The organism is Sphingobium sp. TomTYG74, assembly GCF_055393875.1.
In genome coordinates, this window is the sequence record NZ_AP027343.1 from 1 (window position 1) to 55750 (window position 55750).

58 protein-coding genes and 2 pseudogenes (1 of these 60 cut by a window edge) are annotated in these 55750 nt (G+C 60.4%); 29 read left to right on the forward strand and 31 right to left on the reverse strand.

The window, feature by feature from the left end:
• Both ACZ5TB_RS17560 and ACZ5TB_RS17565 read left to right on the forward strand, forming a co-directional pair.
• Entirely contained in the window at positions 1-2049 is a 2049-nt protein-coding gene (locus ACZ5TB_RS17560; protein ID WP_464793314.1) for a type IV secretory system conjugative DNA transfer family protein, read from the forward strand.
• The gene (locus tag ACZ5TB_RS17565) at positions 2049-2438 is read left to right on the forward strand and encodes a hypothetical protein (RefSeq protein ID WP_464793315.1); all 390 of its coding nucleotides are present in this window, start codon (positions 2049-2051) and stop codon (positions 2436-2438) included. Before ACZ5TB_RS17560 ends, ACZ5TB_RS17565 begins: the two co-directional genes overlap by 1 nt.
• 65 nt (positions 2439-2503) lie before the next feature.
• Here the strand turns inward: ACZ5TB_RS17565 and ACZ5TB_RS17570 are convergent.
• Positions 2504-2832 (reverse strand): annotated as a pseudogene (locus ACZ5TB_RS17570) (hypothetical protein); the annotation flags it as partial.
• Positions 2833-2924: 92 nt separating this feature from the next.
• Between ACZ5TB_RS17570 and ACZ5TB_RS17575 the strand changes: the two are divergent.
• Genes ACZ5TB_RS17575 through ACZ5TB_RS17615 form a run of 9 tightly spaced genes read left to right on the forward strand, consistent with a single transcriptional unit; the run spans position 2925 to position 13774 of the window.
• Positions 2925-3257, forward strand: coding sequence for a hypothetical protein (locus ACZ5TB_RS17575; RefSeq protein ID WP_096061574.1), 333 nt, complete (start codon positions 2925-2927; stop codon positions 3255-3257).
• Positions 3258-3314: 57 nt separating this feature from the next.
• On the forward strand, positions 3315-4604 hold the full coding sequence (locus ACZ5TB_RS17580; protein WP_096061575.1) for a TolC family protein: 1290 nt from the start codon (positions 3315-3317) through the stop codon (positions 4602-4604).
• Positions 4601-5779 (forward strand): efflux RND transporter periplasmic adaptor subunit, encoded by a 1179-nt coding sequence (locus ACZ5TB_RS17585; protein WP_096061576.1) that lies wholly within the window; start codon positions 4601-4603, stop codon positions 5777-5779. The genes ACZ5TB_RS17580 and ACZ5TB_RS17585 overlap by 4 nt, the downstream gene beginning before the upstream one ends.
• Positions 5780-5783: 4 nt before the next feature.
• Positions 5784-9002 carry an efflux RND transporter permease subunit gene (locus ACZ5TB_RS17590; protein ID WP_096061577.1) on the forward strand — a complete coding sequence of 1073 codons (3219 nt, stop codon included), beginning with the start codon at positions 5784-5786 and terminating at the stop codon, positions 9000-9002.
• A gap of 58 nt (positions 9003-9060) precedes the next feature.
• Complete coding sequence (locus ACZ5TB_RS17595) at positions 9061-9558, forward strand: SRPBCC family protein (protein WP_176482693.1); 498 nt, start codon at positions 9061-9063, stop codon at positions 9556-9558.
• The gene (locus tag ACZ5TB_RS17600; RefSeq protein WP_096061579.1) at positions 9555-9932 is read left to right on the forward strand and encodes a hypothetical protein; all 378 of its coding nucleotides are present in this window, start codon (positions 9555-9557) and stop codon (positions 9930-9932) included. Before ACZ5TB_RS17595 ends, ACZ5TB_RS17600 begins: the two co-directional genes overlap by 4 nt.
• 31 nt (positions 9933-9963) lie before the next feature.
• On the forward strand, positions 9964-10647 hold the full coding sequence (locus ACZ5TB_RS17605) for a ZIP family metal transporter (RefSeq protein WP_234152292.1): 684 nt from the start codon (positions 9964-9966) through the stop codon (positions 10645-10647).
• Positions 10644-11249: a cation diffusion facilitator family transporter gene (locus tag ACZ5TB_RS17610; protein ID WP_096061581.1), complete on the forward strand. Its 606-nt coding sequence runs from the start codon at positions 10644-10646 to the stop codon at positions 11247-11249. The genes ACZ5TB_RS17605 and ACZ5TB_RS17610 overlap by 4 nt, the downstream gene beginning before the upstream one ends.
• On the forward strand, positions 11246-13774 hold the full coding sequence (locus tag ACZ5TB_RS17615; protein WP_464793316.1) for a heavy metal translocating P-type ATPase: 2529 nt from the start codon (positions 11246-11248) through the stop codon (positions 13772-13774). Before ACZ5TB_RS17610 ends, ACZ5TB_RS17615 begins: the two co-directional genes overlap by 4 nt.
• A gap of 103 nt (positions 13775-13877) precedes the next feature.
• On the opposite strand, the gene ACZ5TB_RS17620 is transcribed toward ACZ5TB_RS17615, so the two are convergent.
• The 3 genes and pseudogenes from ACZ5TB_RS17620 to ACZ5TB_RS17630 form a co-directional block, all read right to left on the reverse strand.
• A complete protein-coding gene (locus tag ACZ5TB_RS17620; RefSeq protein WP_464793317.1) occupies positions 13878-14390 on the reverse strand; it encodes a hypothetical protein in 513 nt (170 codons plus the stop codon).
• Between the two features lie 839 nt (positions 14391-15229).
• Positions 15230-15736: pseudogene (locus tag ACZ5TB_RS17625) on the reverse strand (relaxase/mobilization nuclease domain-containing protein); the annotation flags it as partial.
• A 122-nt stretch (positions 15737-15858) separates the two neighbouring features.
• Positions 15859-16446 carry a ribbon-helix-helix protein, CopG family gene (locus ACZ5TB_RS17630; protein ID WP_464793318.1) on the reverse strand — a complete coding sequence of 196 codons (588 nt, stop codon included), beginning with the start codon at positions 16444-16446 and terminating at the stop codon, positions 15859-15861.
• A 617-nt stretch (positions 16447-17063) separates the two neighbouring features.
• Here ACZ5TB_RS17630 and ACZ5TB_RS17635 point away from each other — a divergent pair.
• A complete protein-coding gene (locus ACZ5TB_RS17635; RefSeq protein WP_464793319.1) occupies positions 17064-17321 on the forward strand; it encodes a hypothetical protein in 258 nt (85 codons plus the stop codon).
• Here the strand turns inward: ACZ5TB_RS17635 and ACZ5TB_RS17640 are convergent.
• The 5 genes from ACZ5TB_RS17640 to ACZ5TB_RS17660 form a co-directional block, all read right to left on the reverse strand.
• Positions 17318-17653 carry a hypothetical protein gene (locus tag ACZ5TB_RS17640; protein ID WP_464793320.1) on the reverse strand — a complete coding sequence of 112 codons (336 nt, stop codon included), beginning with the start codon at positions 17651-17653 and terminating at the stop codon, positions 17318-17320. The two genes, ACZ5TB_RS17635 and ACZ5TB_RS17640, sit on opposite strands and share 4 nt — an antisense overlap.
• 197 nt (positions 17654-17850) lie before the next feature.
• Positions 17851-18207, reverse strand: a complete 357-nt coding sequence (locus ACZ5TB_RS17645) for a hypothetical protein (RefSeq protein WP_464793321.1) — start codon at positions 18205-18207, stop codon at positions 17851-17853.
• Positions 18208-18336: 129 nt separating this feature from the next.
• Positions 18337-18684: a hypothetical protein gene (locus ACZ5TB_RS17650; RefSeq protein WP_464793322.1), complete on the reverse strand. Its 348-nt coding sequence runs from the start codon at positions 18682-18684 to the stop codon at positions 18337-18339.
• Positions 18681-19355: a nucleotide-binding protein gene (locus ACZ5TB_RS17655; RefSeq protein ID WP_464793323.1), complete on the reverse strand. Its 675-nt coding sequence runs from the start codon at positions 19353-19355 to the stop codon at positions 18681-18683. Before ACZ5TB_RS17655 ends, ACZ5TB_RS17650 begins: the two co-directional genes overlap by 4 nt.
• Before the next feature lie 452 nt (positions 19356-19807).
• Positions 19808-20149, reverse strand: coding sequence for a single-stranded DNA-binding protein (locus ACZ5TB_RS17660; RefSeq protein WP_464793324.1), 342 nt, complete (start codon positions 20147-20149; stop codon positions 19808-19810).
• A 396-nt stretch (positions 20150-20545) separates the two neighbouring features.
• Between ACZ5TB_RS17660 and ACZ5TB_RS17665 the strand changes: the two genes are divergently transcribed.
• Entirely contained in the window at positions 20546-20851 is a 306-nt protein-coding gene (locus ACZ5TB_RS17665; RefSeq protein ID WP_464793325.1) for a hypothetical protein, read from the forward strand.
• Positions 20852-20987: 136 nt separating this feature from the next.
• Here the strand turns inward: ACZ5TB_RS17665 and ACZ5TB_RS17670 are convergent, their stop codons facing one another.
• The 12 genes from ACZ5TB_RS17670 to ACZ5TB_RS17725 all read right to left on the reverse strand — a co-directional run bounded on the left by ACZ5TB_RS17670 (position 20988) and on the right by ACZ5TB_RS17725 (position 34307).
• Positions 20988-21884, reverse strand: a complete 897-nt coding sequence (locus ACZ5TB_RS17670; protein ID WP_464793326.1) for an NYN domain-containing protein — start codon at positions 21882-21884, stop codon at positions 20988-20990.
• Between the two features lie 415 nt (positions 21885-22299).
• Positions 22300-22950: a recombinase family protein gene (locus tag ACZ5TB_RS17675; protein ID WP_464793327.1), complete on the reverse strand. Its 651-nt coding sequence runs from the start codon at positions 22948-22950 to the stop codon at positions 22300-22302.
• A gap of 197 nt (positions 22951-23147) precedes the next feature.
• Positions 23148-24452, reverse strand: coding sequence for a 5-methylcytosine restriction system specificity protein McrC (locus ACZ5TB_RS17680; RefSeq protein ID WP_464793328.1), 1305 nt, complete (start codon positions 24450-24452; stop codon positions 23148-23150).
• 4 nt (positions 24453-24456) lie between these two features.
• Complete coding sequence (locus ACZ5TB_RS17685; protein WP_464793329.1) at positions 24457-25599, reverse strand: AAA family ATPase; 1143 nt, start codon at positions 25597-25599, stop codon at positions 24457-24459.
• A complete protein-coding gene (locus ACZ5TB_RS17690) occupies positions 25589-26152 on the reverse strand; it encodes a hypothetical protein (protein WP_464793330.1) in 564 nt (187 codons plus the stop codon). Before ACZ5TB_RS17690 ends, ACZ5TB_RS17685 begins: the two co-directional genes overlap by 11 nt.
• Positions 26153-26177: 25 nt before the next feature.
• On the reverse strand, positions 26178-28418 hold the full coding sequence (locus ACZ5TB_RS17695; RefSeq protein WP_464793331.1) for an Eco57I restriction-modification methylase domain-containing protein: 2241 nt from the start codon (positions 28416-28418) through the stop codon (positions 26178-26180).
• Complete coding sequence (locus ACZ5TB_RS17700; RefSeq protein WP_464793332.1) at positions 28415-29497, reverse strand: DNA adenine methylase; 1083 nt, start codon at positions 29495-29497, stop codon at positions 28415-28417. The genes ACZ5TB_RS17695 and ACZ5TB_RS17700 overlap by 4 nt, the downstream gene beginning before the upstream one ends.
• Entirely contained in the window at positions 29494-29727 is a 234-nt protein-coding gene (locus tag ACZ5TB_RS17705) for a hypothetical protein (protein ID WP_464793333.1), read from the reverse strand. Before ACZ5TB_RS17705 ends, ACZ5TB_RS17700 begins: the two co-directional genes overlap by 4 nt.
• A gap of 247 nt (positions 29728-29974) precedes the next feature.
• A complete protein-coding gene (locus ACZ5TB_RS17710) occupies positions 29975-30874 on the reverse strand; it encodes a zeta toxin family protein (RefSeq protein ID WP_464793334.1) in 900 nt (299 codons plus the stop codon).
• Positions 30875-30882: 8 nt separating this feature from the next.
• The gene (locus ACZ5TB_RS17715; RefSeq protein ID WP_246415033.1) at positions 30883-31179 is read right to left on the reverse strand and encodes a hypothetical protein; all 297 of its coding nucleotides are present in this window, start codon (positions 31177-31179) and stop codon (positions 30883-30885) included.
• A 274-nt stretch (positions 31180-31453) separates the two neighbouring features.
• Entirely contained in the window at positions 31454-32080 is a 627-nt protein-coding gene (locus tag ACZ5TB_RS17720) for a DUF6884 domain-containing protein (RefSeq protein WP_464793283.1), read from the reverse strand.
• 58 nt (positions 32081-32138) lie between these two features.
• The gene (locus ACZ5TB_RS17725; RefSeq protein ID WP_464793284.1) at positions 32139-34307 is read right to left on the reverse strand and encodes a ParB/RepB/Spo0J family partition protein; all 2169 of its coding nucleotides are present in this window, start codon (positions 34305-34307) and stop codon (positions 32139-32141) included.
• A gap of 395 nt (positions 34308-34702) precedes the next feature.
• Here ACZ5TB_RS17725 and ACZ5TB_RS17730 point away from each other — a divergent pair, with 395 nt between their 5' ends.
• The 3 genes from ACZ5TB_RS17730 (at position 34703) to ACZ5TB_RS17740 (ending at position 36755) form a co-directional block, all read left to right on the forward strand.
• A complete protein-coding gene (locus tag ACZ5TB_RS17730; protein ID WP_464793285.1) occupies positions 34703-35332 on the forward strand; it encodes a hypothetical protein in 630 nt (209 codons plus the stop codon).
• Positions 35333-35376: 44 nt separating this feature from the next.
• Positions 35377-35925: a hypothetical protein gene (locus tag ACZ5TB_RS17735; protein WP_464793286.1), complete on the forward strand. Its 549-nt coding sequence runs from the start codon at positions 35377-35379 to the stop codon at positions 35923-35925.
• A gap of 302 nt (positions 35926-36227) precedes the next feature.
• Positions 36228-36755 carry a GIY-YIG nuclease family protein gene (locus ACZ5TB_RS17740; RefSeq protein ID WP_010409042.1) on the forward strand — a complete coding sequence of 176 codons (528 nt, stop codon included), beginning with the start codon at positions 36228-36230 and terminating at the stop codon, positions 36753-36755.
• A gap of 27 nt (positions 36756-36782) precedes the next feature.
• On the opposite strand, the gene ACZ5TB_RS17745 is transcribed toward ACZ5TB_RS17740, so the two are convergent.
• From ACZ5TB_RS17745 to ACZ5TB_RS17785, 9 genes are all read right to left on the reverse strand, one after another.
• Entirely contained in the window at positions 36783-38045 is a 1263-nt protein-coding gene (locus ACZ5TB_RS17745) for a Y-family DNA polymerase (RefSeq protein WP_464793287.1), read from the reverse strand.
• A 9-nt stretch (positions 38046-38054) separates the two neighbouring features.
• Positions 38055-38489, reverse strand: a complete 435-nt coding sequence (locus tag ACZ5TB_RS17750) for a LexA family protein (RefSeq protein WP_464793288.1) — start codon at positions 38487-38489, stop codon at positions 38055-38057.
• A gap of 562 nt (positions 38490-39051) precedes the next feature.
• A complete protein-coding gene (locus ACZ5TB_RS17755; protein WP_464793289.1) occupies positions 39052-39246 on the reverse strand; it encodes a hypothetical protein in 195 nt (64 codons plus the stop codon).
• Positions 39247-39353: 107 nt separating this feature from the next.
• Entirely contained in the window at positions 39354-39590 is a 237-nt protein-coding gene (locus tag ACZ5TB_RS17760; RefSeq protein WP_464793290.1) for a hypothetical protein, read from the reverse strand.
• Positions 39587-39883: a hypothetical protein gene (locus ACZ5TB_RS17765; protein WP_464793291.1), complete on the reverse strand. Its 297-nt coding sequence runs from the start codon at positions 39881-39883 to the stop codon at positions 39587-39589. The genes ACZ5TB_RS17760 and ACZ5TB_RS17765 overlap by 4 nt, the downstream gene beginning before the upstream one ends.
• 57 nt (positions 39884-39940) lie before the next feature.
• Complete coding sequence (locus ACZ5TB_RS17770) at positions 39941-40885, reverse strand: ArdC family protein (protein WP_464793292.1); 945 nt, start codon at positions 40883-40885, stop codon at positions 39941-39943.
• A 486-nt stretch (positions 40886-41371) separates the two neighbouring features.
• Positions 41372-41692: a single-stranded DNA-binding protein gene (locus ACZ5TB_RS17775; RefSeq protein WP_464793293.1), complete on the reverse strand. Its 321-nt coding sequence runs from the start codon at positions 41690-41692 to the stop codon at positions 41372-41374.
• Between the two features lie 5 nt (positions 41693-41697).
• The gene (locus ACZ5TB_RS17780; protein ID WP_464793294.1) at positions 41698-42486 is read right to left on the reverse strand and encodes a hypothetical protein; all 789 of its coding nucleotides are present in this window, start codon (positions 42484-42486) and stop codon (positions 41698-41700) included.
• Positions 42483-43190 (reverse strand): DUF7146 domain-containing protein, encoded by a 708-nt coding sequence (locus ACZ5TB_RS17785; RefSeq protein ID WP_464793295.1) that lies wholly within the window; start codon positions 43188-43190, stop codon positions 42483-42485. Before ACZ5TB_RS17785 ends, ACZ5TB_RS17780 begins: the two co-directional genes overlap by 4 nt.
• Before the next feature lie 939 nt (positions 43191-44129).
• Here ACZ5TB_RS17785 and ACZ5TB_RS17790 point away from each other — a divergent pair.
• From ACZ5TB_RS17790 to ACZ5TB_RS17805, 4 genes are all read left to right on the forward strand, one after another.
• On the forward strand, positions 44130-45209 hold the full coding sequence (locus ACZ5TB_RS17790; RefSeq protein WP_464793296.1) for a replication initiator protein A: 1080 nt from the start codon (positions 44130-44132) through the stop codon (positions 45207-45209).
• 16 nt (positions 45210-45225) lie between these two features.
• On the forward strand, positions 45226-48024 hold the full coding sequence (locus tag ACZ5TB_RS17795; protein ID WP_464793335.1) for a TrlF family AAA-like ATPase: 2799 nt from the start codon (positions 45226-45228) through the stop codon (positions 48022-48024).
• Positions 48025-48233: 209 nt separating this feature from the next.
• Positions 48234-48476 (forward strand): helix-turn-helix domain-containing protein, encoded by a 243-nt coding sequence (locus ACZ5TB_RS17800; protein WP_464793297.1) that lies wholly within the window; start codon positions 48234-48236, stop codon positions 48474-48476.
• Between the two features lie 93 nt (positions 48477-48569).
• Positions 48570-48812 (forward strand): XRE family transcriptional regulator, encoded by a 243-nt coding sequence (locus ACZ5TB_RS17805; RefSeq protein WP_464793298.1) that lies wholly within the window; start codon positions 48570-48572, stop codon positions 48810-48812.
• Here the strand turns inward: ACZ5TB_RS17805 and ACZ5TB_RS17810 are convergent.
• Positions 48807-49364, reverse strand: a complete 558-nt coding sequence (locus tag ACZ5TB_RS17810; RefSeq protein ID WP_464793299.1) for a helix-turn-helix domain-containing protein — start codon at positions 49362-49364, stop codon at positions 48807-48809. The two genes, ACZ5TB_RS17805 and ACZ5TB_RS17810, sit on opposite strands and share 6 nt — an antisense overlap.
• A 226-nt stretch (positions 49365-49590) precedes the next feature.
• Between ACZ5TB_RS17810 and ACZ5TB_RS17815 the strand changes: the two genes are divergently transcribed.
• The 9 genes in view from ACZ5TB_RS17815 to ACZ5TB_RS17855 are tightly spaced (at most 52 nt apart) and all read left to right on the forward strand, a layout consistent with a single transcriptional unit that may run on beyond the window.
• A complete protein-coding gene (locus ACZ5TB_RS17815) occupies positions 49591-50610 on the forward strand; it encodes a transglycosylase SLT domain-containing protein (RefSeq protein ID WP_464793300.1) in 1020 nt (339 codons plus the stop codon).
• A complete protein-coding gene (locus ACZ5TB_RS17820; protein ID WP_464793301.1) occupies positions 50610-50861 on the forward strand; it encodes a TrbC/VirB2 family protein in 252 nt (83 codons plus the stop codon). The genes ACZ5TB_RS17815 and ACZ5TB_RS17820 overlap by 1 nt, the downstream gene beginning before the upstream one ends.
• Complete coding sequence (locus ACZ5TB_RS17825) at positions 50861-51172, forward strand: TrbC/VirB2 family type IV secretion system protein (RefSeq protein WP_464793302.1); 312 nt, start codon at positions 50861-50863, stop codon at positions 51170-51172. Before ACZ5TB_RS17820 ends, ACZ5TB_RS17825 begins: the two co-directional genes overlap by 1 nt.
• Positions 51173-51439 carry a hypothetical protein gene (locus ACZ5TB_RS17830; RefSeq protein ID WP_464793303.1) on the forward strand — a complete coding sequence of 89 codons (267 nt, stop codon included), beginning with the start codon at positions 51173-51175 and terminating at the stop codon, positions 51437-51439.
• Positions 51440-51470: 31 nt separating this feature from the next.
• On the forward strand, positions 51471-51809 hold the full coding sequence (locus tag ACZ5TB_RS17835) for a VirB3 family type IV secretion system protein (RefSeq protein WP_464793304.1): 339 nt from the start codon (positions 51471-51473) through the stop codon (positions 51807-51809).
• Positions 51802-54186, forward strand: coding sequence for a VirB4 family type IV secretion/conjugal transfer ATPase (locus ACZ5TB_RS17840; RefSeq protein ID WP_464793305.1), 2385 nt, complete (start codon positions 51802-51804; stop codon positions 54184-54186). Before ACZ5TB_RS17835 ends, ACZ5TB_RS17840 begins: the two co-directional genes overlap by 8 nt.
• A 52-nt stretch (positions 54187-54238) precedes the next feature.
• Entirely contained in the window at positions 54239-54901 is a 663-nt protein-coding gene (locus ACZ5TB_RS17845; RefSeq protein ID WP_464793306.1) for a type IV secretion system protein, read from the forward strand.
• A 12-nt stretch (positions 54902-54913) separates the two neighbouring features.
• Positions 54914-55186, forward strand: a complete 273-nt coding sequence (locus ACZ5TB_RS17850; protein ID WP_464793307.1) for an EexN family lipoprotein — start codon at positions 54914-54916, stop codon at positions 55184-55186.
• A 7-nt stretch (positions 55187-55193) separates the two neighbouring features.
• Positions 55194-55750 carry the 5' portion of a type IV secretion system protein gene (locus tag ACZ5TB_RS17855; protein WP_464793308.1) on the forward strand. Its footprint extends 487 nt past the window's final position, so only the first 557 of its 1044 coding nucleotides appear in the window; it begins with the start codon at positions 55194-55196; its stop codon lies beyond the right edge, outside the window.

The following is a 55750-nucleotide window of genomic DNA, read 5'->3' on the forward strand; positions in this document are numbered from 1 at the left end:
ATGAACCGGCGTAATATAGCTGTCTACGGTGTGTTTGCGCTCATCGTGATCTTCGTCCTCGGCGGCCTGGTGGCAATCATCGGCATGGGGCAATTCCGGACTGACCTGAATATAGCCAGGATGCCGGAATATTTCTGGTTCTATCGCGACAATCCATTTGTGATGGGCTGGCTCTTGAAGGGCGTCGGCGGTGTCGCGGCGATCGGCGCGCTCGGCGGCGCCTTCATCTACATCAACAAGCGTCAGACGCTCCATGGAGCGGCGCGCTGGGCCAATCGAATCGAGGCTAAAAGTGCGGGCCTGCTCGACGGGGAAGGCCTGCTGCTTGGAACGCGCAGGAAGGGCCTGTTCGGTACAGAGTTTGTCCAGTTCAGCGGCACTGAGCATGTCTTGCTGGAAGCGCCGACACGCGCCGGTAAGGGCGTCGGCGTCGTCATTCCAAATCTGCTGGCGTGGTCGGATTCAGTCGTCGTCCTCGACGTGAAGCAAGAGAATTGGGAGAAATCGGCAGGTTGGCGCAAGAGCCTCGGTCATCAAGTGCTGATGTTCGATCCGCTCGATCCCCAAGGCCGCACGGCCCGTTATAATCCGTTCGCCCATATCAGGCGTACCGATCCGGTGGAGGTCATTGACGAGCTGCAGAAGATTGCGGCGATGCTTTGGCCGCCGCCAGCGAACGGCGAGAGCTTCTGGATGGACAGCGCACGCACCGCATTCATCGGCGTCGCGGCCTATATCGCGGCAACTCCCGCCCTCCCCTTCACCATGGGCGAGGTCTACCGCAACTTCAGCGCCGGCGATGCGAAAGAGCGTTTCCCGAAGATCATCAAGGACAGGCAGGCGGCGGGCGATCCCTTGTCGGAGGCCTGCATATCGGCGCTGAATGACTGGATCTCCAGCTCGGCCAATACGTTCACCGGCATTCGCCAGTCCGTGTCGGCCAAAATCAATCTTTGGATCAATCCCTATGTCGACGCGGCCACGTCGGAATCTGATTTCGACCTGCGCGAGTTCCGTTCGCGCCCGATCTCGCTCTACCTCGGCGTCTCCCCCGACAACATCGAGCGCGTTTCGGACATTTACAATCTGCTGTTCCAACAGCTCATCGACCTGAATGTGCGCGAGCTGCCGGACGAAAAAACCGGGAGGCATCCGCTCAAGCTGCTCCTGCTGCTCGATGAGTTCGCGCGCCTCGGCCGCGCCAGCGTGATCGCCTCAGGCTTCAGTTACGTCGCCGGCTACGGCATTCGTCTGCTGCCAGTCATTCAGGCCCGCGCGCAATTGCGCGATGTGTACGGCCCTGACGTGACTAGCGAGATTGTCCAGAACTGCGGCGTTGAGTTGGTCTTTACGCCCAAGCACGTCGACGTTGCGAAAGAGCTATCCGAACGCCTCGGCAACTACACGTATGAGGCGAAATCGCGCTCCAAGCGCGTGTGGGATGCCTTTGAGGGATCTGTATCAACCTCCGATCAGCGCCGTCCCCTCATGCTGCCGCAAGAGCTGCTGTTGCTCTCGCAAGACGACGTGATCGTTCTGCGCGCCGGCATCCCCCCGCTGAAAGGCGGGAAAATTCGCTATTACAAGGATAAGTGGATGACGAAGGCGTCGAGCGTCGCCCCTCCGCCGATCATACCGCGGCCGCTAGATCCTTCGATTGCAAGGCGCTCGCTGGCATTCATCGAAAGCATCGAGTCTCCCGAAATGACCGATGCTGAGGCGGAAAGCGGCGTCGATTTCGCGCGCTTGGTGGGCTTTCCATTCGATGAGCTGCCCGCCGACGGAGATCCGCACAAGGCGGCGGCATTCTTTGCCGCCCTGGGCTTGTCGCACGACTTCACCGGCATGGACTTTGACGAATTGGCGGCTCGGGACGGGTCGCCTTCTGAGACGGCCGGGAATGTCGCTGCAAGCGCGCACAGCGCGAATGTGAACGTAGACGGGGCGGAAGCCGCTGCAAGCCCGGAAAGCGCATCTACCGCCCACGAGGGCGACAACAGCGGACACGACAGCGAGGCTTTGGCCTTTTTGAAAGGAGCTAAGGGATAATGGCTGACGACAAAACGGAGCAGGCTGCGGGCAGCAAGCCTAGCGAACGATCGAACGGTACGCGCGATCTGGCCCGCCAGGATCGTGACCGCCAAGTGGCGGCCGATTTCAGGCAGATGACGCAGGCGGAGCGCCTTCAGGACAAGAGCACAAACCCCGGCGCCAAGCAGGTCGCCGCGATGGAAGCGGCAATCGACAAGAAATATGGGCACGCGACACCAGAAGCGGCGCGCATGAAAGTCGCGGCTCGAGAAGCGGTTGCACAGACCCTAGAGCGCGGTGGCGAAGTGCGAGCCCCGCGCGTGCGCGAGGTCGAGCAGCGCCGGGATGAGACGCGCGATCAGAATCGCGCGGCGGCGGAGAAAACGGCGCGAGAGCTAGACCGGTAACACCGCCGCCACGCTCTTGTCGCCGACGCACTGACGAAGGGCGGATTGTGAGACAAAACCGCCGTTCACCAGTACAACCGTGAACGACAGGTTTGGGGTGTATCGGCCATTCGCAAGGTGACGGTGCTTTCATCCTCGAAGGCTTTCGCTTCGTCAGGTCGGCCCCACGGATCCAATTGCGGCCGCGGCATTGTCGTCGCCGCTCGCCCCCTCCCATCAAGCTCCTTGCGCTCGGAATAACGGTCGACAAGCCGGGCGGCGTGAGGCCGCATCAGCACGGTCGCATCCGTTCGTTGTCGTCGAACTCCTTGTAGGCCATGGCGACCGAAGACTGGTTCGGGATAGTAACCCTGCGCATCCAGCGATCCAGCAAACGCCGAGTGTTGACGCGGTTGCTGAGGCAATCTCGGCATGGCGCGACGCGCGCCCAGCGCCTCCCCAAGTTACGCGATGACACTGGCCGGGATATCGTTTAGGTCACGACACATGCTGCGCAGGCTCTGCTCCCTCTTGCTGGTCATGATCGCGTCGTCGCTTGTGCTGACGGCGACGATCCATGCACGCGAGGTTTCAGGACAGATCCTGATGGATTGCGCCGGAGTCGTGCATGAAGATGGCGATGCCGACCAGTCCCAGGGCGACGCCGACAAGGCGATGCCCCATCACCACAGCACCTGCCATGGTCCAACATTGGACATACCCGATACAAGCGATCTTTATTCGCTTGGCGAGGCAAGCGGCTTGCATCCGTTCCCTGCGCCGCAAAGCGCCCTGGCGTCTTATCGGACCGGCCCTGCACTAAGGCCTCCCGCCGCCTGACATCGCCCGCCGGTCGGCATCCGCCGATCAGACGTGTTTTGTCAGGATCACCAGATAATGAAAAAGATGTTCGTGGCCATGATGGCCGCGGCGTCCTGTGCCTCGATGGCGCAGGCGCAGCAAACGCCGATGACTGCGGCAACGCAGCCGCTTGGCGTCTATACCCTCGATCAGGCCGTATTGGCCGCAGGCGGCGCGGCGCCTGCCGCTGACGCGGCATCGGCCGCAATCGAAGCGGCGCAGGCAGAACGGACGGTCGCGGGGCTACGACCCAATCCCGTCTTTCAGGGGCAGGTCGAAAACGTCGCCGGATCTGGCCCATACAAGGGTCTGCAAAGTGCGGAGACGACCGTAGGCGTTGCGATCCCGATCGAGCTAGGCGGTAAGCGCGGTGCCCGCGTCGCCGTCGCTAGCGCACAGCTATCGCGTGCCGAACTGCAGGCGGCGATCACCGCGAGCGACATTCGTCTGCAGGTGACGCAGCTCTATATCGATGCGGTTGCGGCCGAACGCCGGCTCGCAACAGCGCGCGATCAAGCGCGCATTGCCGCCGAAGTGCTGCGCGGCGCGGGTGTGCGGGTTCAGGCGGGACGGGCCTCGCCGCTCGAACAGCAGCGCGCCGATGTCACGAGGATCAACGCCGATGCCAATGTGGAACGGCTGACACGGCTCGCCGAAGCAGCGCGCACGAACCTGGCACGGCGGATTGGACGACCTATCGACGGGATGCTCGATGCCGCGCTTCTCGATCAGCTCCCGGCGCCGACCTTTGGTCCCGTCGAGACGCCGCCGGCGGCAAACACTTTGGCACTCGCCGCCGCCGACGCCGATCTAGCCGTCGCCGATGCCGGCGTGACGCTGGCGCGGGCGAACCGGGTGCCGGACCTCAACATCGGCCCGGCTCTAAGGCGGCTCGAAGCGACCAACGACACCGCTGCGGTATTTTCGATCTCGATTCCGATCCCGCTGTTCAACAATGGCCGCGCGGCCATCGCGCAGGCGAGCGCACAGCGAAGCCAGGCGGAAGCCTTACGGCGTGTTACCGCCCTCGATGTCGAGCAAGCGATCACGAACGCGCAGGCGGAGGCCGCGAACGCGGCCACAACCGCCCGTGCTGCAGCCGGACCGGCGCTGGAAGCGGCACAGGAAGCCGCCAGGATCGCCCGGATCGGCTACCGTGAAGGCAAGTTCGGCCAGCTCGATCTGCTCGACGCCGAACGCACTCTTGCCGAGACGCGCGTCGCCGCGATCGACGCACTCGCCAATTATCAAAATGCCCGCGCGCAACTGGAGCGGCTGACCGCTCCCGCGACGGCGACCACGATTTCGGGGGATACCGACCGATGAAGACCATCCTTATGGGCGGCGCGATGCCGCTTGGCCTCGCCTTGCTGCTCTCCGCTTGCGGCGGTAGCTCCGAAGGCGGCGATACTACTGCAACCAATGAAGCATCTGCCAATGCCGACGAGGGCGGCGGTAAAGAAGCGCATGCCGACGAAGGGGCCGTGACGCTCACGCCCGACCAGATCACGGCCGCCGGGGTCCAGATCGCGCGCCCGATGACAGGCGGAGCCGGTACGATCGAACTGCCCGCAACTATCGAGGGTGATCCGCAAGGGACGCAGGTCGTTTCGGCCGCGATCGGAGGCCGCGTCGTTTCATTGACCCGCAATCTGGGCCAGTCGGTCGGCAGGGGGGAAACCATCGCGGTCATCGAAAGCAGGGAAGCGGCACAGCTCAAGGGAGAGGTGGAAGCGTCGCGCGCCAGGCTTGCACTCGCCAATTCCAACCTCGCACGCGAACAGCGCCTGTTCGCGCAGCGCGTGTCGCCCGAACAAGACCTGATCGCGGCGCGAACGGCTGCGACCGAAGCAAGGATTGCCTACCGCCAGGCCCAAAGCCAGGTCTCGGCCGCCGGCGGCGGCGGGGGCGGCGGCGGCCTCAACCGCCTCGGCATTACCGCCCCCATCGCCGGCCAGATCATCTCGCGTCCGGTCGTGCTGGGCCAGACCGTCACAGCCGACGCGGAACTGTACCGTATCGCCAATCTTAGCCGGGTATCGCTGGCGCTGAACCTCAAGCCCGAAGACGCCGGCAGGGTCAGGCCCGGGAACGTCGTAACGGTAACGGCGCCGGGCAGGCAGACCAGCGCGCGTATAACCTTCGTCTCGCCCGCGCTTGATCCCCAAACGCGGCAGGTGCCGGTTATCGCGACGCTCGACAATCGCGGCGCTCAGTGGCGTGTCGGCGAGCCCGTCACTGCTGCGGTGCAGCTGAGCGGCAATGCTGGAAGCTCTGCGGTACGCGTGCCGACGACGGCCATTCAGACCGTCGAAGGCAAATCGGTGGTCTTTGTCCGCACCGCCAAGGGGTTCCAGGCTACCCCGGTCACGCTGGGCGATGCCGCCGGCGATACCGTCATCGTCCGCTCTGGCCTCAGCGGCCGCGAACAGATCGCCACTACCGGCAGCTTCACGCTCAAGGCCGAACTCGGCAAGGGCGAAGCGGCGCACGAGGATTGATGCCATGATCGCCCGTATCGTCACATGGGCGGTCGAGAAGCGCTGGCTCGTCCTGCTTCTCACCGCCGTCGCCACCGCCATCGGTGCCTATTCCCTTTACCGGCTCCCGATCGACGCGGTGCCGGACATCACCAACAACCAGGTCCAGATCAACGTCCGCGCCTCGGCGCTGTCGCCCGAGCTGGTCGAGAAGCAGGTTTCGTTTCCGATCGAAACCGCGCTTGCGGGCATTCCCGGCCTTGAAAACACGCGCTCGCTCAGCCGCAATGGGTTCGCACAGATAACCGCGGTCTTCGGCGAGTCCACCGACATCTATTTCGCTCGCCAACAGGTCGGCGAGCGTCTTGCCGGGGTCGCGGAGAACCTGCCTGACGGCGTGAACCCCGAAATGGGACCGATCGCGACGGGGCTGGGCGAGGTCTATATGTGGACCGTCCGGCTTGATCATCGACAGGATGACAAGCACCGCCCCGGTGAGCCTGGTCAGCAGCCCGACGGTAGCTACATCACGCCGGAAGGCGAACGGCTGACGAGTGAAGAAGACAAGGCAACCTATCTGCGCACCGCGCAGGACTGGATCGTCACGCCGCTGCTGAAGAACACGCCGGGTCTTGCCGGCGTCGATTCCATCGGCGGCTATGCCAAGCAGTATCTGGTCGTCCCCGACGTCCAGAAGCTCGCTTCCCTGAACATCACGCTCACCGAGCTTGGCACCGCGCTCGAGAAGAACAATACCAGCGTGGGCGGCGGCTTCGTCAACCGCAACGGCGAGGGTCTGGCGGTCCGCTCCGACGCGCTGGTGCGCAACGCGGCCGAACTGTCGCGCACCGTTATCGCGACCCGCGAAGGGGTGCCGATCACCCTTGACCAGGTTGCCACCGTTCGCACCGGCCAGGCGATCCGCATGGGCTCGGCCTCGGAGAACGGCACCGAAGTGGTCGTGGGCACCGCGATCATGCGGATTGGCGAGAACAGCCGCAACGTCGCCACGGCGGTCGCTGATCGGCTGAAGGAGATCAACGCCTCGCTGCCGCCTGATGTCGTGGTGCAACCCGTTCTGGACCGGACCGCGCTGGTCAATTCGACGATCAAGACGGTCGCCAAGAACCTCTCCGAAGGCGCGTTGCTCGTCATCGTCGTGCTGTTCCTTCTGCTCGGCAATTTCCGCGCCGCGCTGATTGCGGCGGCGGTGATCCCGGTGACAATGATGCTCACCGGGTTCGGCATGCTGCGTCTGGGTGTCTCGGCAAATCTGATGAGCCTGGGCGCGCTCGACTTTGGTCTCATCGTCGATGGCGCTGTCATCATCGTCGAGAACGCGCTGCGCCGCCTCGCGGAGCAACAGCACCATGAAGGCCGGCTGCTCAGCATGAAGGAGCGCCTCGAAGCCGTTGCCACGGCGGCGCGCGAGATGATCCGGCCCTCGGTCTACGGGCAGGCGATCATCATCCTTGTCTATGTCCCGCTGCTCACGCTTACGGGCGTGGAGGGCAAGACGTTCGTGCCGATGGCGCTGACGGTCATCATCGCCCTGCTTTTCGCCTTTGCCTTGTCGCTGACATTCGTGCCTGCGGCGATTGCCATCTGGCTGTCCAAGCGGGTCGAGGAGAAGGATGGGCGCATCATCTCATGGCTGAAAGCCCGGTACGAACCGGGTCTCGAGAAGGCCATGAAGCGCCCGTCGTTTACGATCGGCGCAAGTGTTGTCAGCCTCGTCGCGGCGGCGCTGGCCTTCACTACGCTGGGGCAAGTCTTCCTGCCCCAGCTCGATGAGGGCGATCTGCTCATCCAGGCGCTGCGTATCCCGGCGACATCGGTCCAACAGAGCCAGGCCATGCAGGTGCCGATCGAGCGTATTGTCGCCAAGCAGCCCGAGGTGCGCTTCGTCTTTTCCAAGACAGGCACGGCCGAGCTGGCATCGGACCCGATGCCGCCCAACGCGACCGATATGTTCGTCATCCTCAAGCCCCGCGATGAATGGCCTGATCCCAAGCTAGCCAAGGAGGAACTGGTCGAGCGACTGGAAGGCCTGCTCGGCAAGATTCCTGGCAACGCCTACGAGATCACGCAGCCGATCCAGATGCGCTTCAACGAGCTGATCGCCGGCGTGCGCGGCGACATCGCGGTCAAGGTGTTTGGCGACGACTTCGTTGCCATGAACCGCACCGCCGAACAGATCGCCGGCGTTCTGCGCAAGACGCAAGGGGCGGCGGACGTGAAGGTCGAGCAGACCACAGGTCTGCCGATGCTCGATATTCGCGTCAATCGCGACGCGATGGCGCGGGTCGGCGTCACCGCGCAGGACGTACAGGACACAATCACCGCCACCATCGGCGGCCGCGAGTCCGGCATGATCTTCGAGGGTGATCGCCGGTTCCCGGTGGTCATCCGCTTGTCGGACGCGCAGCGCGCCGATCTGCGCCAGCTCGAACAGGTGCAGGTGCCGATTGCCGGGGGCGGCTATGTGCCGCTGTCCAGCGTCGCCAGTATCGGCGTCGTCGATGGGCCGAACCAGATTAGTCGCGAGAACGGCAAGCGCCGCGTCGTCGTGCAGGCGAACGTGCGTGGACGTGACGTCGGCAGCGTGGTGGCGGACGCACAGGCGGCCGTCGGGCAGAACGTGCGCTTGCCCGCTGGCAGCTATCTTGAATGGGGCGGGCAATTCGAAAATCTGGAGTCCGCCAGTCAGCGGCTTCAGCTTGTGATCCCGGCCTGCTTCATCTTGATCCTGCTGCTGCTCTACGGGGCATTGGGATCGGCGCGGGATGCCGCGATCGTGTTCACCGGCGTGCCCTTCGCCTTGGTCGGCGGCGTGCTGCTGCTGTTTGCCCGGGGCATGGACTTCTCGATCTCTGCCGCGGTCGGGTTCATCGCGCTGTCCGGCATCGCGGTCCTCAACGGCCTCGTCATGGTCAGTTCGGTGCAAGACCTGATCCGGTCCGGCATGGACCGGGCAGAAGCTGCCCGGACAGGGGCGATCCAGCGGCTCCGTCCCGTCGTGATGACGGCCTTGGTCGCCAGCCTCGGCTTCGTGCCGATGGCGTTCGCGAGCGGTGCCGGCGCGGAAGTGCAAAAGCCGCTCGCGACCGTCGTCATCGGCGGTCTCATCTCTGCGACCTTGCTGACGCTGTTCGTGCTGCCGACGCTCTACGCGCGTTTCGGGCAGCAAGCGGCGAAGGATGACGAGCGAGACGAGGCAGCGCCGCTGCCGCAGCACACATGATCGGACAGGGGAGGGCAAGAATTCGCCCTCCCCACCACGCCCAGAAAGGAGGCATGAGGTGTCAGTGATCGAGAATGTGACGAGCCTCAAGGCATCGCCGCTGCGCGTCTGGTCGGTTCTTACCGACTTTGCCGGGCATGCGCGGTGGAAGCCCTTCATTCAGCTTTCCGGCGCTGCAGTCCAAGGCGGCGAGGCCGCCTACATTTTCCGCATCGGCAAGCTCGACAAGGAAATAACCGCCAAGGCGGACATCATCTGCATCGACAAACCCCGCATGTTTGCCTGGACCGCCGGTGTTCCCAAGCTCCTCCTGTTCGAAGAGAACTACACTCTGGAGACGGAGGCAACGGGGACACGCATGCGGCACAGCCTGCACCTTTCGGGGCTCTTCGGTACTCCTATGGCAGCGATAATGCGCCACAAGTTCCACGCCAGTCTCGTCCGCTCGGATGCAAGCCTGGAACGGCACCTGCGGCGCCGGGCGGCTCACCCAAGCGCGAAGGGACGGACCTTGCCGCCTCGAAACGGCTTCAGAAGCAACCGGAGGCCATCATGACATCGCTTCGTTCGAGGACGGTCGGCATCATCGCGGGCGCAATCGCATTGGCTGCATGTTCGGAGCAGCCGGCGACAAAGGCGCCCACGGAACAGGAAATCCACGCGAATGACAGCGCGGACGCAAGCGGCACTCCTGGCCGCCATCCGTATCGGTGCGACGACAAGCGCCCGCTTCTCATCGACTTCAAGGATGAGGGATTGACCCTGGAAATTCGGCGGGCTGCGGATGCGGCGCCCCTTGTTCTGACCGCCCCGGCGCAGGGCCTCCAATATGTCGGCGATACGGCGAGCGCGACCTTCTCGGGTAACGAGATCAGGATCGAGGAGGCCGAACAGCCAACCATCGTGTGCACGAAGGCGACGAGCCTGTGACCAGTCCAGACATCATCGTGGAGCGCTGACGATGGCCGCACTCAAATTTTCCCTCATCCCGATGGTCGCGATCATGTTCGGGGCCATCCTTGCCGGATGGCGGACACCGGGCGAGAAGCTGGTCGCGGCCATGCAGCATCTGGCAGCCGGCGTCGTGTTCGCCGCCGCCGCCACGGAAATCCTGCCGCTGGTGAAGCACGGCGGCTCCCCGAGCGCGACGCTGATCGGCGGCGCACTCGGCGTCGCCGTCATGCTGAGCCTCAAGGCGGCGGAGAGCCGGTTCAAGGGACCTGTCGCGCTTCTCGCGGCGATAGGACTTGACCTTGCCATAGACGGGCTGGTTCTGGGGCTTGCCTTCATCGCCGGCGAGAAGGCAGGCACGCTGCTCGCCGTCGCGCTGACACTAGAGGTGCTGTTCCTTGCACTGACCCTCACCAACGAGCTTGCCGGCAAATATCGCAAGGCCAAGGCGATTGGCCTGACCTGCGCGCTGGCGTTGCTTTTGCCCCTCGGCGCTCTCGTCGCGCAGCCAGTGGCGTTGCTGACGCCGGTATGGATCACCGGGTTCCTGAGTTTCGGGCTCATGGCACTGCTTTACCTCGTTACCGAGGAACTGCTGGTCGAGGCCCACGAAAAGCCGGACTCGCCGCTGATAAGCGCCATGTTCTTCGTCGGCTTTCTCGCGCTGCTGCTGATCGAGGAGATCATGGCATGAGGTCGTCGGCTCGAAAGGCGCCTGATGAGCGCCGGACGTTATGGATAGTGCTCCTGCTAAACGCAGCGATCGCCGTCGGATTCTTCGCCACCGGGCTGATCGGTGATTCCAGCGCGCTGATCGCCAATGGCGTCGACAATCTTTCCGATACGGCCGTTTACGCCTTGAGCCTCATCGCGTTGAGCCGCGGACAGACTTGGAAAACACGAGCGGCGAGCGCATCGGGCGTGATGCTGCTGATCTTCGCAGGCGGCATTCTCCTCGATGTCGGACGCCGGTATATCCAGGGCAGCGAACCGATCGGACCCACGATGATGGTCATGTCAGCGGTTGCGGCGGTCGTGAACTATGTCTGCCTGCGGATGCTCCAGCGGCTAGGCCAGAAGGACGTGAACCTTCGCGCCGCCACGACCTTCAGCTTCAATGACTTCATCTCCAACGGCGGCATCCTGATCGCAGGGGCATTGGTGTTGTGGCTGGGAACGAATTGGCCCGATCTACTCGTCGGCCTGGCGACCGCGCTCATCGCGGTCAAGGGCGGCATAGAAATCCTGCGCGATGCTCGTGCAGAAGCAAAAAACAGCGCGGAGAAGATGCGATGACCGACAAGCTCAAACTCGATATCCCCGTCCTGCTGCCGCAGATTCCTGACGCGGCCGATGCTTGCGTTGGCCGGCTTGTCGCGACACTCAAGGCGAAACCCGGCGTCGAACAGGCGCATGTCCTTCCCGCCGATGGCGAGACCCCCGCAAAGCTGTGCATCCATTTCGACAGCGCGGCATTGCCGATGTCGCGTGTGCGCGAAATGGTGCGCGCAGCCGGCGCCGAGATTAGCGGACGATACGGTCATGCCAGGTGGCAGGTCGAGGGTATCGGCCACGAGCGCCGCGCGCGCACCATTAGCGAAACCCTGTGCCGGGTGCCCGGCGTGCTGCAGGCCGACGCCAGCGCCTCGGGCAGCATCCGTGTCGAATATGACAAGGAGCGGGTCGACGAGGCGTTCATCCTCGCGGCGCTCGGCAAGCTCAAGGTCAGACCGGTACAGCGGACTGGCTCGGAGCACGTCGGACACGATCACAGCGCCAGTGACCATACAGACCACGACCACGGCGACGCCAGTCATGGTGAGGGCACTGAGAAACATGGGCCGGGTGACGGCCACGATCACGCGCACGCCAATTTTCTCGGCCCCAATACCGAACTGATCTTTGCGCTCGCGTGTGGCGCACTGCTGGCGATCGGCTTCGCGGTCGAAAAACTCGTGGCGGGCATGCCCGAATGGCTACCGACCGCCTTCTATGTGGGTGCCTATGGTTTTGGCGGATTTTTCACGCTGCGCGAGGCGATCGACAATCTGAAACTCAGGAAATTCGAGATCGACACGCTGATGCTCGTGGCAGCCGCTGGCGCCGCGGCGCTGGGTGCCTGGGCGGAAGGCGCGCTCCTGCTGTTCCTGTTCAGCCTCGGCCATGCGCTCGAGCATTATGCGATGGGGCGCGCCAAGCGGGCCATCGAAGCGCTCGCCGAACTCGCACCCGACAAGGCGACGGTGCGCCGCGACGGGCAGACCACGGAGCTTGCCGTCGAGGAGCTGGTAATCGGTGATGTGGTGATCGTGCGCCCCAACGAGCGCCTGCCTGCCGACGGCTTCGTCATCAAGGGTTCGAGCGCGATCAACCAGGCCCCCGTCACCGGCGAGAGCATCCCGGTGGACAAGGAGCCTGTGGCCGACGTCGAGGCGGCGCGCGCGAAGCCCGATGGTGTCGAAGCGACGTCCCGGGTGTTCGCCGGTACGATCAACGGCGGCGGCGCGATCGAGATCGAGGTGACGCGGCGTTCCAACGAGAGCGCGCTCGCCAAGGTTGTGAAGATGGTGAGCGAAGCGGAGACGCAAAAGTCTCCCACGCAGCGCTTCACTGATCGGTTTGAACGTGTCTTCGTGCCGGCGGTGCTGGCTCTATCGTTCATCCTCCTGTTCGCGTGGGTCGTGATCGACGAGCCATTCCGCGACAGCTTCTATCGGGCGATGGCGGTGCTGGTCGCCGCCAGCCCCTGTGCGCTCGCCATCGCCACCCCCAGTGCCGTGCTTTCAGGCGTTGCACGCGCGGCACGCGGCGGCGTGCTGGTGAAGGGCGGTGCTCCGCTCGAAAACCTCGGTTCGTTGAAGGCGATCGCGTTCGACAAGACGGGCACCCTGACGGAAGGCCGCCCCCGCATCACCGATGTCGTGCCGGTGGACGGCGCGAGCGAAGAAGATCTGTTGACGCTCGCGGTCGCTGTCGAGGGTTTGAGCGATCACCCCTTGGCGCAGGCGATCGTCAAGGATGGGCGCGAACGCCTGGGCGGGCGCGACATTCCGACCGCAACCGACCTCAAGAGCCTGACCGGACGCGGCGTCACTGCGACCGTTGGTGGCGAGACGGTGTGGATCGGGAAGGCCGAGATGTTCGGCGTGGAGGGCATCCCTGCGCTGAATGCGGCCGCTACTGACGCCATCGCGGCCCTGCGCGAAGGGGGGCGCACCACTATGGTGGTGCGCAAGGCCGATCGGGACATCGGTGCGATCGGGCTGATGGACACGCCGCGCGAGGCGGCCAAGATCGCGCTCAAACGCCTGCGGGACATGGGTATCACCCGGATGATCATGATCTCGGGCGATCACCAGAAGGTAGCCGACGCCGTCGCCAGGGATGTCGGGCTCGACGAGGCATGGGGCGACCTGATGCCGGAGGACAAGGTCGCCGCGATCAAGAAGCTCGCGGGTGAGGACAAGGTCGCGATGGTCGGCGACGGGGTCAATGATGCGCCGGCAATGGCATCGGCGACCGTTGGCATTGCGATGGGCGCTGCCGGCTCGGATGTGGCGCTGGAGACGGCCGACGTGGCGTTGATGGCCGACGATCTGGCCCATCTGCCGTTCGCGGTCGGCCTAAGCCGCCACACACGCGGCATCATCCGGCAGAATGTGTTCGTCAGCCTGGGTGTCGTCGCATTGCTTGTGCCAGCAACGATCCTTGGCCTTGGCATCGGTCCGGCAGTTGCGATGCACGAAGGCTCCACGCTGCTTGTCGTGTTCAATGCGCTGCGGCTGCTCGCCTACCGCGATCCCGCAAAGCAAACCGTGTGACAGCAGAGTGCTTCGGTCAACACAACCGTCGGCTTCCGTCAGAACCAGACGCCCACCGAACGAGACGGAACGACTTGCTCTGGTCGATCACAACCGTTTAAAATTAGCGATCTGTCTCACGGAAGGGAAAGGGCACCCCGGCAACAGAGCGCCCTTTTTCTATGGCCTCAAGATTTCCGTATTTATCGCGCGCGATGCGTTCGATCTGCTTGTTGCGGACGCGCTCAATCATCGACAGATGCGTTTGCCGCTCGAGGTCGCGGAAGCCCGCTGCGAGCCTTGCAGGCTCAACCTGATCCAGTTGGGCCAGGTGGTCCGCCATCGCTGCCTTGCCCGTGATCGGGGGGCCATCCAGCGGGTAGTTCTCAAGAAAAGAGGCGAAGGCACGATCCTCCAACACGTCGACGGGAAGAGGTGTTTCGGTGCCTGTAGCAAGATAGGTCATGCCCACGGCGACGCTGATCGCCGCCAAGCTCTTTGCCTGGGCCGCCTGCTCGGCGGCCTGCGCGTCCAGCTTCGCGGCAAGCGATTGCTGGTTCTCCATCACGGCCTGCACGCCTTCCGCGAGCGTCCCGATCTGGTCGAGCAGCGCGCTCAATAGTTCCTCTTCGCTCACCGCGTCGGCCCTTCCCTGTCGGGGTCGCGACTGCGATCCTGGGAGCGATCCTGGTCCTTATTTTGCGCGCGATCCTTGATCGTCTGATCCAATTTCCGCTGCATGGCCTGTAGCCGCTCGGTGGCACCGGCAAGCGTGCGATCGGGCGCGAGATCGGGCGGCGCATTGTTGTCTTTCAGCTCGGCCGACTTCGCGCGAATGCGATCAAAGATGGTCGGTTCGCTGTCCCCAGCCCCGGCCTTCTTGTCGCCGGCATTCAACTCAGCCGAAACAGATGTGATCTTTCCAGTTGCGCGCTCGATCCTGTCCAGCGCTGCCGCCCGTTGCTCGGTGTCTCGCTGCTGGACGCGAGCCTTCAACCGCTCAAGCTCACGGTCCTGAGCATATTCCTTGGGGAGCGCGTTGCCCGTTCTCAGGCGTTCTATGATCTCCGCGCGCGCGTTCGCAGGCGCCGGCATGGCTTCCACAAACGAGCGTAGCGCCTTGGCCCGATCAGCCTCGGCCGCGCCGCCATGCGCCTCCAATTCGGAAGCCGCCCGCGCATAGATCTCGCGCACGGCAACATGGTTCGTGACCGTCTTGCTACGCTCCCGCTCCCGCTCGCCAAGCCGCTTCTCGGCATCCGGAGCCTGCCCGGCGATAACAGCCACGCGGCCCTTGTCTGCCTCGGGCTCCGCGCCACGCTCGCGCATTTTGAGAACAGGTGTAGGGTCTTGCTTGGGCGGGTAGCCGCGCGTGATCCGCATCGTAGCGTCTGCCTCTACGCCTCGATCGCGAAGGTTCTCCGCAAAGCGTTCACGGCACTGCTGAAGAAACTCGCGGTTGGGGTTGAACCGGCGTCCATCATTGTCGCGGCCAGCAATGATAAGATGGACATGCGGGTGCGCTTCGTCCGTATGCAGCGCCATCACCCAGCGACGGTTCGACAGGTCAGTTTCAGCGAAGTCGCGGACGGCCGCGCGCACCTTTTCGGGGTCGGTGCCGGGAGGCATGGAGAACACCATTGCGATAGCAGTCGCACCATTCCTGCGAGCCTCGTCCGCCGTTTCCCACTGCTGCCATTCGCGCGCCAGGAGCATCATATCGTGCGCGCTCATGAGCTCCTTGCCCTCGCTCGTCTCGATCCCGACAGGCTCCTGATCGGACATGCCGATGCGACCAGCGTAGGTGAACGCGCCAACGGTACTGGCCGCGCCATGAATGCGACTTGTGATCTTCACGACGACTTGCGGCGCACGCTTTGCTGTGCGGCCAAGCTGGTCGATCGCACGCGCATTGCGCGCATCGCGCGAATGCGCTCCGAAGCGGCCAGCACCAGAACCGGGGCGAAGCGGCACTTGCACCATAGTGCCAAGGTCGCGAGCCAGGGCACGGTTGCCGCGATGGTCGACCTTGCCCCGCCCTGCCCCGCGCGCACCTTGAACGCGCTCCAGATCCTCAAGGGTCTGATCTGAAAACTCGAACGCGTTCACGGCTCGATCCCACTGACGACAGGAGCTGCACGATCCTTGCCGGTCCAGTAATCGACCTCGCCCGATACGATCGCGGTCAGGGTCGAGTTAGCCTCTCTGATCGTTTCGGAAAGGCGACCCTCCATCGCGATCACATGAGGCGCAACCTGCTCGATCAAGAGCGGGCTCTCGGGTCGGTTGGCAGCGTTCATCGCCTTCACAGCCTGATTGAGCGAGTAGCCGATAGCCCTCACCTGGCCGACGATCTTCATGATGGAACGATAGCTGCTTGGCACAAGGCGCAGCTCGCCGGCGCGGGTCCATAGTTGCCAACGGAGCGTCCGTTTCACCCATTGCGAGCGAGTCATCCCCGCCCTGGCTGCGATCAAATCAATCGCCTCCATTTCCTCGGCGGGAAGCCGAAGGGCCAGCGTCTTTGATGCCCCTCCACTCGCTGGAATGTCGCGGACTTCATCGGGCCTGCGGCCAAGGGCGTCCTTGATTGCCCGCGCGATCCATGCGCTCCGCGTCATGCCTCCTGCCTTCGCCAGCACGTCGACTAGATCGGTAACGTCGTCATCAAGGCGCAGCGTAATTCTCGACATTCCAGCCCCGTGCAGCGGTGCCTGAATGATGGCATTGTGTCAGACAATGCGATCATTCAGGCTATCCTGCAAACTTCAATCTCCCATACTTACCTATCACTCGCCATTAATCACCTCAAGCGAAACCAGAAACGTGGACGGGAGGGATGGCAGTGCCCGGTGGTCGCCTTCCGCCTTCGCTCGGAAATAGCACCAGCCCGTCCGCAACTGGGTCGAAGTGAGCGGCTTAGCCGCGCGCCATTTGATTTAGGGTTTTCACGATCTAGCGCATTTCAACCAGTCTGGACATTCCATGCAGACCGAATAAAACAGTCCGGGTTTGTCTTATATCGAAGGTGGACGGGATGCACTTCTTAGCTGCGGTTTTCGCACTCGTGGCGATCTACTGCGCATGGCTAAACCACCGCGACGGGGCATCGATCCGCGCTTCCGCCGACAAGGCGAGCAATGCCCGGCTCTCGAACATCACCCGCTGGCATAAGGGAGCTTTGACCTCTCATTGCTCGGTCTGGCTGTCGCGTTGGTGTCGCTGAGTCTCAGTTAGTGTTCCGCCGGTCCATCGCTCCGCTCACCCCACGGCGATCGATTTCACTTACCGCATCGAAGGAATGAAACTCATGGCTAAGTCCCCTGCCCTCGAAAGCATCAAGCAAGAGCGTATCAAAGCTGAGGCCGCGCTTGCGGCGATCCTGCAGCGCGAGAAAGAAGCTGAGGATACCTTGCGCGATGCAGGGCGTCCCGTGCTTCTAGCCGCACTGAAGCGGGTCAAGATACCTGACATGGAGCGCACCGAAGCCCGCTCGATCGCCGCTGCCATTGCGAAGCATGGCGCGGCGAAAGTGGTTGCTGCGATCGGCGGTTTATCCGAAGACTAGAAGCGGCTTTCCCGGTCGCGCCGATGGTACTCACTGGCGAGGCGCGCCTGCTCGGCGGCATAATCGTAACCGCCCGCTGGTGCTTCGCTGTCCAACTCGCCGCGACCACCGATCACGTTCGCGATCAGAGCCAGGACACCGTAAAGGGCAACACCCATCAAAGCCGCAATGACTGGCTGCGCTTCACCCGCGTTCCAGGTTCCAAGAAAGCACAAGCCCGCGAACGCGATCGACATGGAACCACGGAAGCGAACGGCCAGGATTAGCACGACGATGCCGGCGACGATGATGAAGCCCGTAGGAATGTCGGCAATGATGGTCGATGCGGTCATGATCTTCTCCGTCAGCCTGCGCCCTCACCACAGACGGGCGCCGTGGTGACGGGAAGGATCAGCGAGCCGGCAGACGCTGGCACGCCTGACGGTCATGATCCTATCGGCCAGTAGCTGCAACAGCTCTACGCTGTAACCGCCCTGTGTCGGTCCACCGGAGAAGCACGGCCAGCGCATCGCACTGGCCGCATTGCGCCTCAGTGGAGCCGATGTGGCAATAGCCTCTCGTCGCCGTCCGCGATCCCGATCAAGCCAAGCACGTCGCCCAAAAGGATCTCGGCAAGGTTCGGATAGAGCTGCCCGAGATTCACCAGATTGTCGGCCGCCCTTATCTTTTGTCCGATCTGGACGACACGGGTTGCCGGTATCCCGATGAGGGCGACGGCGGCAAATGTGTGTGCATCGGCGGCGGCCTGGTCAATGTCCTCGCCAGTCGCAACGGCACGCGCGACCTCAGCATGAAACCGGGAGGCTGCGGCCCGATAATCACCAAGCGCGTTTGCCCAAGTTGCATCGCTCGCCAGGACGGGATTCGATAGGGTGTCGTCAGTCATGATTCGCAAAGCTCCAATTTTGCGGTTGTGATTAGGGCGGGGTCGTTGGTTCCAGCCAACGGCCTCGCCCGTCCATTCAGGGCTAGGTTTCCCCCTCCCCGTCCTCGTTGATTGTCATCGGCCTCTGCATCATCGTGCGCCCGCCCGATGGGCCTCAACAAGTTCCTCGATCACCTGAGCCAAGGGAATGTCACGCGAGTTCGCTACCTCGTAGATATATTCCATCGTGGCGGGTGCGAGCTTCACCGAGAAGGGCATGGACCGCCCTGCCCCACGTTTGCGGCGAGGCGGTTCGCTCGTTTGGTTCGCCCTTAGACGGTCGACCTCGCTGGCCGGCACCGGGATATTGTCGAACCCGTGCCGCTGTGCCGTCTCCTTAGCGCTCTCGTCGCCTGTGGGAGCATCCGGGGCGACGCTGCGCACCGATGCCAGGGGCAGGCTTAGATTACGCCTCTGAGGCTTCTGTGGCTCGCTCATACGGCTTTCTCCTGATCGGCCAAGATCGCTTCGGCCACGGCATTCGCCAGCGCCGTTCCTTCTGCCCTAGCCTTGTCGGTTCCGGGCACCTCATCACGAGGAAGCTGGTCAAGCGTGGTGCAATAGGAAAACAGGCTCTTGTAAGCGGTGCGCTCTACAAGCTGGCCGATGACCGGCACCCCGGCCTCGGCCAGTTGCCCCGCCAGAGCTGCAAACTCGCGCGACTGGAACCCGGTGGAAACGCGGGTCCATAGCAGCCCGTGGGGGACGCTGCGCCCGTGCTTGCTGGGCGTGTCCAGAACGATGCGCACGGTCGCTATAGCGTCCTCTACGTCTGCCGCCGATGGGTTGGCCGGAATGATGACGAAATTGGCGTGGGCGATGGCGAGCGGAACAACCATGTTTGCGCTTCCCTCGACATCGATGATGACGATCTGCGCTTCGCTTTCGGCGGCGCGGATTGTCGAAACGATCGTGTCGGCCTTCGCGCTGACGACAGCGATCTGCGGGCCGGTCTGCCCCGCCTCCCCCCATCGCATGACGCGCTGACGAGGGTCTGCGTCAATGATCCTGACGGAATATCCCTGCTCGGCATAAGCTCCGGCTAGGGCGATCGCCGTTGTGGACTTGCCGCAACCTCCTTTCGGGGATGCCAAGGCGATGACTGCCATTTGCTTTCCTTTGCATGTCTCAACAGCCTTTTAGCTGCTTTAGACAGCAAAGGCATTCATGAGACATACTTGATAGGGAAAGCTATGCAAAGCCCTTTCATGAAATGTAAGGGCTTTTGCAGCCCTGTAATTTTCTTGACCATCAATTGCATGGAATTTGCAGGCATTTAAATTACATGTAGTTTCTGTTGCATAGCCGGCTGTCGCCGTGGCCTTCCCCCTGCATTCCTGCGCGAGCTGAACGGACGGCTTTGTCCAAGTCGTCAGCGAATGCGGCACCTAGACTGCCCTGGCTTTCGACCAGACACATCGCCCGATTGAAGAGGACAACCGCGGCCTCGATCCGTTCAAGTCATCCAGCACCCTTCTCATGGTCCGGCATAAGCATATCCCCTAAGTCCCCAATTACCCATGGAAGGGAAGGGCGGCGCAGGGCGCCGCCCGCCTTGGATTCAATCCTCGTCGCGATCGTCATCAGCAGGGCGGCCGTTCTTGGCGATCACTGCCATGCGATCAACAATCAGGTCGACGCTGTAAACCGTTTGGCCGTCGCGATCATAGCGGGACTGGCGAACGCGGCCAGTGACGTGCACCAGGTCGCCTTTAGCCATCTTGGCGGCGCGCTCGATATTCTTGCCGAAACAGGTGACGCGGTTCCAATGGGTGTCGTCCTCCCAATCGTTGCCAACCTTGCGGCCGTAGTTTGCTGCAACGTCCAGCGTTGCCACCTTTTCCTTGATCTCCGTGCTGCCGATGCGGCCGATGATGCGAAATTCAGCAGCGATGTTCTGCATGTTCGTTCCTTCGTGCTGTCGTTGCTGACGCACTTTGGAGGGGCGGCCCCCCTGACGCGGGCAAGCTGAAAAACGGAGGGTCCGCTTGCGGATACCGTAGGCGCGCAGCGGCGGTTTTCTGCTTGGGGCCGAAGGCCCGGAACCCGCATGAGGCAGGGGGAGCCGCCCAGGTGCGTCAATCAGCACCGATGGGCACGAGGGGACATGCTCGCTCGCACAATCATCATCGGCCAGGCTAGCACCTCACGAAAAGGCGCCGCTGTTGGAGGATGCAACTCAAGGGCAGGGGAGGGGAGGGGAGGGGATTCGTTTGTGAGGCGATTGAAGCGACCCGAGTCCATACCATCTTTAAGGCGGTCTTCGACGCCCTGAAGAAGCCATACACAGGAGAACGCCATGATCGTTGAGAAGGAGCAAACAGCAGGTACAGCTCGCTTGCTGCATGAGATTGCTGAATATGAAGAGTTGGAGCGCGAATATGGTGAGGCAATTGCCATCTCGGTGACGACAAAGGCCGCACAAAAGGCCGATCCTTCTATCGTCAATCGAGACACCCGAGGGGCCGTAAAGTTTGTTAGGGCGGTTCGGACTGGCAAAGTTTGTGTCGCGACAGAGCGACAGGAAGTTGAAGATCGAGCTGCTCGGGCCGCTGGTGAGTTGCTTGCGGCGATCTCATCGTGCCAAGCTGAGCTTCAAGATTAGCATCGCTTGGGGTGCGCCGCCCTGTGCAGTCAAGCGCACAGGGCGGCACCGTCTCGATCAACCTTCCTTCTCGGGAACGGGAAAGTCGCAAAGTGGCGACATTTGAGACCTTCGGATCTCAGGATATTAGAGACAGCTAATCCCGATCTTCAGGGTCAATGAGAAGGGTGTTTTCATCAAATGGTGAGGTGACGGCGGCTTGCAAAACCGCAGGAGCTTCATGCCTCTCGGCGTCCCACAATTGATGATTTGAAAAGCGGACGTTAGATAGCTTCAAGCTATCGAGAGCCCTCCGGAAAGTGCCCTTTCCGAACCAGTCGCTGGATTTCGCGTCAGGCAGTTCGCGCAGCACATCTTGGGACAAGGTGGAGAGGTTGAGCGGCTTAGTAGCTGTTTGGTAGCGCTGTCGAATGAGCTGCCCAAAAGTTTGCTCATTCACCGATGCGCTTGTTTCTGTAGTAGTCGCCGTTGCTTGGACAGGCGCCGCAGGAACGATGCCGTTAAGCAGTCTTTCGACCACATCAAACCCTAGCACACGTTCCGCAACCGCTGCATAGGCGACCGCAAGATGACCAGGTGAAACGATAGCTGTCCGGCAGTCTTCTGCTCTCAATCGATGCAACAACGGGGTGAAGTCAGAGTCGCCCGAGACGAACACAAATTCTTCAAACCGAGTTCGATGCTCAAGTAGATCAATCGCGTCGATGACCATTCGAATATCGGCCGCATTCTTTATACCCCGCGTCAGCGTAGGGCAGTCGATCACTTCAAATCCTGCTTGTACAAAGTTCGTGCGAAAGTTGGAAAACCAAAGGCGATCGTTTCTTTCGCCAGGCGCGCTCACATTCCCTCGCGGATTCATATAACACCGCGCAATGCGCCAGCGCCGGGGCGCATCGGCATCAATAGCCGCTAAGCCAGACAGCCAGACAGAAGGATCAGAGGCAAACCGGATGGCGAGCCCCTCATCAACCCCCCACAGCGCAGTGAACACATTGTCGAAGTCCACAAAAATGGCGCTTCCTGTAGGCATGCCGTCTCCCGTAAACTCTCATTGGCCGGCGATAGGTATAGGCGTCATCACAGTTACGCCAGCTTCCAGTCGCTAACGGGAATTGCCCGTAAAAAGAGGAGACACCTACACTGATCGCCTTGGCGACTTTGTCGGGCTTGTCGCCGGCTGCGAGCAGCTTGCGCGCCGTGTCGGGCTTGTCGGGTCAGCACCGGTTACGATCGCCGGTCTTGCTGCCCAGCACCCGTGCTGCCGCAGACCCGGTCAGTCACACAGTTCGATCGTTGGCGAGGAGGACTGGCGGCAGGCACGACGACAGATAGCGCGATCAGAAAGCCGCCACATACAGTGCGAGTTTACACACTGCACAACGGCTGAAATCCGCCTCTCCGATACCGGATGGGGCGCTCGGTTGTCTGACAACAAAACGACCATTTCACGGGGTAGGGCAGGGGGCCTCTTGCCGTTCAACCTGTCGCTGCCTTACTTCGCGGGCAATCTTGGCTAAGAGCGTTCGACTGCACCCGGTGGCGTTCATGACCTCTCGCCAAGTGCGCCCGTCTCCAAGCATGGATGCGATGGCGACATTTCGCGCCTTGTTCTCTGGCCGCCCTTTGTACAAGCCCGCAGCTTTGGCACGCGCGGTCCCTTCGGACTGCCGGCGACGCCGATCATCATAATCCTTTCGGGCAACCGCAGCGAGAACATCGAGCATCATGTTGTTGACGGCAGAGAACATGCGCGCGGTGAACTCGTCGCCGGGGGCCGCGAGGCTCCATGACGTGGGCAAATCCAACGCCACGATCCGAACCTGCTTAGCGTCGATCTCCGATCGCAGCTTAATCCAGTCCGGGGCAGTGAGGCGGGACAGTCGATCGACCTGCTCTACCAACAGAATGTCGTCAGGTTCGCAATCTGCCAAAAGACGAAACAGCTCGGGCCGATTGAGCTTCGCACCACTCTCGTTTTCCATGTAGCGGGCGGCAATGCGCAGGCCTCGCTCGGTTGCGAACGCGTCAAGGGCACCTCTCGCCCGAGAAGCGTCCTGTTGCGACGTTGAGGCACGAAGATAAGCACGAACGAACATGATTGGTCTCTTTTAGGCAGTCCGTTTTAGTGCAGTCCTTTTTACGTTGTCAAACGGCAATAATAAGACCGTACCTTGGGCGGTCCTTAAAAGGTATACTCAAAATGCACCGGCTGATATGCCAGCTACGTTACGAGGGTGGTGGACGACTCCCGCTCCCGGCATCTAGCTGCAAGACGGCTTGCCCATAGAAAGACTTAAACAAAGGCAGCGGAAATTCCAGAAGACATATTTATGGAGAATGTCTTGAGCGCGCCCGCGCTAGAGATTTTGCGGCTCTCAATCTGAACGCCTACAATGTTAACTGAACCTGATACAACTTTCTCAAATATTATGCATGAACCAACAGGATCTGGATCTTCATATGGCGGCACCGGGTAAGCCAGTACAACTCGATTACATCCGGTAGCCTTTGAGAAGGCCAATGCCTCATAAATGTCGGCTTCGCTAATACGAAGCTGCCCCTTCTCTATGTGACCTTTATACTTAGCGTCGAAAAGCATCCTCGGCCTCACACCATCTGATTCAATCACGCAATCAGGATAGACAGACAGCTTACTCACAGTTCCCGTACTGATTTTAGTCTTTATGCCCAGGGGATAGCCCCGCTGCGGCACCACTGCATTTCGTCCAAATCCCAAGCGCGCGGCAACAGTTAACAAGTCCTCCCATACTCGCCAGGTGCTTACCAAATAGCCGGGCGCATGGGCCCGACCCTGCCGATAATTTACACCTAAGCCTCCCAGCACATCGATAGACAGCTCGTGCAACGGCTTCCATGCTCTATGTCGTGCAGGGACTGGTTTGCGGCGGTTAGCAGGGGCGCTCTGGGGCGACAGGTCTTCAATCAAACGCACTAGTGAACCAACAGCCGAAGGATCGCTTACCTCAGGTAGTAATTCCTTCGCTGCGGCGACAATCTCCGCATTCCAGTTGTTTCGCCGATCAAAGTGAACAAGCTCTTGTTCAAAGCCATCGGGGGAAGGAAAAATGAGGTCCATCGGATCAGGATCCCCATCAATGAAAAAATCTGCTTCTTGCACTCTGCGATAGCTACGAAGCGGTCGACGTTTACGTGCCTCATACATGCTCGTGATAGAGCGCGCCACCAACGTAGAGAGATCCCGTGGCGCGCCACCTGAGGCTGACAAGCGTTCAGAAGCCAATAAACGTCCATGGCGTGATAGCGTGGAAAGAAAGAAGAAATCTTCGCGCCAGGTAGCATCGGCATCATCAAGCCCGAGAAATTTAGGCGCAACTTCCAGTTCAAGCGAGGGGGCCAAGCGAATGAGGCCCGCAAAGTCGATGGCCCGTGCACCTTTCAGATCAACGCTGATTGGGTTATAGTTTAACCGCAAGCTCGACCCCACGCGGCTGCCCGCCTCGATCAGAAGGCTATCAGCCTTCGTCCGGTCTACCCCGAGAGCATCAATAATCGCTCGACTAAGATCAATGGGCGCTCCGTACTCAACGAGAGACAGCCGTGTCCGGGTAAGCGCCACGCATTTACCCCCTTGGATCAGCAAACGCTCTCAGGGCAGCGTAAATATTGCCTTCTGCAAAATTAGCAGGACCTTCAAAGCGAAAGCGCAGATCATCTGCAAAGGTCGTTTCCGTCAGTTTAAACGGATTGAAGGCCGGCCCATCGAGCGCGTTGAGAGCCGCAGCAATGCCACGAGAATCGCCAAAGAACACCTCATCCACGTGGGCTCGCACCTTAGCCCAACCTACGCACAGTATTCCCAACGCCTCGGACAAACCTAACGCCTGAGGTTTAACGTGCGACATAAGTACGCCGTGACCGATCTGAAACTCGGGGCCGCGACCCAAGGCGATTTGTTCATTAACAGCCATCCATGCGCGGACGGAAGCCTCCAAGACGTCATTCACATTGGCCGGCGCGTCAGGCAGGACGCTCGTGTTCTTTGGTCCGAGACCATAGAATGTTCTCAATGCCCCTTCGTCTGGTTCTAGCCGCAACGGTTCCCAACGCCGTAAGAACGCCACATCTAACGGCTCCACCGAAGCATCGGCCTGATTCATGGCTGCTAGGATATAGAGGTCATGGGGCAAAGCATACTCGATCACCTCGCCAGATTGAGGATCGAGCATTTCAAAAAACTGTGTTTCTTGACGGATTTTCCCATCGGCCGCCAAGCGCTTATCAGATTCAATTGCCACAATGGCTCCACCGAAAACCTGAACCGCAGGCCCACGGTTAATCTCATCGATGATGAGAAGCGCCGCCCCATTCAGAGCTTTAGCATGCTCGCTTGCCCGGTAGAGCGTACCCTGCACAATCGAGAAATCGGCCGATCCTTCTGCCTTTTTGACCGCTGGAGTGATGCCGGACACGAAATCTCGATATTTAGAGTTCTGATGAAACACCGTCCGAAAGACCTTACGGTCTGTCTTGGTGGGAGCCGGAATATCTTTGACGACCCCTCCCGCTGCAGGAGGGATGGGAATGCCACCGACAGGATTGAGCTTTGGCGGACCACCGGCAGCTGTGATTCCAAAGCCGGTTTCAAAAGCCATCGCAATTTCAGATAAAAGCCTCGATTTTCCTGTTCCGGGCGCACCAGACACCAACACGTTCCGTGACCGCGCCAGCATCATCAATGCCTTTTTGCAGCCTTCACTTGCCATTGCAGTATCTGCCCGCGTTGGTAAAATCTCGATAGCCGATCACTGCCCGATTAGTTGCACGCTTGGCATCCAAGCATGCCAATAGCTCATCGGCCACCACTGGATCCCACGCCCCTTTTATCCGAAGCGTTTTTTCTTCTGCGTAGTATGGCCAGACCGACCCATCATTTAACTGAATCAGCAAGAGCAATACCCGGTTTCCAACACCCCCTTGCGGCACACGACTTGTGTCAAAACAACCATACTCATGCACTCGTGCAATGCGCCCCTCAGAGGGGCGCACATCGGTTGGTGGTTCGAAGAAAGAATCCTTTCGTACAACATGACCTTGGTCATTGTTCCAGAAAAATTCCCCTTGATAAACGGCTAGTTCTTCAACAACTCCGTCACGCTTTCGATTGACCTTCGCCGTACCAGGAAACATCATCTTAATTACGGGCAACAATGTGTTGAATGATCCAAAGCGGAAGTCCCGCGCGCCGCCACCAGTGTCAGAATCATTTGATTGAGCAAGGATCTTCCTCAGATCACCGGCAACGATTTCCTTGTACAAAATTCGGGCAACGTGCCCCCCAGCACTAACCATGGCTTTGGCTTCCGTTCTTCTCAAAATCTGTGATTACATCGCCTCCGAGAGCAAGCTCAGAGGGAACATAAGCAATGGCCCCAAAAGTTCCGGCTTCGGTCGAGCGGCGCGACCAAACTGTCGACCGGCTAGCGATCCTCTTAGCCATCGCGGCCAAAACGCTATCTCGAGTTATCGTCGACTTATTTTCTCGTGGTAGTGCCGCTTGGCCTCGATCCAAAATTGGAAAATCTTCGAGCACTAGCTCCAAATCCTTTAGTTCAAGACCATAGGCCACAGCGACTTCCGCATCGATTTCCGCACGTATCTGCGCCATACGCTCATAAGTTTTTCGGCTACTTCCCCCAGTATCAAGTGCGCGTAATTCATTCGCCGCACTCACAAGCCTTCTCCACGGCAAACCGTCTTTAGCGAGCTTCGGCATAGGCACGCTTTGTAGCAAGAAATAGTTTACCGTGGTCGTGAGCACCCGCCTAAGCATCCAGTCAAACACAAAGCTATTAGCAATTGAAGCCCAAACCAGAAGGCGGGCTTCCGAAGGATCATCTGGGAAAAGGATCGTGGGCACCTTGTTGCCACAAACCACCCCGGGGGGGATCAACGCGGCCATCAGCGAACGCTCATTCGTTTGACCCGCGATATCGCAAAAACCAACACGCAACACGTTAGCTCGGTGCTGACTGGCACGAGGTATGTCAGAGGATCGAATAAAGAACTGCGGCGAGAGACGCGAGCCTCCAATGGGGTAGGCCTCCCATTGCGCACTGCGGCCGCTACCAGTCACGTGTCCCTTCACACCGAACCGATGCGCCTGGACCATGCGACCTTCCACCAGAGGCAAAGCATCACGCGCATTATATCCAAGGAATTTCAGCCGCTCCTTGGTCATATCGACTTCACGGCAAAACTTTGGAGACCAGCCACTGCCAGGCGTTTCCCACGTCACGCCCGCCTCCGAAATTTTCGAGAAGAGCTTCCACTCGGCCGCGCTACGAACCTCGGGGAGACTAAGGTCCTCGCGGACTGCGGCCAGCGCTCCACGGCCAATGATGGCGGTTCCAGTGGTCTCTAAACCCGTGGGTGTTCCACGTTCATGCAAGAGGTTCAAAGGCTCACGCTTGCTCTTTTTGGAACCCGACTTGACCAAGGCCACCGCCAAAAATTTGAAGCGCGTATCGATGGAAAAAAAACGTGCACGGTTGTCGATAATTGATATCGAAACGCTCTGACTCGCATCGAAAATCTTTCGTCGCATGCCCTCGGTTCCTTGGGACCGAATAAGACCGCCAGGGACAAGCGCTGCTACCACGCCCTGCTCCTTACAGAGCCCGAAGAATAGGTCCGTAAACGCGATGTAGAGGTCGGGTTCACCACTGCCTAAATCTGGGTAGCAAGCTAAGAGCCGCCGAGAATAACTCGCTACTTCACCACGTCGCTTAGAAAATCGCTCTTCATCAAGGCCATCGATTTGCGCACCGTAATGGCGCTGCGCACCTGATGCCTTAGCAAACTCGTGCCGAGAAAGCTTGACCTTCTCCCATGGCGGATTGCCGATTACAGCATCAAATCCCTCAGGGGCCATCTTTTTCCAGACCTTACGATCTGCGATCAGGCTATCGCCACAATACCAACGCGCGCGCATAGCTTTTAGCGCAGCCACATCGTCGGTAAACGAAGCCAGGCTCAGTACAGCTGCACGTAACGAATTGGCCGAAAGGTCTGCCGCATAGACGCCGTTGGCAAGCCAATACGCTGCTTTGGCCCGGTCCATCCCACATACCGCATAGGTCAAAGCTGAAAGCAAAATTCCTGCACCACTGGCGGGATCAATTATTTTGCTTTTGTGGGTCAAACGGGGAGAGGCAAGCTCCGCCAAACGGCAAGCTAAGCGAAAGTCTGTGTGATACGCACCAGTGCTCTTGCGGTCTTGCTCATGCAGTACCTCCCTCGCCAAAGCACTCAAAGCCAATGCAGGATGGATTGGGGAATGATCGATGGCGCTTACAACGGGAGCCGCTAGCGTTAAGAGTTCAGCAAAGGGCCGTGCATTTTGCACGCCAAAAGCCTCATGGAATTCCTTCAGCTCGAACCCTCCAAAACGAGCGGATGCCGCCTCTAACACTTGAAGTCTGAGTTCAAAGTTTGCCGGGCCATGCCCTACCCCTACGGCCCTTTTAAGGGCTCGCTCTGCAGGCGCTAGGTACTCGGCTTCAACGGGGCGAGGTGCGCTCATGCATAGCTCTCCTCAAGAACAGGGGGCTTGGCATTAACTGCCGTGAGAAGGTTCCTCGCTCGCGGCTCGATTACGACCAAAAATTCATTCACGTCAGATGCAACTCTGCTAGCCGTTTTATTAGGGCGATATCGTCCAATAGGCCCCAACTGATTCATAGTGAACGAGGCAATTTTAGATAGCTCGTCGTTCATATCCTGCATGCAGATATGACCTTCACTACTGTACGATAAAAGGACTTTTTGTGATTTCAGACTTTGTACCAAGCGTGAAAGCGTATTTAGAGCTCTGGATTTATAACAAAAATCCGACGCCAAGCTCTTCCAAGGGCGCAAACCTGCGACACCATCAACCTCCGGTTCATCACCCAAGGCCACAGTCTCAAGGATATGATAGTAACTGGCGTATTGTCGCTTGGTATATGGAGGATCAAGGTACACCACATCTTGCTTGCCATTACGAACTTCAAATACGTCACTCACCGTCGCCTCAACACAAATGCTGATGCATTTCAATTCTCGGCAACGCATATCAATTTTTTCTTGTGATTGGGCAGTCCACTTGGAAAGAAAGCAACCAAACGTGCCCGCTATGTTCGCCACACGGTTAAGTGCAAAAAATAGATCAGCAATAAGCAATCGTTCTTCAACATCGTTGATCTTCTGAGTTATCGACCATTCAGAAATCAACGCCCTTATGCCATCGATTTTCGCCGCATTTTCCTGCGTAAAATAGCGTCTCTCAAAACCGCATATTGCGACTGATGCGGGGCTATACTCACGCCATATGAAACCATGTTTAGGCATTGCAGCATTGAGTTTAGCAATCGCCTTGACATAACCGCCAAGCTTTTTGAACGTTGCTTGTTCGTGGCTGATGAGCCTAGCTCCTGCGGAAATGACTGCTGAGTGCAGGCTGTCATTGATCCGCACGTTCCAGCCCAAATCCGCCGCAGCCTCTGCTACAACACCAGTTCCGCAAAAAGCGTCAACAAAAAATGCGCTCTTTTTAGGAGGACCAATGTAGGCAGAGATTTGGTCAATAAGTCTAGTCTTCGACCCGATATAGCGAAAACTCATGCCGGCGCTCCTGTGCGGACCTTATTACGCGTCTTACGCGCCTGTTTTTGGGCAGGCCTCTCGCAATCAAGGGGGGTGATTTTGTTGCTATCGCAGTAGTCGCACAGCAATACTTCAAGCATGTTTACCATGCTGCGCTGCTCATGATCTGCGACCTCTTTCAAAACCCGTTTGAAGGTAGGAGATACCCGCAGGTTCAAAGTTTCGCTCTTGGTATCGGTGAAGCGCATTAAAATGCCCCGCAATCGCCTGTGCATTTGCGTTCTTGTACAGAAATCGAAAAGCCTGTCACCTTATGATATCCGACATGTCTCAAAGGCCCCGAGGCAAAGCATTCCCCGGGCAGTTCGGGAGCTGATCTCCATAGGAAATTGGGAGCGCCGGTCCGTGAAGCGACCGGATCCGGCCTTCATCATAGGATTACACTGGCAGGTGGAATTGCCAATTCAGCGCCCGCCCATCGGGCGGCCCGCACCCTTATCGCTCGCGATCGTCATCACGACGGGGAGGGGAAAGGGACCCATCCTTGCCATGCGCAAGGTCGGCACTTCGCTGCGGATCTCGGATAGGAATGACGCCATGCTTTTGAAGGATCGGCGTCAGCCTCTCAATCTCGCGCTGCTTATATTGGGCCTCCTGCGGCGAAAGAGGCCGATTGCGCTCGCGCTCCACCATTTCGCGGGCGCGAGGCTCGCCCGCGCGCGCTGTCCCGGCGAGGTCGATGCTATGGATTACTTCGCCGCCGCGCCGGTAGACCGTGAGCCTGTCGGCAAGGCGCCCGTCCTGAATCCGGTCCAGCGTGTCGAGCATCCCGCGCAAGGCATTCTGGTGGGCCTCAATCGTGGTCATCCGCCCGATGCCCCGGCTCTCCTTCTGCGCCGCATATCGCTGCAACACTCCAAGGCTCGACATTTCGGGACTGACGGCCAGGGCGCGCGCATCGGTTCGGAACCCGGCGTCCCTAAATTGCTGCAAGGTCGCCGCAACCGTCTCAGGGTTGCGCATCGTGCCTTCCACCAGAACATTGACGCGCCGCTGTGCGGCCTCGGCAATGGCTTTCTCAACCAATCGGCCAGAATCGCGGTCGGTATAGAACGCTGCGGTTTTGTCGTCGGCGCGCTGCAAGCTCTTATAGTGAGGCAAATAGGCGCGAAGATCGTCACCGATGATCTTCACCATTCCGCCGCTGCCCGCAAATTCGCGGGTAGCATGGTTCTGCATGGGGGTTTTGCCGGAGCCGGGTTGCCCCCCTAGAACAATCGCGGTCGGCTGCTCGACGCTCTCCGCGCCCCTGAATAGGCGGGGAGCTACGCGGTTTTCATAGATTTTCTGTAGGGCGTCGGGTGACAGGCTATGTCGTTCGGGGTCGCGGTCCATGCTGCCTCTTAGGCAGCGATGGGGACGGCCTCGGCGGCGTCACGCGCGCGAACGATCGCGCTATACTCGGACAGCACTTGCCGGACATTTTCAGTGTCGGTCACGTTGAGCGAGTGCATGATTGCGGTCGCCTGATCCGTCCGCATTTCAAGCCATTCGATCCGCGCCGCGCTGGGAGCGGCCCGCTCCTGCTCAAGCGCTATCTGCTCGCTATACCCGGCGATCACATCATTGATGGCCTCTAGCGCTGCCTCATAGGCAACCGCCTGATCTTGGGTCCACATAGGGCCAGTATCGCCGCTCATCGTCATGCCTTTCCTATATCATCAAGTCTTGAACGAATAAAGAACGGCGTCGATCCAGCGAAGGGGGCGCTGCCTCATAGGCAACCGCCTGATCTTGGGTCCACATAGGGCCAGTATCGCCGCTCATCGTCATGCCTTTCCTATATCATCAAGTCTTGAACGAATAAAGAACGGCGTCGATCCAGCGAAGGGGGCCGGTGGAGCGGGATGCTCCACCGGCCAGCACGACGAACAACCTAGGAGATTTCGCCTTCGTCCTCGGTTGCTCGGAAACTCATATGTCTGCGGTCGGTCGTGACAGCCACGCCAACTGCTCGCCAATAGCCAAGCCCTCCATGGGCGCGGCGGCGCGAGGCGCGATGCTCGGCCACAGCGGATCACGATAGCTGCGGCCTGCGAGAACGATAAGTGGCGCGGCGACGTCAACAACCCGGGCCAGCTCGTCCAGCACGCGAGCGCCCCAAAGGCGGCGAGCGGGTGCGCCCATCGTCCCAAGGGTCGCATCATAGGGTTCGATGACCGCACCGGGGGCAATCAGGCCATGTCTTGCCGAAAGGATCAGCCAGGGCGATCCGGTGCGCTCGACATAGGCGCGGGCTTTGCGAAACCACGGGGAGATATAAAGATCGCGCGCCTCGGCCGCGTGATCCAGCTTTGCGGCAACGCAAGCGACGAGGTAGACGGGGAGGGGGGCCGGTGCTTCCTCGAGAACGGTTTCCCGGTCCACGTCGCCAAGCCAAGGCGTGATGGCCCATTTCGTGATAGCGCGAAGCGCCTTCGCTCCTACCGGTCTCCGCTCGGTCGCATGGCTGATCGTAGGGCCTCCGAACAAGTCAGGCTGCTCGCCAATGACGTGGACAGGCGGGATATAGCGCGGTTCGCGGATGCAATGGCGGGCCATGGCGGTCCCTCTCTCTCTGCGTAAGAATGGGCGGGGGACCGAAGCCCCCCGCTTTGGATCAAGCGGCCTCGTCGATCTGTTCGTGATCGTCGTCCTGATCCTCGTCCCCCAGCTCGTCGCCCTCGTCGGCTTCATCGGCTTCATCGGCTTCCGGTTCCTCCTTGGCAGGGAGGGGTTCAACGCTGGCACTCTCCATGAAGTCGGGGAGCCAGTTCACCGCTTCGGCAACATCGTCGGGGTGAAGGCCAAGCAACTTGGCGTCCTCTTCGTCGCAATTCGCGATGCGGGCACAGAAGGCGGCGGTTTCGTTGCCCTTCATGCCCTTGGCGCGATCTGCCAAACCCCACGTTTCGAGAAGGCCAAGCCGGGCCTTATTGGAGAAAGTGCTGAAAAACGCCTCGTCTAGCTCGACCGTATCGCGCCAGCGTCCAAAACCGGGCTCGGCCTCGATGCAGTTGGCAAGCTCACGCACCATGCGCGGGGTGCGACCGTCGGAGTAAACCGAAGTGGTCGCCATGAGCATGTGACCGGCGATCATCGCCGCCACCTTGTTCTTGTCCGTGGCGGGCAGATTGCGGAACAGCGCGAAGCCCTCAATCGGATCGCGAGCCGTCATCCACTCGCCCGACGCCAAGCCCTCCTTGGTGGTGAGCCACGCCGCGCGCTCGGGTCGGCTTCCGACAAGATCGTGAATCTTGGTGGTGCCATCCTCGTCATGGTGAAGATCGTTGATGCCCTGATGCTCGCCATGGAAATAGACGGTGTTTCCGTAGCCATGTGCCGGGGTCAGGATCGTGCGGGCCTGCGTGAACATCATGAAGTCGAGCGCGAGCGACGAACCGGCGGAAGCGGACTGCATTAGCTCGGCCCGGATCATATCGCGCCGGATGAGCATCATCACCTGCATGTTGTCCTTGGACAGCCCGAAACGCGCGCGCTCGGCCTCTGCCGGTGTTGGCGCTGGCTTGGGACCGCGCTGCTCGGTTGCCCCCTTAGGCAGTTCTGCGCCCTTCGCCGCCCGATCTGCAAACCACAGCTCTACGTCAAAGCTGCCATCATTCTCGATCGATGCGACGGCGACGACTGCGCCCTTCTTAGGCAGGATGATAGTGCGCTGCGCGTCCAGCTCGGCAATCTCGTTCGCCAGCTTCTCGTAAGCCTCTTCTTGATCGGGAAGCGGTTCGTCATCCTCTCCAATCATCGCGGCGAGGCGCGTTTCCATCGACGCATAGATTTTCGCGAGGTCTCTGGGGAGGTCGCCCCGCTTCGGGTTGCGAATGCGAAGCTCATGGTCGGTCGAAAGATAGCCGTACTGCTTGATCTGCGGGGGGGTCGCCGTCCACGAAAATTGAAGGTCTGCAAGGCCCCACTTCTCGCCAAGCACCCGGCCATTGCGCGAGATATTATGCTCGAACCGATCCTTATCCTCGGCCATGCGCTGCTCGACTAGCTGGTGAAGCACGTCGGGATTTTGGACGATGCCAGCGCCATCCTGCGCGAACAAATCGGCCTCAAACTCGCCGCCTGCGGCCCGGTAGGCATCGACGCCGACATAGCACATTAGCTTGGTCAGTTCGTGATTGCCGGAGTTCATCGCCTTGCGAATGGCGCTCGCATTCTTCTCGTGTGGGCGTGTCGCTTCCTTCTCCAACTGGCGATAGACCGCGATCTGTAGCGAACGATCCTCGGTCGCCGCGTAAGCCTGTGCCTGGGCGTCATCGATCTCGCCCGCACTGTAGAGGTCCATGATCTCGGGATGAAGGTTCGCAATCCGCATGATGCGCGCAGTTCGGCCCACATCGTAGCCGAACATCGCGCCTAGCTCTTCTAGGGTCGCCTCGGGTCGCTCGGCCCGGATGGCAGCAAAACCCATATACACATCGGGCAGCGCCATCGCTTCGCGCGCACGGTTCTCGGCCATGCTGATCTCTGTGACCTTGCTTAAGTCATCGACCTTCATGCACGGGAATGTCAGTGCCTTCCGGCTCGGGTCGGCCTCGGCCAGCGCCGTGAGAAGGCGGCGGCGGCGATCCCCGGCGATTACTTCATATCCCCCGGCCTCGCATGTGATGACGACCATGGGCTGAATGAGGCCCACGGACAGCAGCGAAGCGGAGATTTCAGCATCGCTCGCGGCGCTGGACGGCTTCTTGCGAACATTCTGCTCGCTGCGGTGAAGCTGATCGACGGTCAGATGCAGGATGGTGGGCTTGGAAGTCTTAGCCATTGTGCTGTTTCCCTTCTTAAAATGGAGCCGAAGGCGATGGCCCCATCGACTTCTGCCAAGTGGCGAACTGGGTCGGGGAATGGCGCAAATATGGGCTGATCGCGGGGGAGGGGGATCACCCGGCCTGCACGGAGCGAAGCGGAGGAAGGACGGGGAAACCCCCGCGATCACCAAGCGGAGCCGCGCAGCGGCGGAGACGGCCAGGCCCTTGCGCCAGGGGGCCGGAACAGGCCCCGCACTACACAATCAAAACGGCGGCGCTGCCGCCTCATATCCTGACCGGGACGGCGCTTGATCTAGTAGGCTAAAGTAACGGCGTCGAAACCACTTGTGGAAGGTGTTGCCATATTCTGTTTACAGGCTTGGCCTAAGTCGCGTGACAAACGGAGACAAACTTGATCGTCATTGAGGATCTGATGGCAAGCCTAGCAGTGCGTCGGCCCGTGTTCTGCTCCGAAGCTGATTTCCAGCATGAGCTTGCCTATGAAATTCGGAAGAACGATCCGAATCTAAATGTAAGGCTGGAATGGCCGTTAACCGCCCCCGCGCGGGGCGCGATCGATGTAATCGTGATCGGCGAAACCCGGTTCGCCCTGGAACTCAAATATCTCAGCAAGGGCTTTTCGACCACGCTCGACGGGGAGCCGGTCACGCTGAAGCAGCACGGGGCACATGACCAGCGCCGCTATGACGTGTGCAAGGATGTGACGCGCATGGAAGCCTATGCGGAGGCAACCGGCTATGGCGCTGGCGTCTTGGTTCTCACCAACGATCCGAGCTATTGGCAACCGCGGGCGCGCACTGACACTGTAGATGCAGCCTTCAACCTTTGCGACCTGCGCGAGCTGACCGGCTCGCTCGCTTGGCACGAACTGGCGAAGCCAGGGACAACGAAAAACCGCGAAGCGGCCTTAGAAATCAAGGGGCGATATGCCCTCACTTGGCAGGACTACAATCGGATCGACGGTAAAGCTGGCCTGTTCCGCTACCTATGGATTCCGGTTGCATCACCGGCCCGGGGTTAAGGACGTAGGCGCGATCGATGGGCGTTGAAGGGGGAAGTAAACTCATGGCGAGCATTGACATGCATTCGCATCATTCGACGTTGCGGGAGCGCATCGTTGAGCATGTCTTCGTTGGTGAAGCCCTCCGCACGCTATGGCGGCGCGGAATAACCGACGTGGAAGTCTTGCGATCTGAGTTCGACGCGCATGGTTACGACCTGGTCATGGGGCGAGGGCCTGTCGTTCGCCATATCCAGTTCAAGACTGGCATCCGTAGTAAGCCAGCGCCGGTCTCAGTGGGGCGAGCCCTCGCAGACAAACCCAGCGGCTGCGTTATCTGGATTTGCGTGACGCTCGATCTAGATCTTGGGCCGTTCTGGTGGTTCGGAGGGGCACCCGGCGAACCGCTTCCTGACCTGTCGGGCTTCGCGAGTCCGAAGCGTATCGGCCGCCGTGAAGGCGGCGATCGGCCGCTTCGGGTCAATCATAGCAAGGTGCCGGCCAAGCATTTTCGGCGGATCGACACGATGGACGCTATGCTAGAAACGCTATTCGGCCCGCTGCCGCATGACGCTGCCCCGGTCGTCGCGGACGACGCGGGAGCTGAGGCCTGATGCTCACATTTGGCAATCTTCTGGACCTAGCGGGTATTAGCCGAAGCTCGGTTCGGCTTCTGCGACACCAAGATAACAGGCATCCGGGGTTCCCGACGCCATATGCCCTCTGGCGGGACCATAGGAGCCGCTTTGAGGCGTATCAGGAAACCCAAGGGGTAGGCGACGCCCCGGACCTACGCGCACCCTATTGGGCATCCTTCGTCGGTGTTCCTGGGAAGGAAACCCTGTTCGTCGGTCTGTACTCTGCAGAGCTGATCGGGCCGCTAGCCGAAGATCGGCCGCATCCTGTCACCGGAGGAGTGGAACCGGCAGGAAGCTGCAACCAATATCGGCTAGCGCTGCTGCCCGAGCTGGCCGAATATGCGGGCCGCCTCTGGATCGATTGGGGCAAGGGCTATCGCGCGTGGATTCAGCGTGGCGATCGCGTTCCAAAGCCGGTTGTCGAGCTTCGCCGGACCTTTCGCGAAGATCCGTTCCCCGGCTTCGCGGCATTGATCCTGAATCTTTCTGATATTGAGACAATGCCGGCCCATTGGGCGGAGGCTCTGCGCGCGACGCGCGGAATTTACCTCCTTACGTGCCCGCGAACGAGGGAACAGTATGTCGGTATGGCGTCCAGCGGAGAGGGCTTTCTTGGCCGCTGGCGCGAGTATTTCGCATCGGGGCATGGAGGGAATGTCGCGCTGAAAAGCCGCGATCCGAGCGATTATCAGGTGTCGATCTTGGAGACCGTCGGCACCTCCGCCACTATGGCCGATCTAATCGAATTGGAATGTCGCTGGAAGGATAAGCTGCAAAGTCGCCAAATGGGCCTCAATCGCAATTAACGGCGCTACTCTTTCAGCGCTTTGGTTCTAGCGCGCGACTGGAATTTCGTTGATCCGTGTCGTCCAAGCCGGACTTTTCTGGCTGCGCTTAGTGTCGAAAGCCTTGGCGCCGTGGCCTTGGACCGCGAGCGTGATGGTGTTGCGGCCGAACCGACTATTGAGGCCATCCATGGCGGCCAGCAGCGCCGGGGCACGAGGGTCGACCGTAGCGAACAGGTCGGCTTGGCCTTGGCCCTGCGGGGTCAAATCTTCCAGCAGAACGCCACATTTCGTATAGACGCCCCCCGGTTGAAACATGGCCTCCGTCATCTGGCCGACGATCCGCAAGATTACGCGCGGATCGTTGGTCGGCGGCGACAACCGCGCCGATCGCGAAGCGGAAGGCGGGTTCGGCCGATAGCGTGAGCCATGGGCAAAGGCGATCAGTCGGCTCGCAACGAGGCCCTGGGCGCGGATCTTCTCGGCCGCGCGCGCTGCGCGCCGCGCCATCGCCTCGCGCAGCTCGTCGAGCGTTTTGACCGGCTCTCCGAATTGGCGAGTGACGGCAGTTGCCTTCAGCGCGTCGGGCTCAACCTTGAAGTCCGCGCATTCGATGCCGCCCAGCTCGCGCACAAGCCGCTCAAGCACAACCGTTCCCACATCGCGCGCGACCGCTGGCGGCATCGCCGCCAGGTCGGCGGTTGTTCGGATGCCAAGAGGTCGAAGCCGCGCCTCGAGCGCGCTTCCTATTCCCCACACCTCCCCGACCGGCCATCGCTCGAACAATCGCCGGCGTAGCTCAGTGTCGTGGAGATCCACCACGCCGCCCCAAACCTTTTCGGTGGCCTTGGCGAGCGCATTGGCGACTTTCGACAAAGTGCGCGTCGGGCCAAGGCCGATCCGGGTCGGCAGGCCAACTTGCCGTAATATATCCTCTCGCAACGTGTGCGCGGCTTCCACGTCGCCAAGGCCGTTCGGTAAGGTGGGGGCGCGGTAGAAACTCTCGTCTATCGAGTAGATCTCAATTGTATCGCTATGCTCGGCAATGACGGCGTTGAACCGCCGATTGAGGTCGGCATAGAGCTCGTAATTGCTCGATCGGAGCTGGATGCCATGCCGTTTGATCCGATCCCGGATTTTGAAAACGGGCTCGCCCATGCGGACATGCAGGGCCTTCGCTTCCTCGCTGCGCGCAACCGCGCAACCGTCATTGTTCGATAGGACGATGACGGGAACGCCGCGCAAAGACGGGTCAAAAAGCCTCTCGGCAGAGACATAGAAGTTGGCGACATCGACAATTCCATGGGTCATCTGCGAGGCCTAGCGTCGAAAATCACGGACACTCGTTCGCACGACGCCCCATATTTCCACGCCCTCGGCGGGAGTAGGGTCATAGTGCTGGCGGGCGTTGCGAGCCTCAAGAAATGTCCCGCCCTGGCGACGCGTGAGCTGACGGCAGACAAAGCCGCCATCCACAATGGCGATGACGATATGCCCCTCAACAGCCCGCGTGTCGCGGTCCACCACGACAACATCGTTGTCGTAGATTCCAGCGTCGATCATGCTGGTGCCGCTGATGCGGAAGACAAAGCTGGCGGCCCTGTCGAGCCGTAGAAGCTCGATCAGGCAAATGGAGTCCTCCTGCCAATCCTGGCTTGGGGACGGAAAGCCGGCTCCCGCTGCTCCGATGATAAAGGGAATTAGCCCCTCTGGCACCTCGGCGAGCGGGACCGGCTGCATCGGTGGCAGCAACATGATGATTCCCTTTCGCCCCCTTCTAACGCACCGAGGAACGAAATGGGAACATCGGTTTATCGTCTTTGTGGGGACGGGCAGACAATATCACGCCGCCAGTAGCGATCCCATCGCGCCACGGTGCCAGTTGCGAGCATGGCGCAATTGAGAATGCGCCGGTCCGCCATCTGACAGAACGCGGCGGTGCGGCTCCCCTTTGCATTGCCAGCGGAAAGGCAATGCATTGTCGGCGCGCTGACGCGAACATGGTCGTAGCGTGCGCCGGGAAAGCGCGTTCTCCCGCGAGATCCACCTAAGATGGCGACAAGGGCGTCCATGGCGGCTTGTGCGGATGCTCTCGGGCAAGGATGGCCGGGCCTACAGCTATTGTCGCGCTCACGCGCGGCGATGCCTGAGAGACGAATACGCGGGCCTTCCGCACACCAAACCGGCCCGTCCCCATCTGCAACTAGGGTCGGGGTGCAGGCGAACATAAGCCCTGCGGCAATCATGGTTACAGCCATAATGGATCTTTCTCGAAAGAGGCAGGGCGCGGGCCGACAGGTCCGCGCCCGAAATTTCATCAGTCCTCGACCTTGGGCAGTGTCGAGTACGGGGCCAGGCCCCGCGCCTCGCCAGCGCCGTCGCGGAACTGGCGAACGACATTGCCGCCGTCCCAATGGCCGCGCAGGATGCCTTTGCGATTGATTCCGCCCACGGGGCGGGTTTGTGCAGCTAGCAGGCGCGCGCGGCGGGTGTCTCGGTCAAGATTGCGCATTGGCGTCATGATCCATCCTCTCTGCATTGCGGCGCGTACGCCGCTTTTCGATGACGCGGCGGGCCGCGTGGGTCGATGCAAGATCAGGGTGGCCCTCCGCGATCTGCTCAAGCGTGGCGCGCGGCGGTGCGGCCCGCCTCAATTGCCGCGCCATAGGCGCGCGCGGTCTGATCAGCCTCGGCCAGTAAGCGGCGCGTCTCGGCCTCGTACCATCGGCGGAATCTCTTGGTAGGCGGTGCGCAGCGCAAGCCCGCATGAATATGGCCGCGCGCCTCGGCCATTGTTACCAAGCCCCACGCCTTCGCAAAGGCGGTGAGGCTCTGAACGGGCGGGGCGTCGGTCATGGCTGCGGCTCGGGCGTGCGAACGTCGCCCCGCTCGATCTGAAAACCGGCGCGGTCCAGTTCCTCGCAAATAGCCCGTTGGCGTTCCTCGCCGGTGCCGCGAGTGGCGATGTAGCTGCATCGGCCATAGTGAAGCTCGAAACCGGCGCGCTTCAGGCATCCTCTAAAACGCTGGTGGGTGCGCTCGCTCCAATCGACGTTGCCAGCATAGTTGCGGAAGGCCGCGACGGCGCAGACGGAACCGTAATTCTCATCGCGCCAGCTAATTTCGACCTTGGGGAGTGTCTTGGGCATGGGTTAGTCCTTCGAAATGGCAGGGACGGGGCGGCGCTGGTGGCCGCCCTCGCCGGATCAGGCGGCGCGAGACATTCCGGGCGCTGCCATGTGGGACAGGATCAATTCGCTTCCTGCCTGTGCGGCGGTCGCGGCGCGGAAGATCGCGCGCTTGTCATTGCGAAGGGCGGTCAACCATGACGCCAGATAGGCCGCATGATCCTCGCGCTCGGTCGGCTCCATGCCAAGCTGAGCGCAAAGCATGGCCGCCCCGATCTCTGCAATCAGCTCCTCGGCAGCGCGAATTTCCTTGCTCTTGCCGTATTCGTAGAGCGTTTCGCGATTGAGCCGCGACGTGTGGCCGGTGGAGTGGATGGCCTCATGCGCGAGGGTCGCATAGAAGGCGTTGCCGCTCACAAAGTCGCCAAAGGCAGGCATGGCGATGCTGTCCACGACGGGGTGATAATAGGCGCTGTTGCCACCCTCACGATAGGGGACCGGGTAGCGGGTAAAGGCCGCATCAAGCTCGGGGTCGCGCTCGTCGCGGTTCTTGATCTCGACAAACGGGGCAGGGAATTTGCTCATGTCCAAACCGTCGATCTGCTCGACGTTGAACACGACATAGCGTTTCAGATAGGCGCGGCTCGTTTCCTTACCCTCGCTGTCGGTGATTGGCTCGCCCGTCTCGCCGTCCTTCGGGGTGAAGGTTCCGGCATGAACGACAAGATTGCCCTTCTCGCCCTTCCTGACCTGTCCGCCCAGTTCGTGCGCCTGCCGGTAGGTCATCCAATGCGGGTTGGTGTAGCCGTGCGCCATGGCTGCGGACCACAACAGCAGGATATTGATGCCGCGATAGGCCGTTCCCTCATGGCGAAGGGGAAGCGATGCCGCGCCGGATGCCCAGCGGGGCGACCAAGGGCGGGTGCCTGCCTCTAGCAGCGCAACAATCTGGTTGGTGACTTCCTCGTAAACGTCGATGCGCGGAGCGGTGGTCTTGCGAGCCTTAGCGGTGTTCCGTGGCATGTGCTTTTCCCTTCCTAAACTGGAGCCGAAGGCGATGGCGTCCATCGACTTCTGCCCGCTGGCGAAGTGGGTCGGGGAATGGCGCAGTGAGGGCCGATCATGGGGGAGGGGGATCGCCCGTCCTGCACGGAGCGCAGCGGAGGAAGGGCGGGGAAACCCCCATGATCGCCAAGCGAGGTCGCGCAGCGGCCGAGACGGTCCAGCCCTTGCGCCGGGGGGCCGGAACAGGCCCCGAAATCTATCGAAAGACATGGCGGCGCTGCCGCCTCGATCTCGATCGCGCGGCCGATCGCCGGGCGGCTACGGGAAAAGCCGCGAAAATCCGCTTTGCGGATCCTCTCGACTTTCTCATGCGAGGATCGTCACCCGAACGGGACGAAACCGCTTGCGGGTTCGGTCGGAGTGGAGCGGAGATAGAGCCGTGCCGAAGGCCGCACAGGCACCCATTTTCCACTCAGACCAGGCCCACGCTCATAGAAACTCAAATCAATCGCCGGAAGATACCCGCGAAAGCACCGAAAAGCTGTCTGCAATAAGGTCTGTGCCGTAGATCGTTGATCCATCGCGTTCATATTGAGACTGTTTTACACGCCCCGTCACATGAACCATATCGCCTTTACCGACATTCGATGCGTACTCCGCACACTTTGCAAAGCAAGTAACGCGATTCCAAAGCGTTTCCTCCTGCCATTCACCATCAACTTGCCGGTTATAATTTGAAGCAATGTTGACGAATGTGACCTTTTCTTTTTGATCGATCCCGCCAACCTGTCCGATCAGGCGAAATTCTGCGATATTGCGTGGCATCCCGTTCACTCCATCGGTTGAAAATTGCGACCATCGACCGGAATCGCCGGCACCTCGTAGGGCTGACTTTCCGGCTCGATCTGAGCATCCAACACGATTGCACCGCTTTCGCCTTGCGGCTCGGGCACAAAATCGAGCTGAATTTCTTGAGGTTTCGCGCCCCATTGTTGGGGCAATTTATAGCGTGTGAGGTTTTGCATCGTCGCCGCGCGCCGGTACGTGTCGAGCCAGTTCACGGCGACGGCCTCTTGAGCGGTGGCCAGCGATAGCTGGCCGCTGCAAACCATGCGATTTAGCAGGGTTTCTAGGCCGTCCTTCTTCTCTGCATTTTCTTGGCCCGCCCAGGACTGCAACCACAGGTTGCGGTAGTCCTTCGGGGCGCCGCCAAGGGAGATCGGCACGAGCTGGTCCAGCACTAGAGAGTCAGGATCTAGGTCCGGCAATTGGGCCGCGGCGATGCGGCGCGTTGCCGCCGCCGTCCATGACGATGGCGGCTTGCGGGCTGCGACAAATTTGGGATTGCAGATGGTCGTAGCGATAATGTCTTGGGTAATCGTCGGATCATAGGCGCCAGGTGTGCGGCGCGGATCGGGCAGCGCAGGCGCCGCCTTCGGCAAGCGGTTTCGGCGAAGATCGTTCAGGGCGAGCGCCGCGCGGCAATCCGATTGGTTGGCGAGCTGGTAGCACGCTTCGCGCGCGCTCTTCGGTGGATTGGCGATGAAATCGGGGTGTGCCTCGCCAAACAGGGCGGCGAGTATCACGCCGCCAACTGCAAAAATGGCGAGACGGGTCATTGCTCGGCCCGCCAAGCATCGTTCCAGTCGCCTCCGCGCGGCGGTAGCTCGACCTGCAGGGCGCGGCCGCCGTCTCTCAGATGGTGTTCGGCCTTCTCGAGCCCGGCCCTCGCAGCCTGCCCGTGCTGCGAATAGACCGTGATCGAACGGATATGATCGGGGATATGAATGCGGGCATAAAGCTCGCTGCCATTTACGGACCAACAGCCAGGCAATCCGAATTTGGCAATGACCGATTCCGCTTCCTCGAAGCCTTCGGCCAGATTGAGATGGTCGCCCTCGATGGCTCCGATCTGCACGGCGCCGCCGCGCGGATCGGCCAGGGTGCGCTTGGGGTCGACAAGCTGCGGGTGCTTGTTGCCGTCCTCGTCCACGAAAACGCGGGCAAGCGCGACGAGCTGCCGGCGCTCGATGATGGGCAGGAGCAGGGCGGGGAGGCGGAGCCGCTTGCCGCCCTCGTAGGTCATTGCTGCCGGGTCATAGCGGCCGATGGTGGAATGACCGATGCGGCGGCGCTCTAGGTATCGCTGAGCGGGCGTGCCGGCGAGTGCGCGCGCCTTGCTCCAAAGGTCGCGCGCCAGCGGGCCAAGGTCGCGCCGCTCTGGCGGCGCAGTATCGCGTTCAGTCGGGCGGACGTAGCCTCCATTTGCGGCCAGGGCGGCAATGATCTCGGATTGACCGCAACCGGCAAAGCAATGAAACAAGACGGCAGCGCGGCCAGGTGTGATCGAGAGTGATGGAGAACTGTCCTCATGAGCGGGGCAACACGCTTTCCCATAGGAACCGTGCCACGTCCCATTCAGACGCCTCACAGCTTCTTTTGCAGCGGCGGTAACACTGAGGCTCATAGTCCGAGAATATATTATAAGACAAAGGCGGCAACCATTTTTTCGCGGCCCAAATCATATCGTGCCGCATGTCCCGCACCGCGATCGACGATTATCATCGCCTATCACTTGGTCCTAAAGCCTGTTGGAATGGCTAATCTTCCGTCTCGATCCCATGATTTAGCCATCAGCGAGGACATAGGTCATGAATTGAGCGCTGCCAAAGCCGCTTGCGCCCCCTGGGGAGCATTCGCAGCGGCGTAGCCGCTGCGTCCAACGGTGCGGCCTTAGATGTGGTTTGTTTGGGTAGCTGCCATTTCGGTCTCATCCCTAAAAAAGCAAAAGCTTCGGCCGAAGGCCGTCTTTTAGGGGGATGCCGGGTGGGAGGTCATGCGAAGCATGACCGGGCGAGCGAAGCGAGGAGCCGGCGGGGGCGGAGCCCCCAAGAGGCGGCGCTTTCTTTCATCTCCAGGTGCGACGTTGGAAGTTATCCACAGGATGGCCTCGCGCGCGTATGTGTTAATATTGGTTATGATTCTGTGTTAAGCGCCGGAAAAACGGGCTTATCCCTTTGTTATTCAAAGATTAAATTAGTCCTCCGGTGGGCGATACCCCGAAGACAAGTGGGTAAAACCCCGAACTGTGGTGGGCGATACCCCGAATGTGCAAGGCGGGTGGGCGATACCCCGAAACACAATAAAGCGGTGGGTGATACCCCGAATCTAAGGCTCTGGTGGGTAAAACCCCGAATCTATCTATTGGTGGGTGATACCCCGAACTATTGACATCGGTGGGTGATACCCCGAATAACCGCTTATGGTGGCCGATACCCCGAATCCGCAAGTAGCCTTAGTGCCTGAGAAGCACCCGGCTTTGGTGCCCGAACGGCATCCCCAGCACGACCTCTTCATTTGTGATGTGGGGGACGCGGTACTTAAAGATGTGATGCCGCAACTAGAGCATCCGTTTTACTCTCTGTCAAAGAAGCCTGAGACTAGCGTGCGGCGCTATGAGCATAATGGTAACTGGCTTGAGGTCACTCCTAGCATCAAGGGGCTTGCCACGATCTATGACAAAGATATTTTGATATATTGCATTTCGCAGATTATGGCGAAATTGAAATTGGGTGAGCAAGTTTCCCAGCGTGTGCGGATCAGCAGCCGCGAATTGCTCGTATTTACTAATCGCGGAACTTCCGGGAAAGACTACAAGGCGTTGATTGAGGCGTTGGATCGCCTCGAAGGGACCCGTATTCGGACCAATATCGTCACGGGCGACGAGGAACAGATTGAGGGCTTTGGACTGATCGACGCCTCCTCGATCCGGCGTAGTCACGGCCTGGATGGACGTTTGCTCTATTGCGAAATCAAATTATCGGATTGGGTGTTCAACGCCATCCGTCACAATGAGGTGCTAACGCTGCACCGGGATTATTTTCGACTACGCAGGCCGATCGAGCGCCGGATATACGAACTGGCCCGCAAGCACTGCGGGCAGCAGGCATCCTGGAAGGTGTCCCTCGAAATCCTCCATAAGAAATCGGGTTCGAAATCATCGGACAAGGAGTTCCGTCGCGCTGTGCGGGAACTGGTCGAAAGCGATCATCTTCCCGACTACCTGGTTTCATTCGACTCAGTGGCGGACATGGTGATGTTCTCCAACCGGGGAACAATGAAAGCCGCCGCCTTGGCTTCGGCGTCGGAGCCGTGGACGGGTCCACTAGATTCCGACATTTACGGCGATGCTCGCAATGTCGCCCCTGGATGGGACATCCACTATCTCGAACGAGAATGGCGCAGCTGGCTCGGTGAGAACGAAATTGCCCCCAAACATCCTGCACGTCATTTCCTGAAGTTCTGTCAAACTTGGTTTGAAAAGCGCGGTCGGCCGAGCTGATATAGGGGGCATGACTTTGGACAAGGGCGCACATTTTTACCGTAGCGATTTTCAGGTTCACACCCCGCGCGATCTCCGCTGGGCGGGACCGGATGCTGTCACAGACGAAGAGCGGCTTGCCTACGGTCGGCGGTTTGTCGCAGCCTGCCGAGAGAAGGGCCTTCAGGCCGTTGCCATCACCGATCATCACTGCATGACGTTTCTGCCCTTCATCCGCAGGGCAGCGGAAGAAGAGCTGGCGGAAGACGGCGCGGCGCTCGATCCTGCAAATAAGCTCATCGTATTCCCCGGCATGGAGTTGACGCTCGGCGTTCCGTGCCAAGCTATCATCATCTTCGATGCTGACTTTCCCAATGATATGTTTTCGCTAGTGATAAATGCGCTAGCGATTACACAAAACGATGCGGCTCAGCCGAAGGTCCGGGACGTTGTGCGTCTCGGAACCATCACGACTTTTTCGGATTTGAAGGCGAAGCTCGACGCGCACGAATATCTGCGCGGCCGTTACATCATACTGCCGAACGTCACCGACGAGGGGCAACATTCCCTCCTGCGCGCCGGCCAGACCGATAAGTATATCGAGATGCCTTGCGTCGGAGGGTACAGCGATGGGCCGTTTGCCAATTTGCGGCAGGGGACGAAAAACAAGCTGGCCGGCATTGATCGCGCATGGGGCCATAAGCGGATCGCCTGCATCCAGACCTCGGACACGCGCCGCGACGATCACACCACGCTCGGCGTGCCCTCGACTTGGCTGAAATGGGCGACGCCGACCGCGGAAGCTCTCCGGCAGGCATGTCTCGCGCAGGAATCCCGCGTCGCGCATGACTTGCCCCATGTGCCGGAAACCTACATTGCCGACGTCAGCGTTAGCAATTCCACCTTTCTCGGGCCGCTCGATCTCGACTTCAACCCGCAATACAGCTCACTCATCGGCGGTCGTGGCACCGGCAAGTCCACAGTGCTGGAATATATCCGCTGGGCGCTATGCGATCAGCCGCCAAGCGGCGACGAGGAAGAAACGCCGAACTATCAGGCCCGCCGCCTGCGGCTGATCGACGGCACGTTGAAGCCGCACGGTGCCACTGTCGACGTGACTTATGTCCTCAACGGGGTTCCCCATCTCGTTCGGCGGGCAAGTGCCGACGGCAGCGTCCTGATGAAAATTGGCACCGCAGCGCTGCAGCCCTGTACCGAAGAAGAGGTGAGAGCGCTTCTTCCAATACAGGCCTACAGCCAGAAACAACTGAGTGACGTGAGCGTCCGCATCGAGGAGCTGACCCGCTTCATCACCGCGCCGATCAAGGGCGATCTCGACCGGCTGCAGCGGAAAGCTGACGATCGCGCGAACCGAATTCGGGAGGCCTATGCCACGCGCCAGCGTTTCCGCGATTTGTCGCGGACGCTGCATAACCGGGTCCTGGAAGAACGCTCGATCACAGAGCAGGCGAATACTATCCGCGCGTCACTCTCGGGGCTCTCGGATCCCGATCGCGCGCTTCTTGAGCAGGGCCAGCATTACAATGCCGCCAGCTCCCTCGTGGCGTCGTGGAAAGTGGGGGCTGGCACGATCAGCCAAAAGGCCCGTGAACTGCGCCAGCTAGTCCAGGGCCAGCGCGCCGCCATGCAGCCCGTGCCGGCAGAGCCCGCCGCCATGAAGGAAACGCTCGATCAGGCCCGCGCCCAATACGATGCGATGCTGCAGGCCGCGCTGATCTCGCTCGACGAAATGGCCGCGGCGGCGGGCGTGATCGAAGGAGGGGAGGGGGCCGCTGGCCTTTGGGATGCGTGGGACGCGGGGCATACCGCCTTTCAGGATGAATATAGCGCAGCGATGGAGCGGTCATCATCGCATACCGAGAAGTTGCAACAGCTCCGAACTCTGGAGGCGCGTGTTGCCGAGCTGGCCGATGAAACGACAAGGGTGCGCGAGATGCTGGCGACGCTGGCGACCGCAGACGAGAACTACACGACCGCGCGCGATGAATGGCTGGGCGCACAGGCCGAGCATGATGATCTGGTGGACCGCGAATGTGCCGAGCTTACAACCCGCTCGGGCGGCCTGATCCGCGTGGGCGTTAAGCGTTACGCGGATCCCGGCGCCTTCGTTGGCACGCTGCGCGCGGCGCTGCAGGGCTCGCGCGTTCAGTCGGCGAAGCTCGATGCGCTGGGCGAGGGAATCGCAGGCGCAGCGGATCCGAAAGCATCTTGGATGGCGGCGCTGGCGGAATTGGAAGGCTTGGCGGACTATGATGCCGAACGCGGTCCTCCCGGCACAAGGCCGGGCGGGGTCGCCTTGCTGGGCCTCGGACTGAGCGCCGGCGACATTGACAGGATCGCGCAGCACTTCACGCCGGAAAACTGGCTGGTGCTGTCGCTGACACCGATCGCCTCGGTGCCGGTCTATGAATTCCGGTCGCGGGAAGGGGAGTATATTCCCTTCAAGAACGCCTCCGCCGGCCAGCAAGCGACGGCGCTTCTGAAAACGCTGCTTAACCAGCCAGGGCCGCCGCTCATCATCGACCAACCCGAAGAAGATCTCGACAACCCGGTCATGCTTGAAATCGTAAATCAAATCTGGGATGCGAAGCGACTTCGTCAAATCGTCTTTGCCAGCCACAACGCCAACCTTGTTGTGAACGGCGACGCGGAGCTGGTGGCGTGGTTTGGATATCGAACGACGGGCGATCAATCCCGTGGCACGATCAAGGGCGTCGGGGCGATCGACGTACCGGCGGCACGGGAAGCGATCAAACAAATCATGGAAGGCGGCGAAAATGCCTTCCGGCTACGCCGGGAGAAATACGGCTTTTAAACTTCGGAAGTTAGGGTTCACTTCCGGATTTTCCATGAGAGACCAACTGCGCCTGTTAGGCTAATCTCGCTGATGCAACGAGGATACCTGAATGGCCCATCGACAAAAAACGTTCGGCAGCCAATCGCTCCCGGTGTCGCCAAGCGCGACGCCTTCGCCTATGTCTCCATTTTGGAGTTAATCAATTATAAGGCATACGGGATCGCATAATGCCGCAGTATCTAAAACTTGATGAAGCGGCCTCAAAGCTCGCAAAGAAGCTGGGGGAAAATTGCCGTTCAAGGCGGACGAAGCTCAAAATTTCCCAAGCGGAGCTCTCCGCCCGAAGCGGCATCGCTGCATCCCACTTATCGTATATCGAGCACGGGAAGGCGAATCCCACCCTTGAGATTCTGGAGAACCTAGCCGATGGCTTGGGCTGCTCGGTGCTCGACCTGCTCAGCGCTGAGTAAAGGATAACTGCTCCTGCTAATGACTATTATTATCTGGACAGGGGTTTGCTGCTGCTTACGTTAGTAAGCTCCTGACACGGCAGAGGCCAGATAATGACTATGCAAGACAGGGTTAACCAGAATGCCGATATTTACGGCAATCTGGTTAAGCAGGTTAGCGAAATGACTAAAGTACGCGGGATGTCGCAGCCAGATCTCGCGATCAAAAGCGGGATCGCCGAAGAGAGATTGACTTCGATCCTGCGCGGGCAATCCCGTGAAGTTACTTTGCGGGAGCTTGTCGGACTATCGCTTTCTCTTGGTGTTTCGTTAGCGGCGCTTCTAGCGGATTCATGATTGCAGAGCCGGCGCATCCCTATGCCGTTGCAAGAAATCAAACAGCGTCGTTCGGCCAACCCCCAGCGATTTCGCCACGCTTGCAACCGTCGCGCCCCTCATATCGAGCATCTGGCGAATGTCAGGTAACTGGTCATCGGTAAGCCGTGGCTTCCGGCCAGGCTTTGAATCGCTCGAATGGGTTTTCATGCCGTGAACGCGGCGCCAGTGGTTGTCGAGGGCCGCAACGAGGCGGAACATTTCAGCCCCTTGGTCGGGCTCGATGACTATCTTGGGCGCGCAGAACTCTATGGCGATTCCGCGATTGAGAACCTTCACCATCATGCGAACCAAGGTCATCGTGTTAAGCGGCAGGCAAGTAAAATCGTAGATTTTGATCCTGTCCCCCCGCATCAACTCATGACCTTCCTTTGCCAGTTTACGCGGTAGATCCACGAAACTGACTTGCCCGGCATCTACGATGAAATCGCCATCAGCCTCGCAAGCCGCCCTTTGCTCCAAAATGGAGGGAGATTGGTTCGTTTCGGCGAGGAAAAGCACATTTTTCGGCAAGGCGATCCGCTCTCAGTTGTCTGAATGCCGAACAGGAATTCGGTCCAAAATTGTGGCTAACGCTAAGCCATAGACGCCATTTCCAGCAAGAGCGATCCGGGCCGGGTTCCGCGCAAAAGGCGATAAACGGTTCGTCGCGTTCGCGAATCCTTATTGCGAATGCGTGTTGCTGACGTGTCGGTTTTGTATTACCGCTGATAACCGGACTCAACGAAAGGGGCACTCAATGCCTTTGAGTACTACGGTTTTGGCGGCTTTGCTCAACTCTTGCGCGCCAAATGTCGCACCCGCGACAATGACTGCGATTATCCAAGTTGAAACCGAGCGCGACCCCTATCGGATAGGGGTCAATTCGGGTGGCTCGCTCCTGCGTCAGCCGGGCAATGCAGCCGATGCAATCGCCACGGCGCGCAGTCTGATGCGCAAGGGCGCGAATTTCGATGCTGGCTTGATGCAGATCAACAGCTCGAACTTTGCACGGCTCGGCGTCACCCCGGAAACGGTCTTCGATCCCTGCACCAATCTGCGCGCCGGAGCGCGCCTGTTGGCAGACAACTATAGCAGGGCGCGGATAGCCGGTCACACCGATCCGCTGCGCGCGGCGCTGAGCGAGTATAATACCGGGTCGCGCTCGCGCGGCATGATGAATGGCTACGTCGGCAAGGTCTTTGCCGCCGCTTACGGCGGTGCGCCCGTGCGGCCTCTGGTTGCCCGCAGCTCGGGTGCTATTGCCACGGCCGATCAGGTCGGCGGCATTTTGGTGTCAGCCTTTGGCGGACGGATCACCGACACGCTGCGCCCGATGAACGCCCGCTATGGCGCTCAGAACAGCTTTCACAAATACGGGCAAGCCGTCGACTTCGTGCCGAATGGCGGAATGAGCGCCATCAACCGCGCTCAAATCCGTGCGGTGCTGGCCGCCAGTGGCGTCCAGATAATCGAGCTGCTCGGCCCCGGCGATCGTAACCATTCGAACCACTGGCACATTGCATTCGCAAACGGCCAGGGCGCTCCCGTCGTGCCTCCATATAGCACAGAGGGCGCGCCTTGGACGGTTGCCGCCGTGGCTCCGGCTGATGATGTTGAGCGAGGCGGCGCCTATCAGGCGACGGCCACGCTCGCGTCAGCGGAAATAGGGATGGGCGGCGTGACAATGGCCGAACCGGCTCCCCCCTCCTGGGACGTTTTCGCGCAAGCCGCATGGCGCCAGCGCCAGTCCGTTCCGACAGCAGCGGGCGGACTGTGATGCGCGCAAACAAACTAATCACGAAATTGTCGGTCGTGCTTGCGCTCGGCCTGGCAGTCACGCCCGCTCATGCGGACGTGGGGTCCATTGCGGATGCGGTTCTTGATGAACTGACGGCGTTGGTGGCCCCGGCAATAGGGCTCGGTGTTGTTTGGCTGGGCTTTCTCATCATGACGGGGCGAGGGACGCTAATCACGTTCCTTACTTTCGTCGTCGGAGCAGTAATCTTGCTAAGCGGAGGTTTTTTCTGATGAAACTCACTCGTTACGTAAAGGATCGGTGGACGCATAGCTTTGCGTTCGCCGGCACCGCCCTGGCCCTGATCCCTGTCCCTGCATGGGCGCAGGCGGCCAACCAGACCGAAGTCGAGTCCATGGTCGACGCCATCTTGGGCCTTCTGACCGGCCCGATCGCGAAGGGCCTTGCCGCCATCGCGCTCGTCATCGCCGGATTCATGTTCTTCTTTGGCGCAGGCAACAAGGGCCTGCTCGGCTCGATCATCGTCGGATGCTTCATCGTCTTCGGCGCGGGTTGGGTCGTCGATACGATCTCCGGGACGTAAATGCGCCGGGGTCTCCCAATAATCGCCGCGCTGGTCGCAGCGGCATGGTCCGTGCCGGGGGCGACGCAAGTCGCCTCCGCCTCGGCAAAAGCCAGCGAGATAACCGGGAAAATGGTGGCGGCGGGCGCGGCGTTCGGAACGCTCGCGCTCGTCATCATCGGCTATTTCTTCATGGCCGGGCACGGCGACAGGCAGACTTTGGCGCTGTGGGCCGCTGGTCTGGCTGTCGTGCTGTGCGCGGGGTCGATCACCGCATTGCTCACGTAGAAGGCCGCCTAGCGGCAAAGAGAGGTTTTGAGTGTCGGAGCCAGAGTATCTTACCGAAGATCCGTTGTTCCTTGCCCTGACGCGGCCGACGCTCTGGTTCGGCGTGCCGGTAGAGGCGACGCTTGCGATCGGCATGGCCTCGGTGTTCGTCCTGATGGTCGTTGGCAACCCGATATGGGCGCTGGCGATCGGCGGCGGCTTGCTGGGTGCGGCCAGGCTCATCGTCCGCACTGACTACAACATGTTCAAAATCATCTTCCTGTTCGGGCGCACCAAGGCTCCGGCACCGAACAAGATGATTTGGGGCGGTTCCAGCTATTCGCCGCTCCCGGTGGCTGGCGTAAAGCGGAAAGGATTCAGCCGTGTTTAACCGCAAGCCAGCTATCAAGCAGGAGCGCGACGCTTCGCAATATCTGCCCTTCGCGCGCCATGTAAACGAGCATGTCGTTGCGCTCGACAATGGCGAATATATGGCCGTTTTCGCGCTTGAGGGCATGTCTTTCGAGACGGCCGACATCGCGACCATCAACGATTGGCACGAAAAACTGAATACGGCTTGGCGCACGATCGCACATGAGCGTGTCGCGGTCATGGTGCATACCGTGCGGCGTATCGAGAGGGGCTATCCGGACGGCGAGTTTACCTCCGCTTTCGCCCGCGATCTCGATGCGGCCTACAGGAGCCGCATTCTGGCAAAGCGCCTGTTCGTGAATGAGCTTTACCTGACGGTGATCTACCGGCCTGCGGTCGGTGTGGCTGACAAGGCGGCCTCGTCGGTGTTCTCGATGTTCTCCAAATCGTCGGCCGCCGAGGCCGAAGAAGACATTCTCGAAACCTTCAGCGACATTCTGCGCGACGTGAAAAAGCTCATGGCTCGCGTCGGCCCCCGGATGCTCGGCATCTACGAGTTCAACGGGCTGCAGTTCAGCGAGCCGATGGAATTGATGCAACGGATCATGACGGCCGATAAGCGCCGTGTTCCGCTGGTGCGCGGGCACCTCGGCCGCGCGATCTACTCGGATCGGGTCATCTTCGGGCAGGAGCTGTTCGAGGTCAGGGAGCCGGGTGGCTCCCGCTTCGGTGGCGTCCTTGCGGTGCGCGAACACGCTGCGCGCACGTTCCCGGGCCAGCTCAATGCGCTGCTAGATTCCAAGTTCGAGTTCGTGCTTGGTCAGGGCTTCGCCTTCCTCGGCAAGCAAATGGGCATGGAAACGGCACGGCGGAAGCGCGCACAGCTCAGCGCCACCGACGATGTGGCTTTTAGCCAGCAGGATCAGCTTAGAGAGGCGATGGACGATCTGCAGTCGAACCGCTTCGTCCTGGGCGAACATCACCTAGCGCTGTCGGTCTTTGGCGAGACGCCTAAGATCCTTGCGGAGAATATGAGCGTCGCGCGTGCAGCGCTGTCGGAAAGCGGTATCGTCGCTGCCCGTGAAGATCTCGCGCTAGAGGCGGCCTACTGGTCGATGCTGCCGGGCAACTTCGCATGGCGAACGCGGCCTGCGGCCCTCACGTCGCGGAATTTCGGCGCGCTGGCGCCGATCCACACGTATCCTGTAGGTCAGGCGGAGGGCAACCATTGGGGCAAGGCGGTCGCGCTGCTCAAGACGACTGCCAATTCGCCCTACTACTTCAATTTCCACTATGGCGATGTGGGTCATACGCTGATCCTCGGCCCTTCTGGCGGCGGTAAAACTGTCATCCAGAATTTCTTTCTTTCGCAGGCTGAAAAGCTGGGCGCACGCATGGCCTTCATCGACAAGGACCGCGGTGCGGAAATCTTTGTTCGAGCTGCGGGCGGCACGTATCTCGCTCTGCGCAACGGCCAGCCATCGGGCTTCGCGCCGTTAAAGGCGCTGGACGATAACCCGAGAAACCGGGATTTCCTGAAGTCGTGGCTTCGCCAGCTCGTCGCTCCCGAGAGCGGTGAGCTGTCGCCGCAAGAGCTGTATCAGGTGAGCCAGGCGCTTGAAGCCGTCTTCCGCTTGCCAAAGCCATTGCGGTCCCTTGCGGCGGTCCGCTCGCAACTGGATCAGACGAGTGAAACGGGCGTGGGTGCGCGCTTGGATCGATGGACGCGAACTGGCGAGTTTGGGTGGGTTTTCGACAACGAGGACGACACGCTGCGCCTCGATGCCCGCTTGATGGGCTTCGACATGACGGACTTCCTCGAGAACGATGCGATCCGCCCGCCGCTCATGTCCTACCTCTTCCACCGGCTCGATGACATCGTGGACGGAGGGCCGGTCATCATCGACATTGACGAGTTCTGGAAGGCGCTGGGCGATCCTGCGTTCCGCCAGTTCGCGCGGGACGGCTTGAAAACCTACCGTAAGCGCAATGCGATCATGATGTTCGGCACGCAGTCGCCGGCGGACGCGCTTCGCTCCGACATTGCCGAAACCATCATCGAGCAATGCCCGACGAAAATCCTTCTCCCGAACCCCAATGCGCAGGCGCGCGACTACATCGATGGGCTGAACCTCACTGAAGCCGAGTTCCGGCTTATCAAGGTCGACCTGTCGCCGGAAAGTCGGCGCTTCCTCATCAAACAGGGCCATGATTCCGTGGTGGTCGAATTGGACCTGAACGGCATGGACGACGAATTGGCGGTCCTTTCGGGCCGGCAAGGAACTGTCGCGTTGCTCGACAAGCTGCGCGCAGAGTTCGGGGATGATCCCCAACATTGGCTGCCCGAGTTCAAGCGCCAGTGGCGCTCTGCAGGGCGTAGGGAATGGAGTAACTGATATGAGAAAGCAGATTATCAGGGCGGCGCTCCTTGCGGCCGCCACGTTCGGAATGGCCGGGACGGCGCACGCGCAATTGGCCGTGGTCGATGTGAAGTCGGTCGCGCAGGCTCTGCAGACCGCTCGCAACACGTTGCAGCAGCTTCAAGAGGCCAAGCAGCTTTACGCCTCTCTCAACAGCGTGACGCAAATCAACAGCGTCAGCGATTTGCTGAACAACGAGATACTGAGCGAGGCCCTGCCCTCGGGGATGCAGGAATCCCTTTCGCTGATCTCCGGCGATCTCCGCGAGCTGGGCGCGATCGGGAACCGGGCAGAGTCGCTCATGAGCGGTTCCGACTTCTCGCTTGCGGGCATCGATTCCGGTTTCGGTGACGCGCAAGGCATTCTCAACCGAGCGGCGACAGCCGGCGCGCGCGATCAAGCCTACGGCGAATATATGCTGGAAGCGACCGAAGCGACCGGCAAGGGCCTGAAGCAGCTCAACAGCGGCCTCTCGGCTTCAACGACCATGCGCCAGTCGCAGGACATTGCGGCGCGTGCTGCAATCGAGAACGCGCAGGTAACGAACCGCCTCCTGCAGATGCAGGCGGCGCAGGAAGCCGCACGCGGCGCGGCCGCGCTTCGGTCCTCGTCCGACTTCGCGGCTTCCCAGCGGCGCACCCAGCAGAACATCGAAGACGGGTCTCTCTGGCCCACTTGGAGCGGCCAGTAAGGAGGGCAGGCGATGCGGAAGTGTCTCATGATGTTGATGTGTGCGGCGCTTCCGCTTGCCGGCTGCGGTGAGGAAGCCAAGTCCGTCGAATACTACAAGAAGCATTTGACCGAGGCGCGCGAGAAGGCCGCTCGCTGCCAGAGCAACGGTGACGCGGGCGGCAACTGCGGGAATGCCGCTGTCGCGATCCAGCAGACCGCTCGCGAGCAGTTCGAGCGCGACCGGGCCAGGACAGAGAAGAACCTGAAATCCGGTGCGATCTGGCCGACCTGGAACGGGAAGTAGGTGATCCATGCTCGATGCAATCTACACCATGCTAGAAGGCCAGATTACCGGGACTCTTGCCGGTAAGTACGCCGCTGTCGTGGGCCTCGTTTCCGCGCCGCTACAAACGGCCATGGCGATCAATCTGGTAATCGTGGGCTTCGCCGTCATGCGCGGCGTGTCGAACGAACCGTTCGGCAATTACCTCGGCACTTGGCTGAAATGCTATCTCGTCATTCTGGCGGCAACGTCGTCCATCGCGGCCGACATTGCCGCGACGGCGCAGGCTGCGCCCGATCAGCTCGCTTCTGCCCTTGGCGGCGGCGCTCTGTCGGCATCTTTCGACGCATTCGTAAAGAATGCCGTCGAGCCGGCGCTAACGATCCATAATTCGATGGAGCCTTGGGTAGAGGCCAGCACCTTTTTCCCTGTCACGATCCCGAACCTTGCCACGGGCCTGATGGTCATTCTCATCATGCTGCTCGCCTACATCATCGCGGCGATCGCTATGACGATCGTGCTTTTCATCAAGTTCGGCCTGTTCGTGACGATTGCGACGATGCCGATTTTCGTCGGCGCGCTCAT

Bases quoted from the DNA above. Each gene is read 5' to 3' on its own strand.
- ACZ5TB_RS17560 (WP_464793314.1), top strand. From the start codon at position 1: ATGAACCGGCGTAATATAGCTGTCTACGGTGTGTTTGCGCTCATCGTG.
- ACZ5TB_RS17565 (WP_464793315.1), top strand. From the start codon at position 2,049: ATGGCTGACGACAAAACGGAGCAGGCTGCGGGCAGCAAGCCTAGCGAA.
- ACZ5TB_RS17575 (WP_096061574.1), top strand. From the start codon at position 2,925: ATGCTGCGCAGGCTCTGCTCCCTCTTGCTGGTCATGATCGCGTCGTCG.
- ACZ5TB_RS17580 (WP_096061575.1), top strand. From the start codon at position 3,315: ATGAAAAAGATGTTCGTGGCCATGATGGCCGCGGCGTCCTGTGCCTCG.
- ACZ5TB_RS17585 (WP_096061576.1), top strand. From the start codon at position 4,601: ATGAAGACCATCCTTATGGGCGGCGCGATGCCGCTTGGCCTCGCCTTG.
- ACZ5TB_RS17590 (WP_096061577.1), top strand. From the start codon at position 5,784: ATGATCGCCCGTATCGTCACATGGGCGGTCGAGAAGCGCTGGCTCGTC.
- ACZ5TB_RS17600 (WP_096061579.1), top strand. From the start codon at position 9,555: ATGACATCGCTTCGTTCGAGGACGGTCGGCATCATCGCGGGCGCAATC.
- ACZ5TB_RS17605 (WP_234152292.1), top strand. From the start codon at position 9,964: ATGGCCGCACTCAAATTTTCCCTCATCCCGATGGTCGCGATCATGTTC.
- ACZ5TB_RS17610 (WP_096061581.1), top strand. From the start codon at position 10,644: ATGAGGTCGTCGGCTCGAAAGGCGCCTGATGAGCGCCGGACGTTATGG.
- ACZ5TB_RS17615 (WP_464793316.1), top strand. From the start codon at position 11,246: ATGACCGACAAGCTCAAACTCGATATCCCCGTCCTGCTGCCGCAGATT.
- ACZ5TB_RS17630 (WP_464793318.1), bottom strand. From the start codon at position 16,446: ATGTCGAGAATTACGCTGCGCCTTGATGACGACGTTACCGATCTAGTC.
- ACZ5TB_RS17635 (WP_464793319.1), top strand. From the start codon at position 17,064: ATGGCTAAGTCCCCTGCCCTCGAAAGCATCAAGCAAGAGCGTATCAAA.
- ACZ5TB_RS17640 (WP_464793320.1), bottom strand. From the start codon at position 17,653: ATGACCGCATCGACCATCATTGCCGACATTCCTACGGGCTTCATCATC.
- ACZ5TB_RS17645 (WP_464793321.1), bottom strand. From the start codon at position 18,207: ATGACTGACGACACCCTATCGAATCCCGTCCTGGCGAGCGATGCAACT.
- ACZ5TB_RS17650 (WP_464793322.1), bottom strand. From the start codon at position 18,684: ATGAGCGAGCCACAGAAGCCTCAGAGGCGTAATCTAAGCCTGCCCCTG.
- ACZ5TB_RS17655 (WP_464793323.1), bottom strand. From the start codon at position 19,355: ATGGCAGTCATCGCCTTGGCATCCCCGAAAGGAGGTTGCGGCAAGTCC.
- ACZ5TB_RS17660 (WP_464793324.1), bottom strand. From the start codon at position 20,149: ATGCAGAACATCGCTGCTGAATTTCGCATCATCGGCCGCATCGGCAGC.
- ACZ5TB_RS17665 (WP_464793325.1), top strand. From the start codon at position 20,546: ATGATCGTTGAGAAGGAGCAAACAGCAGGTACAGCTCGCTTGCTGCAT.
- ACZ5TB_RS17670 (WP_464793326.1), bottom strand. From the start codon at position 21,884: ATGCCTACAGGAAGCGCCATTTTTGTGGACTTCGACAATGTGTTCACT.
- ACZ5TB_RS17675 (WP_464793327.1), bottom strand. From the start codon at position 22,950: ATGTTCGTTCGTGCTTATCTTCGTGCCTCAACGTCGCAACAGGACGCT.
- ACZ5TB_RS17685 (WP_464793329.1), bottom strand. From the start codon at position 25,599: ATGGCAAGTGAAGGCTGCAAAAAGGCATTGATGATGCTGGCGCGGTCA.
- ACZ5TB_RS17695 (WP_464793331.1), bottom strand. From the start codon at position 28,418: ATGAGCGCACCTCGCCCCGTTGAAGCCGAGTACCTAGCGCCTGCAGAG.
- ACZ5TB_RS17700 (WP_464793332.1), bottom strand. From the start codon at position 29,497: ATGAGTTTTCGCTATATCGGGTCGAAGACTAGACTTATTGACCAAATC.
- ACZ5TB_RS17705 (WP_464793333.1), bottom strand. From the start codon at position 29,727: ATGCGCTTCACCGATACCAAGAGCGAAACTTTGAACCTGCGGGTATCT.
- ACZ5TB_RS17710 (WP_464793334.1), bottom strand. From the start codon at position 30,874: ATGGACCGCGACCCCGAACGACATAGCCTGTCACCCGACGCCCTACAG.
- ACZ5TB_RS17715 (WP_246415033.1), bottom strand. From the start codon at position 31,179: ATGAGCGGCGATACTGGCCCTATGTGGACCCAAGATCAGGCGGTTGCC.
- ACZ5TB_RS17720 (WP_464793283.1), bottom strand. From the start codon at position 32,080: ATGGCCCGCCATTGCATCCGCGAACCGCGCTATATCCCGCCTGTCCAC.
- ACZ5TB_RS17725 (WP_464793284.1), bottom strand. From the start codon at position 34,307: ATGGCTAAGACTTCCAAGCCCACCATCCTGCATCTGACCGTCGATCAG.
- ACZ5TB_RS17735 (WP_464793286.1), top strand. From the start codon at position 35,377: ATGGCGAGCATTGACATGCATTCGCATCATTCGACGTTGCGGGAGCGC.
- ACZ5TB_RS17745 (WP_464793287.1), bottom strand. From the start codon at position 38,045: ATGACCCATGGAATTGTCGATGTCGCCAACTTCTATGTCTCTGCCGAG.
- ACZ5TB_RS17750 (WP_464793288.1), bottom strand. From the start codon at position 38,489: ATGTTGCTGCCACCGATGCAGCCGGTCCCGCTCGCCGAGGTGCCAGAG.
- ACZ5TB_RS17755 (WP_464793289.1), bottom strand. From the start codon at position 39,246: ATGCGCAATCTTGACCGAGACACCCGCCGCGCGCGCCTGCTAGCTGCA.
- ACZ5TB_RS17760 (WP_464793290.1), bottom strand. From the start codon at position 39,590: ATGACCGACGCCCCGCCCGTTCAGAGCCTCACCGCCTTTGCGAAGGCG.
- ACZ5TB_RS17765 (WP_464793291.1), bottom strand. From the start codon at position 39,883: ATGCCCAAGACACTCCCCAAGGTCGAAATTAGCTGGCGCGATGAGAAT.
- ACZ5TB_RS17770 (WP_464793292.1), bottom strand. From the start codon at position 40,885: ATGCCACGGAACACCGCTAAGGCTCGCAAGACCACCGCTCCGCGCATC.
- ACZ5TB_RS17775 (WP_464793293.1), bottom strand. From the start codon at position 41,692: ATGCCACGCAATATCGCAGAATTTCGCCTGATCGGACAGGTTGGCGGG.
- ACZ5TB_RS17780 (WP_464793294.1), bottom strand. From the start codon at position 42,486: ATGACCCGTCTCGCCATTTTTGCAGTTGGCGGCGTGATACTCGCCGCC.
- ACZ5TB_RS17790 (WP_464793296.1), top strand. From the start codon at position 44,130: ATGGTGGCCGATACCCCGAATCCGCAAGTAGCCTTAGTGCCTGAGAAG.
- ACZ5TB_RS17800 (WP_464793297.1), top strand. From the start codon at position 48,234: ATGCCGCAGTATCTAAAACTTGATGAAGCGGCCTCAAAGCTCGCAAAG.
- ACZ5TB_RS17805 (WP_464793298.1), top strand. From the start codon at position 48,570: ATGACTATGCAAGACAGGGTTAACCAGAATGCCGATATTTACGGCAAT.
- ACZ5TB_RS17815 (WP_464793300.1), top strand. From the start codon at position 49,591: ATGCCTTTGAGTACTACGGTTTTGGCGGCTTTGCTCAACTCTTGCGCG.
- ACZ5TB_RS17820 (WP_464793301.1), top strand. From the start codon at position 50,610: ATGCGCGCAAACAAACTAATCACGAAATTGTCGGTCGTGCTTGCGCTC.
- ACZ5TB_RS17825 (WP_464793302.1), top strand. From the start codon at position 50,861: ATGAAACTCACTCGTTACGTAAAGGATCGGTGGACGCATAGCTTTGCG.
- ACZ5TB_RS17830 (WP_464793303.1), top strand. From the start codon at position 51,173: ATGCGCCGGGGTCTCCCAATAATCGCCGCGCTGGTCGCAGCGGCATGG.
- ACZ5TB_RS17845 (WP_464793306.1), top strand. From the start codon at position 54,239: ATGGCCGGGACGGCGCACGCGCAATTGGCCGTGGTCGATGTGAAGTCG.
- ACZ5TB_RS17850 (WP_464793307.1), top strand. From the start codon at position 54,914: ATGCGGAAGTGTCTCATGATGTTGATGTGTGCGGCGCTTCCGCTTGCC.